This is a genomic window from Paracoccus laeviglucosivorans, assembly GCF_900182695.1.
In the GTDB taxonomy this organism is placed as follows: Bacteria; Pseudomonadota; Alphaproteobacteria; order Rhodobacterales; family Rhodobacteraceae; genus Paracoccus; species Paracoccus laeviglucosivorans.
Genome location: NZ_FXTK01000009.1, coordinates 1 through 55604 on the forward strand (window position 1 = coordinate 1; position 55604 = coordinate 55604).

Annotated in this window: 55 protein-coding genes, 1 tRNA gene, 2 pseudogenes and 1 riboswitch (1 of these 59 running past the window's edge); of the genes and pseudogenes, 19 read left to right on the plus strand and 39 right to left on the minus strand. The window is 64.3% G+C overall.

Going from position 1 to position 55604, the window contains the following annotated elements:
- Nucleotides 1-133 precede the first annotated feature (133 nt).
- The 3 genes from FN835_RS11015 to FN835_RS21220 all read right to left on the minus strand — a co-directional run bounded on the left by FN835_RS11015 (nucleotide 134) and on the right by FN835_RS21220 (nucleotide 3229).
- Nucleotides 134-736: a hypothetical protein gene (locus FN835_RS11015; RefSeq protein ID WP_142663283.1), complete on the minus strand. Its 603-nt coding sequence runs from the start codon at nucleotides 734-736 to the stop codon at nucleotides 134-136.
- A 668-nt stretch (nucleotides 737-1404) separates the two neighbouring features.
- Complete coding sequence (locus FN835_RS11020) at nucleotides 1405-2013, minus strand: recombinase family protein (protein WP_142663284.1); 609 nt, start codon at nucleotides 2011-2013, stop codon at nucleotides 1405-1407.
- Between the two features lie 1072 nt (nucleotides 2014-3085).
- Nucleotides 3086-3229, minus strand: a complete 144-nt coding sequence (locus FN835_RS21220; protein ID WP_185958648.1) for a hypothetical protein — start codon at nucleotides 3227-3229, stop codon at nucleotides 3086-3088.
- A 255-nt stretch (nucleotides 3230-3484) separates the two neighbouring features.
- Here FN835_RS21220 and FN835_RS11025 point away from each other — a divergent pair.
- Nucleotides 3485-3682 (plus strand): annotated as a pseudogene (locus FN835_RS11025) (integrase core domain-containing protein); the annotation flags it as partial.
- A gap of 268 nt (nucleotides 3683-3950) precedes the next feature.
- The gene (locus tag FN835_RS11030; RefSeq protein ID WP_142663285.1) at nucleotides 3951-4493 is read left to right on the plus strand and encodes a hypothetical protein; all 543 of its coding nucleotides are present in this window, start codon (nucleotides 3951-3953) and stop codon (nucleotides 4491-4493) included.
- 212 nt (nucleotides 4494-4705) lie between these two features.
- Here the strand turns inward: FN835_RS11030 and FN835_RS21590 are convergent.
- The 13 genes and pseudogenes from FN835_RS21590 to FN835_RS11095 all read right to left on the minus strand — a co-directional run.
- A pseudogene (locus FN835_RS21590) lies at nucleotides 4706-4864 on the minus strand (DUF333 domain-containing protein); the annotation flags it as partial.
- Nucleotides 4865-5268: 404 nt separating this feature from the next.
- Nucleotides 5269-5344, minus strand: a tRNA-Ala gene (locus FN835_RS11040).
- 65 nt (nucleotides 5345-5409) lie between these two features.
- On the minus strand, nucleotides 5410-7290 hold the full coding sequence (locus FN835_RS11045; RefSeq protein ID WP_246098711.1) for a pyrroloquinoline quinone-dependent dehydrogenase: 1881 nt from the start codon (nucleotides 7288-7290) through the stop codon (nucleotides 5410-5412).
- A gap of 5 nt (nucleotides 7291-7295) precedes the next feature.
- Entirely contained in the window at nucleotides 7296-7661 is a 366-nt protein-coding gene (locus FN835_RS11050) for a hypothetical protein (RefSeq protein ID WP_142663287.1), read from the minus strand.
- 175 nt (nucleotides 7662-7836) lie between these two features.
- The gene (gene gcvP, locus FN835_RS11055; RefSeq protein WP_142663288.1) at nucleotides 7837-10665 is read right to left on the minus strand and encodes an aminomethyl-transferring glycine dehydrogenase; all 2829 of its coding nucleotides are present in this window, start codon (nucleotides 10663-10665) and stop codon (nucleotides 7837-7839) included.
- Between the two features lie 100 nt (nucleotides 10666-10765).
- A complete protein-coding gene (gene gcvH / locus FN835_RS11060; RefSeq protein WP_142663289.1) occupies nucleotides 10766-11122 on the minus strand; it encodes a glycine cleavage system protein GcvH in 357 nt (118 codons plus the stop codon).
- Between the two features lie 10 nt (nucleotides 11123-11132).
- Nucleotides 11133-12245: a glycine cleavage system aminomethyltransferase GcvT gene (gcvT, locus tag FN835_RS11065; RefSeq protein ID WP_142663290.1), complete on the minus strand. Its 1113-nt coding sequence runs from the start codon at nucleotides 12243-12245 to the stop codon at nucleotides 11133-11135.
- Nucleotides 12246-12372: 127 nt separating this feature from the next.
- Nucleotides 12373-12462, minus strand: a riboswitch (glycine riboswitch).
- Between the two features lie 66 nt (nucleotides 12463-12528).
- Complete coding sequence (locus tag FN835_RS11070; RefSeq protein WP_142663291.1) at nucleotides 12529-13311, minus strand: SDR family oxidoreductase; 783 nt, start codon at nucleotides 13309-13311, stop codon at nucleotides 12529-12531.
- Between the two features lie 60 nt (nucleotides 13312-13371).
- Nucleotides 13372-13713, minus strand: a complete 342-nt coding sequence (locus FN835_RS11075; RefSeq protein ID WP_142663292.1) for a hypothetical protein — start codon at nucleotides 13711-13713, stop codon at nucleotides 13372-13374.
- Complete coding sequence (locus FN835_RS11080) at nucleotides 13710-14324, minus strand: hypothetical protein (RefSeq protein WP_142663293.1); 615 nt, start codon at nucleotides 14322-14324, stop codon at nucleotides 13710-13712. The genes FN835_RS11075 and FN835_RS11080 overlap by 4 nt, the downstream gene beginning before the upstream one ends.
- An 81-nt stretch (nucleotides 14325-14405) precedes the next feature.
- The gene (locus FN835_RS11085; protein ID WP_142663294.1) at nucleotides 14406-15731 is read right to left on the minus strand and encodes an ATP-binding response regulator; all 1326 of its coding nucleotides are present in this window, start codon (nucleotides 15729-15731) and stop codon (nucleotides 14406-14408) included.
- A complete protein-coding gene (locus FN835_RS11090; protein WP_246098712.1) occupies nucleotides 15731-16831 on the minus strand; it encodes an FIST N-terminal domain-containing protein in 1101 nt (366 codons plus the stop codon). The genes FN835_RS11085 and FN835_RS11090 overlap by 1 nt, the downstream gene beginning before the upstream one ends.
- Before the next feature lie 74 nt (nucleotides 16832-16905).
- Nucleotides 16906-17616 carry a response regulator transcription factor gene (locus FN835_RS11095; protein WP_142663296.1) on the minus strand — a complete coding sequence of 237 codons (711 nt, stop codon included), beginning with the start codon at nucleotides 17614-17616 and terminating at the stop codon, nucleotides 16906-16908.
- A gap of 193 nt (nucleotides 17617-17809) precedes the next feature.
- Here FN835_RS11095 and FN835_RS11100 point away from each other — a divergent pair, with 193 nt between their 5' ends.
- The 3 genes from FN835_RS11100 to FN835_RS11110 are packed head-to-tail and all read left to right on the plus strand — an operon-like array spanning nucleotide 17810 to nucleotide 20125.
- Entirely contained in the window at nucleotides 17810-18784 is a 975-nt protein-coding gene (locus FN835_RS11100; protein WP_142663297.1) for an ABC transporter substrate-binding protein, read from the plus strand.
- Nucleotides 18784-19539: an ABC transporter permease gene (locus tag FN835_RS11105; RefSeq protein ID WP_142663298.1), complete on the plus strand. Its 756-nt coding sequence runs from the start codon at nucleotides 18784-18786 to the stop codon at nucleotides 19537-19539. Before FN835_RS11100 ends, FN835_RS11105 begins: the two co-directional genes overlap by 1 nt.
- Entirely contained in the window at nucleotides 19529-20125 is a 597-nt protein-coding gene (locus tag FN835_RS11110; protein WP_142663299.1) for an ABC transporter ATP-binding protein, read from the plus strand. Before FN835_RS11105 ends, FN835_RS11110 begins: the two co-directional genes overlap by 11 nt.
- Here FN835_RS11110 and FN835_RS11115 read toward each other — a convergent pair.
- From FN835_RS11115 to pqqA, 6 genes are all read right to left on the minus strand, one after another.
- On the minus strand, nucleotides 20105-20881 hold the full coding sequence (locus FN835_RS11115) for a quinoprotein dehydrogenase-associated SoxYZ-like carrier (protein ID WP_142663300.1): 777 nt from the start codon (nucleotides 20879-20881) through the stop codon (nucleotides 20105-20107). The two genes, FN835_RS11110 and FN835_RS11115, sit on opposite strands and share 21 nt — an antisense overlap.
- Nucleotides 20878-22008: a pyrroloquinoline quinone biosynthesis protein PqqE gene (pqqE, locus tag FN835_RS11120; protein WP_142663301.1), complete on the minus strand. Its 1131-nt coding sequence runs from the start codon at nucleotides 22006-22008 to the stop codon at nucleotides 20878-20880. The genes FN835_RS11115 and pqqE overlap by 4 nt, the downstream gene beginning before the upstream one ends.
- A complete protein-coding gene (gene pqqD, locus FN835_RS11125) occupies nucleotides 22001-22306 on the minus strand; it encodes a pyrroloquinoline quinone biosynthesis peptide chaperone PqqD (RefSeq protein WP_425467469.1) in 306 nt (101 codons plus the stop codon). Before pqqD ends, pqqE begins: the two co-directional genes overlap by 8 nt.
- Complete coding sequence (gene pqqC, locus FN835_RS11130; protein ID WP_142663302.1) at nucleotides 22306-23079, minus strand: pyrroloquinoline-quinone synthase PqqC; 774 nt, start codon at nucleotides 23077-23079, stop codon at nucleotides 22306-22308. Before pqqC ends, pqqD begins: the two co-directional genes overlap by 1 nt.
- A complete protein-coding gene (gene pqqB, locus FN835_RS11135) occupies nucleotides 23076-23966 on the minus strand; it encodes a pyrroloquinoline quinone biosynthesis protein PqqB (protein WP_142663303.1) in 891 nt (296 codons plus the stop codon). Before pqqB ends, pqqC begins: the two co-directional genes overlap by 4 nt.
- A gap of 61 nt (nucleotides 23967-24027) precedes the next feature.
- Complete coding sequence (gene pqqA / locus FN835_RS11140; protein WP_028720682.1) at nucleotides 24028-24120, minus strand: pyrroloquinoline quinone precursor peptide PqqA; 93 nt, start codon at nucleotides 24118-24120, stop codon at nucleotides 24028-24030.
- Nucleotides 24121-24285: 165 nt separating this feature from the next.
- Here pqqA and FN835_RS11145 point away from each other — a divergent pair, with 165 nt between their 5' ends.
- The 8 genes from FN835_RS11145 to FN835_RS11180 all read left to right on the plus strand — a co-directional run bounded on the left by FN835_RS11145 (nucleotide 24286) and on the right by FN835_RS11180 (nucleotide 36685).
- Nucleotides 24286-25341 (plus strand): quinoprotein relay system zinc metallohydrolase 2, encoded by a 1056-nt coding sequence (locus FN835_RS11145; RefSeq protein WP_142663304.1) that lies wholly within the window; start codon nucleotides 24286-24288, stop codon nucleotides 25339-25341.
- 62 nt (nucleotides 25342-25403) lie between these two features.
- On the plus strand, nucleotides 25404-30908 hold the full coding sequence (locus tag FN835_RS11150) for an alpha-2-macroglobulin family protein (protein ID WP_185958649.1): 5505 nt from the start codon (nucleotides 25404-25406) through the stop codon (nucleotides 30906-30908).
- A gap of 129 nt (nucleotides 30909-31037) precedes the next feature.
- A complete protein-coding gene (locus tag FN835_RS11155; protein ID WP_142663305.1) occupies nucleotides 31038-32003 on the plus strand; it encodes a GAF domain-containing protein in 966 nt (321 codons plus the stop codon).
- Between the two features lie 105 nt (nucleotides 32004-32108).
- Nucleotides 32109-33635 (plus strand): aldehyde dehydrogenase, encoded by a 1527-nt coding sequence (adh, locus tag FN835_RS11160; protein ID WP_142663306.1) that lies wholly within the window; start codon nucleotides 32109-32111, stop codon nucleotides 33633-33635.
- Nucleotides 33636-33727: 92 nt separating this feature from the next.
- Nucleotides 33728-34786, plus strand: a complete 1059-nt coding sequence (locus tag FN835_RS11165) for a DNA topoisomerase IB (RefSeq protein WP_142663307.1) — start codon at nucleotides 33728-33730, stop codon at nucleotides 34784-34786.
- Nucleotides 34783-35127, plus strand: coding sequence for a DUF779 domain-containing protein (locus tag FN835_RS11170; RefSeq protein WP_142663308.1), 345 nt, complete (start codon nucleotides 34783-34785; stop codon nucleotides 35125-35127). Before FN835_RS11165 ends, FN835_RS11170 begins: the two co-directional genes overlap by 4 nt.
- 64 nt (nucleotides 35128-35191) lie before the next feature.
- On the plus strand, nucleotides 35192-36100 hold the full coding sequence (gene argC / locus FN835_RS11175) for an N-acetyl-gamma-glutamyl-phosphate reductase (protein WP_142663309.1): 909 nt from the start codon (nucleotides 35192-35194) through the stop codon (nucleotides 36098-36100).
- A gap of 168 nt (nucleotides 36101-36268) precedes the next feature.
- Entirely contained in the window at nucleotides 36269-36685 is a 417-nt protein-coding gene (locus FN835_RS11180; protein ID WP_142663310.1) for a hypothetical protein, read from the plus strand.
- Here FN835_RS11180 and FN835_RS11185 read toward each other — a convergent pair.
- The 6 genes from FN835_RS11185 to FN835_RS11210 form a co-directional block, all read right to left on the minus strand.
- A complete protein-coding gene (locus FN835_RS11185) occupies nucleotides 36672-36881 on the minus strand; it encodes a Trm112 family protein (RefSeq protein ID WP_142663311.1) in 210 nt (69 codons plus the stop codon). The two genes, FN835_RS11180 and FN835_RS11185, sit on opposite strands and share 14 nt — an antisense overlap.
- Nucleotides 36878-37516, minus strand: coding sequence for an LON peptidase substrate-binding domain-containing protein (locus FN835_RS11190; RefSeq protein WP_142663312.1), 639 nt, complete (start codon nucleotides 37514-37516; stop codon nucleotides 36878-36880). The genes FN835_RS11185 and FN835_RS11190 overlap by 4 nt, the downstream gene beginning before the upstream one ends.
- Nucleotides 37516-38430 carry a thioredoxin gene (gene trxA / locus FN835_RS11195; RefSeq protein ID WP_142663313.1) on the minus strand — a complete coding sequence of 305 codons (915 nt, stop codon included), beginning with the start codon at nucleotides 38428-38430 and terminating at the stop codon, nucleotides 37516-37518. Before trxA ends, FN835_RS11190 begins: the two co-directional genes overlap by 1 nt.
- Before the next feature lie 81 nt (nucleotides 38431-38511).
- Complete coding sequence (gene map / locus FN835_RS11200) at nucleotides 38512-39258, minus strand: type I methionyl aminopeptidase (RefSeq protein ID WP_142663314.1); 747 nt, start codon at nucleotides 39256-39258, stop codon at nucleotides 38512-38514.
- Between the two features lie 77 nt (nucleotides 39259-39335).
- Nucleotides 39336-40121, minus strand: coding sequence for an exodeoxyribonuclease III (locus tag FN835_RS11205; RefSeq protein WP_142663315.1), 786 nt, complete (start codon nucleotides 40119-40121; stop codon nucleotides 39336-39338).
- 218 nt (nucleotides 40122-40339) lie between these two features.
- Nucleotides 40340-41026 (minus strand): response regulator transcription factor, encoded by a 687-nt coding sequence (locus FN835_RS11210; RefSeq protein WP_142663316.1) that lies wholly within the window; start codon nucleotides 41024-41026, stop codon nucleotides 40340-40342.
- Between the two features lie 133 nt (nucleotides 41027-41159).
- Here FN835_RS11210 and ribA point away from each other — a divergent pair, with 133 nt between their 5' ends.
- Together ribA and FN835_RS11220 are read left to right on the plus strand one after the other, a co-directional pair.
- The gene (gene ribA, locus FN835_RS11215; protein WP_142663317.1) at nucleotides 41160-42221 is read left to right on the plus strand and encodes a GTP cyclohydrolase II; all 1062 of its coding nucleotides are present in this window, start codon (nucleotides 41160-41162) and stop codon (nucleotides 42219-42221) included.
- A gap of 14 nt (nucleotides 42222-42235) precedes the next feature.
- Nucleotides 42236-42751, plus strand: a complete 516-nt coding sequence (locus FN835_RS11220) for a L,D-transpeptidase family protein (protein WP_185958651.1) — start codon at nucleotides 42236-42238, stop codon at nucleotides 42749-42751.
- Here FN835_RS11220 and FN835_RS11225 read toward each other — a convergent pair.
- From FN835_RS11225 to FN835_RS11235, 3 genes are all read right to left on the minus strand, one after another.
- Nucleotides 42748-43221: a hypothetical protein gene (locus tag FN835_RS11225; protein ID WP_142663318.1), complete on the minus strand. Its 474-nt coding sequence runs from the start codon at nucleotides 43219-43221 to the stop codon at nucleotides 42748-42750. The genes FN835_RS11220 and FN835_RS11225 overlap by 4 nt on opposite strands.
- Nucleotides 43222-43225: 4 nt before the next feature.
- Nucleotides 43226-43699 carry a hypothetical protein gene (locus FN835_RS11230; protein ID WP_142663319.1) on the minus strand — a complete coding sequence of 158 codons (474 nt, stop codon included), beginning with the start codon at nucleotides 43697-43699 and terminating at the stop codon, nucleotides 43226-43228.
- Between the two features lie 76 nt (nucleotides 43700-43775).
- Nucleotides 43776-44864: a THUMP domain-containing class I SAM-dependent RNA methyltransferase gene (locus FN835_RS11235; protein WP_425467470.1), complete on the minus strand. Its 1089-nt coding sequence runs from the start codon at nucleotides 44862-44864 to the stop codon at nucleotides 43776-43778.
- 257 nt (nucleotides 44865-45121) lie between these two features.
- Between FN835_RS11235 and FN835_RS11240 the strand changes: the two genes are divergently transcribed.
- Entirely contained in the window at nucleotides 45122-45916 is a 795-nt protein-coding gene (locus FN835_RS11240) for a VOC family protein (RefSeq protein WP_142663321.1), read from the plus strand.
- A 6-nt stretch (nucleotides 45917-45922) separates the two neighbouring features.
- On the opposite strand, the gene FN835_RS11245 is transcribed toward FN835_RS11240, so the two are convergent.
- The 6 genes from FN835_RS11245 to FN835_RS11270 all read right to left on the minus strand — a co-directional run bounded on the left by FN835_RS11245 (nucleotide 45923) and on the right by FN835_RS11270 (nucleotide 51264).
- Nucleotides 45923-46678: an iron ABC transporter ATP-binding protein gene (locus FN835_RS11245; RefSeq protein ID WP_142663322.1), complete on the minus strand. Its 756-nt coding sequence runs from the start codon at nucleotides 46676-46678 to the stop codon at nucleotides 45923-45925.
- Nucleotides 46675-47619, minus strand: coding sequence for an iron chelate uptake ABC transporter family permease subunit (locus FN835_RS11250; protein ID WP_142663323.1), 945 nt, complete (start codon nucleotides 47617-47619; stop codon nucleotides 46675-46677). Before FN835_RS11250 ends, FN835_RS11245 begins: the two co-directional genes overlap by 4 nt.
- The gene (locus FN835_RS11255) at nucleotides 47612-48565 is read right to left on the minus strand and encodes an ABC transporter permease (RefSeq protein WP_142663324.1); all 954 of its coding nucleotides are present in this window, start codon (nucleotides 48563-48565) and stop codon (nucleotides 47612-47614) included. Before FN835_RS11255 ends, FN835_RS11250 begins: the two co-directional genes overlap by 8 nt.
- A complete protein-coding gene (locus tag FN835_RS11260; RefSeq protein ID WP_142663325.1) occupies nucleotides 48562-49455 on the minus strand; it encodes a siderophore ABC transporter substrate-binding protein in 894 nt (297 codons plus the stop codon). The genes FN835_RS11255 and FN835_RS11260 overlap by 4 nt, the downstream gene beginning before the upstream one ends.
- Nucleotides 49456-49534: 79 nt before the next feature.
- On the minus strand, nucleotides 49535-50332 hold the full coding sequence (locus tag FN835_RS11265; RefSeq protein WP_142663326.1) for a metallophosphoesterase family protein: 798 nt from the start codon (nucleotides 50330-50332) through the stop codon (nucleotides 49535-49537).
- The gene (locus FN835_RS11270; protein ID WP_142663327.1) at nucleotides 50329-51264 is read right to left on the minus strand and encodes a diacylglycerol/lipid kinase family protein; all 936 of its coding nucleotides are present in this window, start codon (nucleotides 51262-51264) and stop codon (nucleotides 50329-50331) included. Before FN835_RS11270 ends, FN835_RS11265 begins: the two co-directional genes overlap by 4 nt.
- A gap of 337 nt (nucleotides 51265-51601) precedes the next feature.
- Between FN835_RS11270 and FN835_RS11275 the strand changes: the two genes are divergently transcribed.
- From FN835_RS11275 to FN835_RS11285, 3 genes are read left to right on the plus strand one after another with little or no spacing between them, the layout of a single operon-like run.
- Complete coding sequence (locus FN835_RS11275; protein WP_142663328.1) at nucleotides 51602-52807, plus strand: isochorismate synthase; 1206 nt, start codon at nucleotides 51602-51604, stop codon at nucleotides 52805-52807.
- 3 nt (nucleotides 52808-52810) lie between these two features.
- Nucleotides 52811-53458 (plus strand): isochorismatase family protein, encoded by a 648-nt coding sequence (locus FN835_RS11280; RefSeq protein WP_142663329.1) that lies wholly within the window; start codon nucleotides 52811-52813, stop codon nucleotides 53456-53458.
- Nucleotides 53449-54222: an SDR family oxidoreductase gene (locus tag FN835_RS11285; protein ID WP_142663330.1), complete on the plus strand. Its 774-nt coding sequence runs from the start codon at nucleotides 53449-53451 to the stop codon at nucleotides 54220-54222. Before FN835_RS11280 ends, FN835_RS11285 begins: the two co-directional genes overlap by 10 nt.
- Before the next feature lie 15 nt (nucleotides 54223-54237).
- On the opposite strand, the gene FN835_RS11290 is transcribed toward FN835_RS11285, so the two are convergent.
- Together FN835_RS11290 and FN835_RS11295 are read right to left on the minus strand one after the other, a co-directional pair.
- Nucleotides 54238-54474, minus strand: coding sequence for a phosphopantetheine-binding protein (locus tag FN835_RS11290; protein WP_142663331.1), 237 nt, complete (start codon nucleotides 54472-54474; stop codon nucleotides 54238-54240).
- Between the two features lie 11 nt (nucleotides 54475-54485).
- Nucleotides 54486-55604, minus strand: partial view of a (2,3-dihydroxybenzoyl)adenylate synthase gene (locus FN835_RS11295; protein ID WP_142663332.1) — the 3' portion only. Its footprint extends 498 nt past the window's final position; the window shows 1119 of its 1617 coding nt (coding positions 499-1617); its start codon lies beyond the right edge, outside the window; the stop codon is at nucleotides 54486-54488.

Genomic DNA, 55604 nt, shown 5'->3' on the forward strand with positions numbered 1-55604 from the left:
TAGTCGCCATCGCGAAACTCAACCGCTAATCTCCGTCAGACACGGAGTCGCAGGTCAGCCGAAAACTCGGAAGGTGCGGCCTAGAAAACGCTTACAATCAGTCGTTCACTCCGGCTGTCGTGCTGCATCGTCATCAGGCGTTGGCCCTCTGCGCCCGCTCCGCCGCCTGCCTATTGCGCTCATCTGCATTCTTCATCCGGGCCTTTGAGCCCCGCTGCGCCCGCCGCGCATTCGAGGCCGCAAGAAAGGACGCCTCGGCGGAATTGCGCGGCCCCTCCCCTGCCCGCAACAAATTCCACTCCGCGATCGGATCAAGGTCGATATCGCTTCTGTGTCGAGCGGCCACAGCAAGTCCTTCCGCCGCAGTCAAAGCGGATGCCCATCCGTGAACCGTGTTTTTCGACAAAGGCTTGCCTTTTTTATCGAATATGGCTCCGGTGTCGCGCCATCTCGGAAGGTCGCCGTTGATGCGATCAGCTATCCACGTTGACGCGGTTTCAATAACCACGGTGGAAACACAAGGGCGCTGGATAGCACTTAGCGCCGCCCCTATCGCCGTCAGTTCCGGGACCTTATCCTCCCCTTCTACGATTTCTGCGAGGGTGAAAAGGTGCGTCCTTGCTACGCCAGTCTCCGTCCAAGCCCGCGCCGCGTATGCGCTCGGCTGACCCTGACGTATCGCCCCCTTAATCTCTACGACGATACGGGACTCGGGCTTAATATTCATTTCGTTCATCTTTTCCTTTGAAGTTGACGGAATTTCTGACGCAAAAACGCCAAAAGGCCGCATCGGCTCTACAACCGGCGACCTGACCCCATTCAAGGGGGGTGCCGACACAGCAACGCAACAGAGGCGTTCGTGGTCGGCGGGGCTAGTTGGGCTCACGCCCGGTTTCGTTGTGGGGCTTGCGCCCCGGCTCAGTCGGTTGCGGCGCTTATTCGGATTTTCATCCTGCTTCCGCTCAGTTAGTGCCCGGCTTTCCCAAAGGGAGCTAGGCAACCGGATCATCCGGCATTTGTGCTAGTCATGGCGTAGTTTCTGCATGGCCCTTGCTCCGTGGTCAAGCAATTTTGGACCGCCGTTTTAGTTGGCGGGGCATCTGGTGAATTCCTTGAAAGAAAATTTGGTGTCGGCCATGGCTTTCCTAGTCGAACAGATAGCGCCACAGATAAAGACAGATTGGTCGCCGCATGGGGGCGTCTCTACACGAGGGCATTCAGCCCTGCCCTATAGCATGGGGCATGGCTCCTATAGGGTGTCCTAATTGCCCGCTTCCTATGGGAAGTAGAAAATCCGGCTGTCTATACTACGCTCAGCATGGCGGCCTCATCCACAGCGCCCAAACGCACAGTACAAACCAAATACCCACGATCCCCCAGCCGACCCATTGCGAAATATCCACGTCAAGCCTCATTCTTCAGGCGGCTCAGGGTAGCGCGGGAACAGCCCGTGGCCTCAATGATGCTGGACCAACTTTGCCCGCTTGCCAGCATCTTCTTTATCGCCTCGTTGCGCTTCTGGTCGGCTGGTCTGCCCCGATAGGCCCCCCGCTTCTTCGCTTCGTCAATCCCCTGCCGCTGTCTGCGCCGCCTGTCCTCGTAATCCTTGCGAGCTATCGCTGCCAGCATGTCCAGCATCATACCGTTGATGGCATCAAGCATTCGCGCCGTGAAATCATCCCCGCCCGTCCGGATCAACTGATGAGAGGTCGGGAGGTCCAGCGCGACGACTCTTACCCGCTTGCTGGTGATCTCAGCCTTGAGGCGCGACCAATCCTCCCCGTTCAATCGGCTGAGGCGGTCAACCTGCTCCACCAGCAACACGTCTCCCGGCCCGCAATCGGATAGCAAGCGGAACAACTCAGGCCGGTCCAACTTTGCCCCGCTTTCATTCTCAATGTACCGGGCAGCAATGGTCAGGCCGTGGTCGGCGGCGAAGCGGTCAAGGTCAGCACGGGCGCGGGTAGCGTCCTGCTCTGAGGTCGAAGCACGAAGATAAGCGCGGATGAACATGGGGCCTCTAGTTCGCTTTGAATGGTTCCCTAATAACGGTTCGTTTTGAGTGGTCAATATTATTTATGAAACCACACCCACATGCAGTTCCATTGAAGTATACCCAAAAGAATCGCCTGATCAGCCGTGTCTGCCTGCTATAGCAGGCGGCAATGCACAGCGGCTTGATGATGGCAGGGCCGCTTTGACTCACTTCGTGATAGTCGCCGTAATTGAATGCCCCTTCTGCTCCCACTCGAGCTTGCCTGACGGCCAAGGCGAAGAAGAGGGCACGGGGGCCTGAGTGCTTGCGGCGTGTCGAGGGGCGACCCACGCGTGGTAGGGTGTAACGCCCGGTCAGGGCGTCCAACATCCTAGAGAAGGCAGCGAAGGGGCACGGGGGTATGATCCAGCCGCCCCTGTCGAGGGCAAGACCACAGATTTTTCCACCAAATTATCTGGGGAGTGGCGTGGAGCCGTGGGCGGGCATTGCATCTATCAGACCATCCACATGGCATAGAACAGCATTGCTATGACATGGAAAGGAAGGGGGCGGCGGGAGGAGACTGTTAGTGAACCCTATCTCATGACATCGAACAGCGTCACGATGCACCCTCTATGTATATCTATGCTGAACCCCTTCTGGTGCTATAGCGTGGGGTAATTACCCATCTCTCCCTTCGTCTGTATATCTATGTGAACCGCTTACTGGAGCTATGGTGAGGGGCAATCACCCATCCCTCCCCACCTATGTATCTCTTCGGATCGTCGGGCTATGGTAAGGGGTAATTGGTGCCTCCATGTCTGATCCCCTGTCTTGTGCTATAGGTGGCGGTAACTGACCTGATCCCTGTCCAGTGCTCTAAAAAGGGGTAATCGGTCCATTTGTGTCTGAACCGCGTTTGGTGCTATAGCGTGCCCTAATCCCGCAGCCCATCACCCAGCACCTTCAGAGACTCTCAGAGCGCCGCACAAGGGCACACACGGCTTGGCATAGGCTTGACACTGCCGGGAAGGCCAGAGACCGCTACAGGGGCCGTTACAGAGCGCTGGGGCTGGACGGTTGAGCACGACGCTCCGCCGCCCTAGCCTTCTAGAGGAACACCTTCACGACCAATGTGGTCGTGCCCATGATGATCCCAGCCGCAAGCGCCGGGACAAGTATATCGCTAAGCCGCGCACGGCCCCCGTCTGCGATCAGCTTGGCAACTTGCTTCCTAAGCTCGTCGTCGGTCATTTTTCCGCCTCTGACGCTTGTTGACCGCCTGTATAACACCTTCCAAGGCTATACGATACCGACCGTTCTGCAGCTTGCTCTGCAACGTTGATAAGCCCCGCTCTCCCAGCCCATCGCCCAGCCCCTTCAGAGATTCTCAAAGGGCCGCACAAGGGCACACACGGCTAGGCACAGGCCCGACCCTGCCGGGAGGAAAAGGGGCTGTTTAGGGGCCGTTACAGAGTCGCTGGGGGCGGAACGGGGTATCGCAGCGGCGGAAAGCCCCAGCAGAACGCTTATGTCGAACGATACAACAGAACGGTCGGGCATGAATGGTTGGACCTCTACATCTTTGAAACCATCGAGGAGGCACAACAGATCGCAGCCGACTGGCTATGGACTTACAACAATGAGCGCCCCAACATGGGCATCGGCGGCGTTACACCCGCCCAGAAACTGAAGATGACTGCCTGAAGTCTACTTCTGCACCCCGTTAAAACGGGGAGGATTACCGCCCCAGCTTGCTTCGCGGCAGGGCTTAGTTTGATCGTCACTGTGGGCTGGCAACTTCATCCGAAGCCGTTGACACTATAAGTGATTACGCAAAGGATGCAAAATACACACTTTAAGATAGCGGAGTAATCGTAAGGTGAATTTTGTCATAGCATCCAATACCGGCCTCCATGAGGAGGATGGGTATGGTCCGTTCGACTATGAATCCACTGAATCAATAGAAATAGCCTTGAAAGATTACAAAAACATTGGGCGAAGATCCATTCTTTGCCTAAATCCTTTGCGGTGCGACATTGCCTTTAGCCCTGCATACATTATTTTTGGTGGGGTAGTATTATTTGTTTTGAAAAGACTCTTCACCGAAGATGATGAAGTGGCATTTGCATCAGCAAGGATGGGTGATGCAACCATAAATGGTTGGGGGGATTATAATGCACTTAGCGGCGAGAGTATTGAAGCGATGTTCTGGGAGAAAGTAAATCTTGATCAATCATTTTTTCATATAGTAAAGCGCATTCAAATCGCTCTTGGCGATGGGTCGCCCTGGAAGGAAGGGGTGGTTGTGAATGGGCGAGATAAACGAATTTCGTCTTTAATGGATGCAAAAAGGAATCTCCTGCGTGTTTCTGCTATCTCGTCTGCCCACTTAAACTCACGTTGGAGTAGCAATTTTTTCTTTTTTGATCGTTTTGCTTACTTCTCGTCAGATCTTGTTTTGACGCGTCCAGAACTAGAAGCTGTTTCACCCGTGTGCAGCGTCACTTGGTCGTAGGTCATGCTAACAAAAGTATTCCCTTTTCACTGATTCTGCCCTCTACGTGGATGGCGGCAATGTCCCAAGCTCGACAGACCGTTGCCGAATTGGCATTCGCGACGAACGGCGGCTTAAGGCCGCATCCTTACCATCGTGGGCAGGATGTGGTGATACTGATGGAGTGTCCGGCGTCGTGTCCGCTCGGAGTTGCCCAAAGAGGGCAAGCTCGTTCATCCTAGAAGAGGCGGCGACGCCTCATCCGTCCCGCTGAGCCCGGAACGAGCCCATTCCTCCACCGCGCAGCCATCGGGCAGATGACAATAGCCTGACCTCGCCACCGCGCTTTTGCGGATTTCGAAACGGCCACCGTGGCTGGCACAATAGGCCGAAGCAGGTTCGCCATACCCACGGAGGCGGGCTCAGAGGCGGCATAGGCAGCCAAAGGGATGATGGCGCTAACGAGAACCACAGGTTTCATGAAGTGGCTCCGACGACTGTTCTGGGACTGCTGTGAAGGCGGCAGATCGAGCCACTTGGACTAAAGCAGCCGCGCACATCCCTGAGATGCAAGCACCACATCGCAGGGCCGCTGCAAGCCGCAGAGGAGAATATGCCGCTGAGAAGTCGTGAGGGCGCAGACCTCTAGAAGTCGCTGAAGGCTCAGCAAGTCGGCACGGAAAAAGGTAACAAGCATTGGTGGTCAGAATGACTGGTCAGAATGCAGAGAAAATCAACGACCGTTCTCTCTTCAACTAGCTGATTTGAATAAGGAAAATATACTATATAGAAAATCTGGTGGAGCCGAGGGGAATCGAACCCCTGACCTCGTCATTGCGAACGACGCGCTCTACCAACTGAGCTACGACCCCACTAGTGGCGCTAATTGGACGCGCGCGCGAGGAATGTCAAGATACCCCGCGCGCGGTATTTCGTCTCACTCGGGCAGGGCGAAAGCCACCAATTGATCGCCGACCTGCGGCTTGATGATCGAGTTGCCGCCCGCCGTGAACAGCACGTATTCCCGGCCCTTATAGTCGAAAACGGCTGGGATCGAGACGGCGGGCGCGTCCACCTGCGCCTTCCACAGCACTTTGCCGGATTTTGCGTCCAAGGCCCGGACACGCGCATCCATCGAGCCGCCGATGAAGATCAGACCCGATTTGGTCAGCACCGGCCCGCCGATCGTGGGCGAGCCCCAGCTTTCGGGCATATAGAAACCCCATTGCTGCACCTGCCCAAAGGGTTCCTGCCACAAAGTTTCGCCGGATTTCAGATCGACCGCCGACATGGTACCGTAAGGCGGCTTCCAGCAGGGCATGCCCATCGGGTTCAGGAAGTTCGTCAGCCGGAACCCGTAAGGCGCGCCGTTCATCGGGAACAGCCCGCCCGATGCCTCGGACCCGCCCGAGGTCAGCTTGTCATATTCGCCGCGCTCGATCAGTTGGTAGATCTGCACCACCTTCGAGCTGTTGACGTAATAGATGCCGGTCTCGGGATCGACGGTGCCGCCGCCCCATTGCATCCCGCCCGCCGTCGCGGGGAATGCCAGCGTGCCCTGCAGGCTGGGCGGCGTATAGCGGCCCTCATAGCGCAGTTCCTTGGCCTTGGCGGAACACCAGCCAAAGGACGCCACATCGGCCAGCTTGAAGACCCCACCCCAGTCATCCGGGGTCGCGGCTTTCGGCAGCGTCGGGAAGGGCTGCGTGGGCGAGGTCCATTCGCCTTCCACGTCCGTCTGTGGCACCGGGCGGTCCTCGATCGGGAAGATCGGCTCGCCGGTCAGGCGGTTCAGCACGAAATACATCCCCATCTTGCTGGTCTGGACCAGCGCCGGAACCGTGCCGCCATCCTTGGGAATGTCGATCAGCGTCGGCGCGGCGTTGATGTCATAGTCCCAGATGTCGTGATAGACCAACTGCCGCGACCAGACGACCTGCCCCGTATCCCCGTTCAGCGCCGTGACCGATGTGGCATAGGGGATCGGCTCTTTGCGATCCCCGCCATAGAAATCCGGGCTGGGCGAGGATACAGGCAGATAGACCAGCCCATTCGCCTCATCGACCGACATGGCCGTCCAGACGTTCGAGGTGCCGGTCTTGCCCTGATAATCCTCGGGGATGGAATAGAACTTCCATTTCAATTCGCCCGTGCGGGCATCGACCGCATGGACCGAACCCAAGGGATTCTTGCTGTCCACCCAGTCCTTGCCAGCCCAACCCAGCAGCAGCGTGTCCTTGTAGACGGTTGGCGGCTGCAATTGCGACAGCGGAAAATTCGCGTCGGGCTTGTTCCACTGGTTCACGTCCAGAATGCCGGCATTGCCGAAATCCTGACAAAGCTGGCCGGTATCGGCGTCCAGCGCGTGGATCTGGCCCGACATGGTGCCGATATAGACGCGCTTGGAACAAGGGCCAGTTGCGCCCTTGTCTTCCCAATAGGTCACGCCGCGGTTCTTCAGCTCGGGCTGGGTCAGCGCCTTCAGAAGCGTCTTGGGATCATAGGTCCATTTGACGCGGCCCGTATCGGGTTCGACCGCGATGACCCGATAGAATGGCGTGCCCACATAAATCGTGTCGTTGGCGACGATGGGCGTGGCCGACCAGACCGTGCCGGGAATGTCACCCTTGCCGTTCGACACGTCGCCGGTATGCAGTTCCCAGACCTTTTCCAGCTGGCCCACGTTTTCAGGCGTGATCTGGGTCGAGCGCGAATATTTCTGCGCCATGCCGTCGCCGTGGAAACCCGTCCATTCGGCCTGTTGGGCGAAAGCCGGGGTCACGGCAAGCAGGGCCAGCGCGGTTGCAAGAATACGCATGGCCATTACCTCGCGATCAGCACGAAAAGCAGCCAGCAGGCCAGCATGGCCAGCATGGCGATCAGGACGATGTTGCTTTCCAGAAACCACGCGGCCAGCGCGGTCAGCAGCCCACCGATCAGGATCAGCACGGTAAAGGTCGTGCGCAGCGGGCCGGACCGCAGCCGCCCGACCAACCAAGTGGCACCCAGCAGCGCGGCGCAGCCAAACAGCGACAGCCCCGCCCCGCTGGTCCATGCCACGCCCGAGGCATTGCGGAAAAATTCCACCAGCGCTGCGACCATGCCGACGGCTGCCGGGATCGCCATGATATTGGCGACCAGTTCCTCTTGCGCGCGGGGGGGAGGCGCGGCTGTAGCAGTTTTTACCATGATTTCATTCCACCTGTTTCACGCTTCGGTCTTGCCGCCATGGCAGAAAGGGCTGGGCGACCGCACAGATCACAACAACGTCAGTCTAGCGTGAGCGGTTTCTTGAAACGTGGCAGATTCGTGAAAACAGGATGAAATGTGATGCCGGGCCGATACTTGCCGGCCCGGCGCTGCCTTATTCCGCGGCTTCCGCATAAAGCTCAAGCGGGGGGCAGGTGCAGATCAGGTTGCGGTCGCCGTAAGCGTTGTCTACGCGCCCGACCGGCGGCCAATATTTGTCCACCCGGAACGCACCCGGCGGGAAGCAACCCTGTTCGCGCGAATAGGCGCGGTCCCAGTCGGCCACCAGATCCTCGACGGTGTGGGGGGCGTGGCGCAGGGGACTGGCTTCGGCGGTGATGCGGCCCTCGGCCACGTCGGTGATCTCGGCCCGGATCGCCATGAAGGCGGTGATCAGGCGGTCGATCTCGGCCTTGGTTTCCGACTCGGTCGGTTCGACCATCAGCGTGCCGGGGACGGGAAAGCTCATGGTTGGCGCGTGGAAACCGTTGTCGATCAATCGCTTGGCAATATCGTCCACGGTAACGCCATGTTCCTGAAACGGGCGCGTGTCCAGAATGCATTCATGCGCCACGCGGCCCCGATTGCCCATGAACAGCACCGGGTAAGCCCCGGCCAAGCGGCTGGCGATATAGTTGGCGTTCAGGATCGCCACCCGCGTCGCCTGCGTCAGCCCCGCGCCGCCCATCATCAGGATATAGGCCCAACTTATCAGCAGGATCGAGGCCGACCCCCACGGCGCCGCCGACACCGCACCCGCACCCTGTCGCGGATCGGCGGGCAGGAAGGGCGCCAGATGCGCCTTGACCCCGATCGGCCCCATGCCGGGACCACCGCCGCCATGCGGAATGGCGAATGTCTTGTGCAGGTTCAGGTGGCTGACATCGCCGCCGATCTCGCCCGGTTTCACCAGCCCGACCATGGCGTTCATGTTCGCGCCGTCGATATAGACCTGCCCGCCATGCTGATGGGTGATGCGGCAAACCTCGCGCACGGTATCTTCGAAAACGCCATGCGTGCTGGGATAGGTGATCATTACCGCCGCCAGTTTCGCGCCCGCCTGCGCAGCCTTGTCGGCGAAATCCTCAAGGTCGATGTCACCATTCGGCGCGGATTTCACCACCACGACCTTCATGCCGCACATCTGCGCCGATGCCGGGTTCGTGCCATGCGCCGACATCGGGATCAGGCATACATCGCGATCCTCACCGCGCGAGCAGTGATAGGCGGCGATGGTCAGCAGTCCGGCATATTCCCCCTGCGCCCCGCTATTGGGTTGCAGCGAAAATGCATCATATCCGGTGATCGCGCACAGCTTGTCGGTCAGGTCGGCAAAGACCTCATGATAGCCCGCCGCCTGATCTTCAGGGGCAAAGGGATGCAGCGCACCGAATTCGGGCCAGGTGATCGGCATCATCTCGGCGGCGGCATTCAGCTTCATCGTGCAGGAGCCCAAGGGGATCATCGCACGGTCCAGCGCCAGATCACGGTCCGATAGCCGACGCATATAGCGCATCATCTCGGATTCCGCCCGGTTCATGTGGAACACCGGATGGGTCAGGTAATCGCTGCCGCGGATCAACCCGTCCGGGATCGAAGGCGACTGCGCAGGCGCTGCCGGATCGGTGATGCCAAAGGCATCCAGCACACGGGCAATGACGCTGGCATCGGTCGTCTCATCGACACTGATGCCCACGCGGTCGCGACCGACGCGGCGCAGGTTGATGCCACGATGGCGGGCCGCGGCCATGATGCCCTGCTGGCCCACGCCCACGCGCACGGTGATGGTGTCAAAGAACGCATCGGGCGCGACATCCGCCCCCGCCGCCCGCAGCGCCTGGGCCAGCGCCACCGCGTTCAGATGCACCCGCTGCGCAATGGCCCGCAGCCCGACCGGCCCGTGGAACACCGCATAGAACGACGCCATGACTGCCAGCAATGCCTGCGCCGTGCAGACGTTCGATGTGGCCTTCTCGCGCCGGATATGCTGTTCGCGGGTCTGCAGCGACAGGCGATAGGCCTTGTTGCCCTTGGCGTCGATGCTGACGCCGACGATGCGACCGGGCATGGCGCGCTTCATCGCGTCCCGGCAGGACATGAACCCGGCATGGGGGCCGCCGTAACCCATCGGCACGCCAAACCGCTGCGCACTGCCCACGGCGATGTCGGCGCCCATCGCGCCCGGCTCCTTCAGCACGCACAGCGCCAGCAGATCGGTCGCGACGACGGCGATCGCGCCCGCCGCGTGCAGCGCCGCACAATCGGCGCTCAGGTCGCGGACATGGCCGTAAGTGCCGGGATACTGGAAGATCGCACCAAAGACCTCCGCCGGATCGAAGTCATTGCCCCGGATGATCTCGATGCCTAGCGGCTCGGCCCGCGTCTCGATGACCGAGACGGTCTGCGGATGCAGGTCGTTGCTGACAAAGAACCCCCGCGCCTTGGACTTCGCCAGACGCTGCGCCATCGCCATCGCTTCCGCCGCCGCCGTCGCCTCGTCCAGCAGGCTGGCATTGGCAATGGGCAGGCCGGTCAGATCGGCCACCATGGTCTGGAAGTTCAGCAGCGCCTCAAGCCGGCCCTGCGCGATTTCCGGCTGATAGGGGGTATAGGCGGTATACCATGCCGGGTTTTCCAGAATGTTGCGCTGGATCGCCGGCGGCGTGACCGTGCCGTAATAGCCTTGACCGATCAGGCTGGTCATCACGCGGTTGCGGCTGGCCACATCCCGCATCCTCGCCAGCAGCGCGGCCTCGGACAGTGCGGGCCAGTCCAGGGGCTGATCCTGCCGGATGCTGGCGGGCACGGTCTGGGCGATCAGATCGTCCAGCGTTTCCGCACCGACGACGCGCAGCATCTCGGCCATCTCGGCAGGCGAGGGTCCGATATGGCGACGGTTCGCGAAATCATCGGGGTTGTAATCGGTCGGTGTCCATTTCGTCATGGCCAAGGCCCTTGGGAAGAATGTCGGGGATCAGCCCCCGGACACCCGGCCCAAGGGATTTCTTAGTTCTACAAATACCCATGCGGCAGTGCCGCCGGGATCAGCCGATCAATTGCTGATAGGCGTCTTCGTCCAGAAAGCCCGACAGGTCGGGATCGGCGGGCCTGATGCGGAAAAACCATGCCGTCAGCGGATCGTCATTGACCGAGCCGGGGGTGTCGGGCAGCGCCTCGTTCACGGCGGTGATCGTGCCCGCGACCGGGGCCACGATGTCCGAGGCGGCCTTGACCGACTCGATCACCACGATCTCTTCACCCGCAGCCACCTCGCGGCCCACATCGGGCAGCTCGATAAAGACCACGTCGCCCAGCTGCTCGCTGGCATGGGCGGTGATGCCGACGACGACATCGTCGCCGTCCTGACGCAGCCATTCATGGTCTTTGGTATATTTCAACATGCCTTGCCTTTCAGCGCTTGTAGCTTGGTTTGTGGAAGGGGATGGGGGTCAGCGTCACGGCGACACGCTTGCCGCGCAATTCGGCCCAGACCGTCGCCCCATCGGGTATCTCGGGCGGCAGCAGCGCCATGGCGACCGGCCCGCCAACCGAGGGGCCGAACCCGCCCGAGCAGACCTGACCGATCCGTGTGCCGCCCTGTGCTGCATCGAAAATCGCCACGCCTTCGCGAATGGGTGCGCGGCCATCGGGACGCAGGCCGCGGCGCAGACGCGCCGGACCTTGGGCCAGTTCCGGCAGGATCGCCGCCGCCCCCGGAAAGCCACCCGCCCGCGCGCCGTCCTGACGGCGGATCTTGGGGACCGACCAGCCAAGCGCCGCTTGAGCGGGGCTGGTATCGCGGTCCATGTCATGGCCGTAAAGCGGCATCCCCGCCTCAAGCCGCAGGCTGTCGCGGGCACCAAGACCGATAGGCGCCACCTCGGGCGCGTCCAGCAGCGCCTGCGCAAAAGCCACGGCAACCGCTTCGGGGACCGAGATTTCGAACCCGTCCTCGCCGGTATAGCCCGAACGGCTGACCCAAAGCGTAACGCCCTGCCAGTCGAATTCCGCCACATCCATGAATTTCATTGCCGTCACGCCGGGGATCAACCGCGCCAGCACCGTCTCGGCCTTGGGGCCCTGCAGCGCCAGCAGCGCGCGGTCGGTGACGGGGGTGACAGTCACCCCCTGCGCCTCAAGCCCGCGCAGATGGGCGATGTCCTGATCCACACAGGCGGCGTTCACGACCAGCAGCAGGTGGTCGCCTTTGTTGGCGATCATCAGATCGTCAAGGATGCCGCCCGCTTTATCGGTGAACAGCCCGTAACGCTGCCGTGCGGGCGCAAGGCCAACGATATCGGCAGGCACCAGCGTTTCCAGCGCCTGCGCCATGTCCTCGCCGCGCAGGATGACCTGGCCCATATGGCTTACATCGAAAAGCCCAGCCTCGGCGCGCGTATGCAGGTGTTCGCCCATCACGCCCATCGGGAATTGCACGGGCATTTCCCAACCGGCAAACGGAACCATCTTGCCGCCAAGCGACAGGTGCAGGTCGTATAAAGCTGTGCGCCGAAGTTCGGCCATGGGCATCCCCTGTTTGACAGACGGAATTGTCCCGCCCGCTTCAGATGCCCCCTCTGTCCTTACCCCCTTGGGGCGCCTGAGATCGTTATCCCTTCGGCGGGCAGCAAGCTGCCTCTCTCCAGTCCTTCAACGGAAAACGGTTCGTTTTGCCTGAGAGTTTCCCGGGGCGGTTGCTCCTTCGGCCCTGACTTGCGCCAGCGTCTCCCGATTTCCGCCTTTAGTCGTAGAGACGGCGCGGCATTCCGGCAAGTCCATTCTGCCGGAATGTCGCATCCATCCTATGTCACATGGTGCTGTTGGACACGCCGCCATCAAGCAGGATGTTCTGTCCCACCATGAACCGCGCGTGCTGGCTGCACATAAAGGCGCAGGTCGCGCCGAAATCCTCGGGCGTGCCATAGGTTCCGGTCGGGATCGTCGCTTCGCGCTTCGCGCGGGCTTCGTCCATGCTGATCCCTTCGGCCTTGGACACGCCGGTATCAAGGCTGATCGCGCGGTCGGTGGCGTGGATGCCGGGCAGCAGGTTGTTCACCACGACGCCATGGGGCGCGACCTGACGCGACATGCCCGCGACAAAGCCGGTCAGCCCGGTGCGGGCGGTGTTCGAAAGGCCAAGAATGCCGATGGGCGTCTTGACCGATTGCGAGGTGATGTTGACGACCCGCCCCCAGCCGCGTTCCATCATGCCCGGAACCAGCGCCTGCATCAGCGCCACGGCGGTCAGCATATTGGCGTCCAGCGCCTTGATGAAGTCGTCGCGGCTCCAGTCGGTCCATTTGCCGGGTGGCGGCCCGCCTGCATTGTTCACCAGAATATCGGCCTGCCCGCCAAGCGCGTCCAGCACGGCGGCGCGGCCATCCTCGGTGGTGATGTCGGCGGCGACGGGGGTGACGCTGACGCCGTATTTCGCTGCGATCTCATCCGCCGTGGCGCGCAGCACATCGGCACTGCGGGCGTTGATGACCAGATCGACGCCCGCCTCGGCCAATGCCTCGGCGCAGCCGCGACCCAAACCCTTGGACGCGGCGCAGACCAGCCCGCGTTTTCCCCTGATGCCCAGATCCATGCGAAATCCCCTATGCTTGATGCGCCCAAGGGAAACCCGGTCAGCGCGGCTTGTCCAGCCTTAGAAGCACAGGATTTCGGCCTCGGCCTCGGCGCGGCGGTAATTGGCGACCATATCGTTGACCGCCGTGCCCTGCCGGAACATGGCCGTGCGTTCCCCCGCCGTCTGTCGCATCGACAGCACGGTTTCCGCCTTGACGTAATCGTCATAGGGCAGGACCGTCGCAATCTGGTCGATGGCGCAGGAACAGCGATCCAGCATGGTGCGCGTCTGCCCGTTCGTCGCCATACAGACGAAGACGTAATCGGCGCGCGCATTGGTCGGATAGTCGTTGACCGCCTGCGCCCCGGCCGAACCTGCCCAGACCGCCATCGCGGCAACCACCGTCAGCTTGCGGATCATTTCAGCACCATCTGGTTTTCATAGGCCGGTTGATTGCCCGCCAGCGGACCCGTCTGCGCGACCATGCTGCGGATCGGCTGCTTGGGATCGGCCAGCGTAAAGCGCAGCTCCAGCGTCTCGAATCCCAGCATCCGGGCGCGGTTCTCATCATCCTTGAAGGGGGCGAATACGGCGATCTGCGCCCCACCCTCCTGCCTGACCTCGCCGCCGCGGAACAGCGCGTCTTTCAGGCGGTTGCGGATATAAAACGGGCTGCCCCCGGTCAGCGCGGCCATGTCGCGGGCCACGGTCTCCAGAAAAAAGGTCAGCGTCGGATCGCCGCTGCTGCTGGGAAAAGGACCGATCTTGCGTTTGATCCGCTGTGTGTCCTCGGCCAGTTCCAGAACCGGCTTGCCGTCGGACGGATCGGTGGCGGCGCTCAGCGTGATCGTTCCCTGCCCCAAGGGCTTGTAACCCTCGACGGTGGGGCCGGTCTGTTCGATCGTCCAGACCAGCGGGCCGGCAAGCTGCCAGGGGCCGCGTTCGGCAAAGACCAGATCGCCCGCCTCATTGGCCGCGACCGGCGTGGCAAGCGCAAGCCCGATCAGGGCCATGTGGCGCAGAATTTTCATGTCGTCTCTCTCCCCTTCGGCCAGCCTGCCCCCGTGGCACCGGGCGCGAAAGCCTGCGTCCGGCCTCCTGCTGCTTTGGTCTTAGGCCAGCATGTGATGCAGCATGGCCTGAAGATCCTCGGGGCGGATCGGCTTTTCCAGCACAGGCACGCCCAGTTCCAGGCTGGCGCGACCGATTTCCGGGTCGCGCCGGGCCGAGACGATGATGGCAGGGACGGGCTGCCCCGCCGCGATGCGCAATTCGCGGATCGCCTTAAGTCCGGTGTCGCCATTGTCCAGATTGTAATCCGCGATCAGCACATCTGGCGGGTCGTCCCCCATCTGGGCCAAAGCCTCGGGGATGCCGCCCGTCACGCGGGCGACCATGCCCAGCCGGTCATGCAGGATCAGTTGATAGGCGCGGCGCATGGCATCGTCGTTTTCCACCACCAGCGCCACCCGCCCGCGCAGGGACGGGCCGCTGTGTTCGGCGACGCGGCGGCTGGCTTCGGCACGCGGGCCGATCAAGGGCAAGCTGACGCGAAACACCGTGCCCCGCCCCGGCTCGCTGTCCATGGCGATGGGATGGCCCAGTTTCGCACAGGCCCGGCGCACGATGGACAGACCCAGCCCCATGCCGGGCGCGCCCCCTTCGCGACCAATGCGCTGGAATTCGTCGAAGATACGCGAGCGGTCCGTCGCGGCAATGCCGATGCCGGTATCCATGATCTCCAGCCATGCTCGCCCGCCGCGTTTGCGCACGCCGATCAGCACGCCGCCCTGATCGGTATACTTGATCGCGTTCGACACAAGGTTCTGGGCGATGCGGCGCAGGAATGTCGGATCGCTTTCCACCACGGCGCTGGTCGGCGCAAAGGCCAGCTTCAGCCCCTTGGCCTCGGCCATGGGGGCGTATTCGATGGCAAGGCGGCGGAACAGATCGCCCAGATCGACGGGCTTGCGCTGAAATTCGATCCGCTGGCTGTCCAGACGCGAAATGTCCAGAACGGCGTGCATCAATTCCTCGACCGACTCGAAGGCACCTGCCAGACGGTCGGCAAGCTCGGTCTGCAATTCGTCCAGCGATGTGTCCTTGAAAGCCGACAGAAACAGCTTGGCGGCGGATAGCGGTTGCAGAAGATCATGGCTGGCCGCGCGCAGAAACCGGGTTTTGGAACGGTTCGCCTCTTCGGCAAGGGCGCGGGCCACGGCCAGTTCGCGATTGCGTTCCGACAGGTCGGCCAGCGCCTGTTCCAGTTCGCGGGTGCGGACCTGCACCTCCTGCTCCAGCGCGACGGCGGCCTGAAACATCGACCATGCCGAGCCGCGCGATTCCTCGAGCCGGTCGATTCGGTCCACCAGCACATTCGAGATCCGGGTCAGCTTTTCGACCCGCCGGGCTTCGTCATCTTCGTCGCGCAGGAACATCAGCTTGCCTCGGGGGGCATCAAGGCCATGCCCACAAAGGTCTGGTTCACATGCATCCCGCTGTATTGTTCGCCGAAGGTGTTAAACCCGGCGACGCGGTAGCGGGCCAGCAATTCCGACATCTGGCCGGTCATGCCCGCGCGTTCCAGCGCAAGGCGGCGCAGGATGCAGTCAAAGCCCAGCACCATCAGCGGCGGGCGCGGCAGCGCGTCCATCGCATCGGCAAAGCCGCGCGTCATATCGACGGCGCGGCCAAGGGTCAGGATATTGCCCGCTTCGATCCCTGACAGCAGTTGCAGTCCGCCATCGGTGGTCATGGCGCGGATCGCGCGGACATGGTGACGCCGGCCCGTGCGCAGCAGCAGCGGGTGGCGGGCGAATTCGGTCGTGGTCAGCGCCCCCAGCGGAATTCCGGTCAGCCGCGCATATTCCTGCGCGGCGGGTTCGGCGTTCAGTTCCCAGATGACGCGGTTCTGGGCATCCGCCGCCGTCACCACCGCGCGCTTGTCGGTGGGGCGGAAATGCGCGAACGACACCTCGGCCACGGCCAGATCGGTCTCGACCATCAGAAACAGCGCCGCGCCCACCTGCGCGCGGCCATCGACCATCTGGCAGGTCGGCAGGAACTCCATCCCTTCGGCGGCCGAGCCCCCGACGACCGGCAGACCGGGAATGGCCGCGTCGAGCGTGGCGACCAGCACGTCTTCCTGACGCGCCAGCGCATCTGCCAGCAGGATGCCAAAGCAGGAACGGCGCAGATCAGGGCGGAAATCGGCGTGGAAACGCCGCAGCGTGGACATCCAGTCCGATACCGGGATCTGCGCCTGATCGCGCAATGCGCAAATCCCCACGCGGAAACTGTCCGCAGGCAGACCCAGCGCGATCACGCTTTCATTGCAATAGCCCTGCGGCCCGATCTCACCCGCCGACGCACAGCCGACCACCCGGCAATCCGGCCCCAGCGCGCGATGCAATTCGGCCCCGACCTGTGCCAGCCCCTTCAGCGGGCTGCCGAACAGCAAAACCAGCGCGGGACGCAAAGCCTGCATCTGCGACAGGACACGTTCGACCAGATCGGGGGCCGCGGCCGGGACCGACATGTAAACCGGCGCGGCAACCCCAGAGGGCCGCCTGTGGCGGGCATCGCCCGGCCAGGGCGCGGGCTGGACCTGCCTCATGCCGGTTCGAACAGCCTCACGCTATTGGCCAAAAGCACCGCCTGCGTCCGGCGACGTGCGTTGATCTTGGACATGATCGCGGTGATGTGGGTTTTCACCGTGGCCTCGGCGATGGACAGCTCATAGCTGATTTCCTTGTTCGCCTTGCCCTGACAAATCAGGCGCAGGATTTTCATCTGCTGGGGCGTCAGGCTGGAGAAACGGCGCGCCAGTTCGGCACGGGCCGCGTCTTCCTCGCCTGCATGTTCGGGCTGATAGCTGTCGGGTGTGACATGCTCGCCTTCCCACATGCGGCGCAGGCTTTCGACCAGCGCCTCGCGGCCCAGCGACTTGCTGATATAGCCCTGCGCCCCCGCCGCCATCGCAGCCGAGATCATGGCGTTTTCCAGATCGGCCGAGATCATGGTGATCGGCACGTCCGGGATCTGGCGGCGCAGCGTGACCAGACCTTCGGACCCGCGCGCATCTGGCAGGTTCAGATCAAGGATCACCGCATCGGGCGCCCCCTGCGACCGGATCTGGTCCTGTGCCGCCGCCAGACTGCGGGCGGTGCGGACATTTTTCAGCCCGAAGCTGATCTTCAGCGTCAGGGCCAATGCGTCGCACATCAGCGGGTGGTCATCGACGATCAGGATCTCGCGGACGCGATCTGCGGAAAGCCTTGGCGCGCTGGTGCGTTCGGACACTTGCAAGGTGGCTGAGGCCATCGTTCTCCTCCCAAAGAAACGAATGGTTGCCGGGCGCTTGGCATCTCCGGCGGGCGATAGGTCTATCTTAGGCGGCTCGGGGAACGATTGCCAAGTGTCATGGCGCATACGGGCATTTTCTCCTACGACTTCGGATGTATTGGTCAAACCTTTGCCTGCATGGCAGGCTGATCCGGGGAAACGGGGGAACACGATGCTGCTGACCAGAAGAATCACCCTGCTTGGCGGGGCAGCAGTTCTGTCGGCACTTGCATGCCGCGCCAGCGCCCAGACCCCGCCCGCCATCCGCGTCGGCACGCTTGAAAACGGCACGGTCAATTGGGAATTGCAAACGATCAAGGCACAGGGACTGGACCGCGCCAACGGATTTTCGCTGGTGCCGATGATCCTTGCCGGCAACCCCGCCACACAGGTCGCCATGCAGGGCGGCGAGGTGGACACCATCGTCTCGGATTTCCTGTGGGTGGCGCAGCAGCGGGCGCGCGGTGCGGATTTCACTTTTCTGCCCTATTCGACATCCGTGGGCGGGCTGATGGTCCCGCCGGACAGCCCAGTGCAGACCCTGGCCGATCTGCGCGGCAAGAAAATAGGCATCGCGGGCGGGCCGGTCGATAAAAGCTGGCTTATCCTGCGGGCATGGTCGCGCGAAAAGCTGGGCTGGGATCTGGCCGACGAAACCCAGCAGGTCTTTGGCGCGCCGCCCATGATCCTGAACGCCGCGGAAACAGCCGAGGTCGATGCCGCCATCAACTTCTGGCACTTTCAGGCCCGGATGCAGGCGGCAGGAATGCGCGAGGTGATCTCGGTCGGGACGGCGGCACGCGATCTGGGGCTGGACCCCAGCACGCCGCTTCTGGGCTATGTCCTGCGCGATGCGTGGATCGCCGAAAATCCCGCGCTGGCCGCAGGGCTGGCCAAGGCATCCCGCGCCGCCAAGGAGGCGCTGCGCGGCGATGACGCATGGGATGCGATCCGCACATATGTGGATGCCAGGGACGATGCCGAATTCAAGGCGCTGCAAGCGGGCTTTCGCGCCGGCATCCCGCCCGAGGGTCCGGTGAATATCGAAAACGCGCAAAAGCTGTTCGCCACCATGGCCGAACTTGGCGGCGACGACCTGACCGGAGGCCTGACCACCCTGCCCGACGGTCTGTTCTGGCAGCCCTGATGCGGCGCATTCCATGGCCGGGTCTGCTGTCGGTGCTGGGGCTTTTGCTGCTTTGGACCGTTGCAAGCCAGCTGACCGACCGACCCCAGACCCTGCCCGCCCCGTGGGAGGTGGCGTCCCGCATCGCCCGCCTGTCCGCAAGCGGAGAATTGTGGTTCAACGCGGGCATGACGCTGATGCGCGTGGCGGCCAGCTTTGCCATCGCCATGGTGATCGGACTGGCTTTGGGGCTGGTCATGGGCCGGTCGCGCCGGGCCGACGACTGGCTGAATGCGGTGATCATCATCCTGCTGAACGTGCCTGCGCTGGTGCTGATCGTGCTGTGCTACATCTGGATCGGCCTGAACGAGACGGCAGCCATCATCGCCGTCGCCCTGAACAAGATCCCCGTCGTCACGGTGATGATCCGCGAAGGCGCGCGCGCCATGCGCCCCGATCTGGACGACATGGCCCGGTCGTTCCGCATGTCGCCCGCAGCAAGGCTGCGCCATGTCGTGCTGCCCCAGCTTGCGCCCCAGATCGCGGCATCCGCCCGCGCGGGCATCTCGCTGATCTGGAAAATCGTGCTGGTGGTGGAATTTCTGGGCCGCTCCAACGGGGTGGGGTTCAAGATCCACCTGCTGTTCTCAAGCTTCGACGTGACCGGCGTTCTGGCTTGGGCGCTGGCATTCGTCGCGGTGATGCTGCTGATCGACATCTGCCTGCTGCGCCCGTGGGAACGCCGCGCCAACCGCTGGAGGCAGGATGCAGCTTGACCTGACCGCCAAGCATTTCGGCACGCGGCAGGTGCTGGGGGCGTTGTCGCTATCAGTCCGGCGCGGCGAACGTGTGGCGATCCTTGGCCCCTCGGGCATCGGGAAATCGACACTACTGCGCATTCTGGCCGGGCTGGATACCGGCTGGCAGGGTGGGCTGACCGGGGACGAACGCCTTGCGCCGGTGTTTCAGGAACCCGTGCTGCTGCCATGGCGCGATGCTGTGGCCAATATCACCATCCCCACCGGCTGCGACGCGGCGACAGCCCGCGACTGGATGGCGCAGGTGGGTTTGGCGGGACATGAGGGGAAATACCCGCGCCAGCTTTCCCTGGGCCAGCAGCGCCGCCTGTCGCTGGCCCGCGCCTTCGCCGCCGCACCCGACATCCTGCTGATGGACGAACCCTTTGCATCGCTGGATGCCGAGACCGCGCAGCGTATGGTTGCACTGACGGACGATCTGCTGACGCGGACCGGGGCCGGGCTGGTTCTGGTCACGCATGACCCCGCCCAGGCCCAGCGCCTGCACACCCGGCCGCTTAACCTGTCCGGCGACCCGGCGGTGCTAGCTGCCGCCGGTGAATGACTTGTCCCAGACCCGCCCTTCGGTATCCTGCGCGTGGACCGTCACCGGACCATCGCCGGGGACATAGCCGAAACGAAACACCGGATCTTCGGAAATCGAGATGCCCGCATCCATGGTGAACAATTCGGCATCACCCTGCTTCACCTCAAGCGTCTGGATGAATTCGGCGGGAATGGTCAGCAGCGTCACCTGATCGCGTTGCAGCCCCGAGAAATTCGGATGCCGGATCATCAGCGTGCCGATGTCGCGACCATTTTCGGCGGCCTGCTTGAACCGCATTTCGCCCATCGTGGCGCGGACCTGTTCCATGCTTTTGCCCGCAGGCGCGGCACACCCGCCCGAGGCGCGGACAAACCGCCCCGCCATGATCTTGCGCCCGTCCTCTAGCGTGGCGATGGCGCGCACGTCGGAATAGCTGTCCACACGCACCCGCACCTCGAAATCCAGGGGCATCAGGGCGCGGCCAAAGGTGAATTCCGCAGCCACGGGCGCAGGGTTGCCATCGACGACCAGCGACACCGCCGTTACGGCGGGGGCGCCGACCGGCTGGGTGATGTGGATGGGGACCAACGCCGGATTGTCGGCACGCTTGGGGGCATCAAGCAAAAGAACCGCCGGATCGACCGGCGGCTCGGTATCGGTTCCGATCACGCTTGACCGCATGTCGTCCCATAATTCCGAAGGTTGCAGCGGGTTTTCGACAGGCTGCGCAAGGACAGGCGCGGCAAGCAACGCAAACACGAAAGCCAGTTTCATATCCGTCTTTCCTTTGCCATGCGCCGATAGACCAGCGCGATATCGTCGCTGGCCGCATCCGCCTCGGCTTCGGCGCGGAGCCGGGCGTTAAAGGAAGAACGCGAACAGACGGGATCCGTTGCGGTGGGATCGCCCGCCATCGCCATGGCCTGACAGCGGCAACCGCCGAAATCCACTTCGCGCCGGTCGCAGGTCGCGCAGGGTTCGGGCAGCCAGGCCGTGCCGCGGAATGCGTTGAAGGCGGGACCGTCGCGCCAGATGTCGGCCAAGGGCGCATCACGCAGGTTCTGGAACTGCAGCCCCTTGATCGTCTGCGCCGCGTGGCAGGGCAGCACCACCCCGTCCGGCGCGATGTTCAGGCCGGTGCTGGCCCAACCGCCCATGCAGGCCTTGGGGAATGCCGCGTGGTGATCGGCGGGCACATAGTCGATGACCATGACCCCGCGCAGGCGCTTGCGGGCGTCGTTCACCACCTCGCGCGCACGCTGCGCCTGTGCCAGCGTCGGCATCAGGGGACGGCGGTTCAGGTCGGCCCAGCCGTGGAACTGCACGGTCGCCACCTCGATCCGGCGGCAACCCAGACGTTCGGCCAGGTCGATCATCTCGGGCAGGCGGTCAAGGTTCTGGCGGTGCACCACGGCGTTCAGCGTCATCGGAAAACCGATCTGCCGGACCCATTCCGCGACCTGCATCTTGCGGGCGAAGCTGCCGCCATAGCCGCTGATCCAATCGGCCATTTCCGCGTCGATGCCTTGCAGCGACAGCTGCACGTGATCGACCACCCCGTCCAGTTCCTGCAACCGCGCCTGCGTCAGCCCGATCCCCGAGGTGATCAGGTTCACATACAGCCCTGCATCATGCGCCGCCGTCGCGATTTCGGTCAGATCGCGGCGCGAGGCAGGCTCGCCCCCCGAAAGATGCACCTGCAAGACGCCCATGTCGGCCGCCTGCCGGAAGGCATCGCCCCATTCGGCTGCGGTCAGTTCGGTCTGCACCCGCGCCAGCTCCACGGGGTTGGAGCAATAGGGACAGGCCAGCGGGCAGCGATGCGTCAGTTCCGCCAGCATCGCCATGGGCAGGCCGACGCGGACCGGGTTGCCCTGAATGTCGCGCGGCACGTCATTCATGTTCGGCCCCCGCACAAGCCAGATGCACCATGCGCCGATCGACAAGCCCGGTGATGAATTCGCGCACATCGCCTTCGATCTGTTCCACCGGCGCCTGATAACGCTGGCACAGGACAAGGATCACCTCGGCCAGACTGCGCTTGCCGTCCAGTTCGGTCAGGATCGCATCGCCCACCGCATCAAGCTGCATGGCGCGTTCCGGGGCCAGCAGCACGCGGATGCCCCGCACGCGATCATCATGCAACCGCACCCCGCGGGGCAGATAGGGGACGCAGGCATTGTTCAGGCGATGCGCCATCAGGCACCCACCATTTCCGGGCGAACCACCAGCCCTTCGCCGGGATGCCACGCACCGGGGGGGATATTACCCTGCACATAGCCATGCCACAGCGCGTCAAGCTGCGCCCAAAGCACATCGGTCTTGAAGGTCAGCGCCGCCGCTGCCGCGTCCTGTTTTTCCAGCGTGTCGGCATGGTCCAAGACATAATTCAGGCCAAATTCCACGTCCTTGCGCGCCTCGGTCAGGCGGTTGCGGAAATAGGACAGGCTGGTTTCATCCGCGAAATCGTAATGCTTCAACAAGCCCTCGATCCGTTCGGCATGGATCTTTGGCGCGAACATTTCCGTCAGTGACGCGGCCACGGCATCCAGCAGCGGCATGTCGCGGACAAAGCGGACATAGGCATCGACGGCAAAGCGCGTGGCGGGCAACACGCCCACGCCGCTGGCGACGTAATCGGGGTCAAGCCCCACCGCCTGCGCCAAGGCCAGCCAGCGCCGGATGCCGCCACCTTCATCGACGCCGCCATCATGATCCTCAATGCGACTGCGCCAGACGCGGCGCAGTTGCGGGTCGTCCAGCCGCGACATGAAGGCCGCGTCCTTCATCGGGATGCGCGACTGGTATTGCCAGCGGTTGACGACCCATGCCCGCACCTCGTCGGGGGAACATTCGCCGCTGTGCAGCCGCTTATGAAAGGGGTGGCGGTCGTGGTAACGCTCGACCCCGATACGCTTCAGGCGATCGTGGAAATCGGCGCGGGACAGCGGCTTGTGATCGGCAAGCTTCATGGCGTGATCTCCATTCCGTCATGGCCGATCTGCCAGCCCGCCTGCGCGGCCAGGGCGCGTTCGGGGCTGCCGGGATCGACCAGCGGGTTCGAATTGTTCAGGTGGACATAGATGCGGCGGGCCAACGGCACATCGGCCAAGGCCGTCATGCTGCCACCCACACCGGATACCGGGACATGGCCCATGCGCCGCCCGGTTTTGACCCCCAGCCCCGACCGGACCATCTCGTCATCCGTCCAAAGCGTGCCGTCAAACAACAGCGCATCCGCCCCCGAGATACGCTGCACCAGCCAATCGGGCACATGCGCGCAACCAGGGATATAGAACACGCGGCGGCCATTGGCGGTCAGTTCCACCCCCACGGTCTGTTCACCGACAAGGCCGGTCTCGACCGTCTCGCCTTCCAGATACAGGGGAACTTTGCCGGGAACCGGGAACAGCCGCGCGGTCAGGCCGGATGCAAGCTGAAAGGCTGCGTCCATTGCGACCGGACGGCGGGCGACCTTTTCGGCGGACAGTGCCGACAGCATGGGATTGCCAGCCAGAACGTCATGGATGGCAGGCGTGGCGAACAGATCGAAGGGCTGGCCTTCGCGCAGGGTCAACAGCCCCGCCACATGGTCGATGTCGCCATTGGTCACAAGAACCGAACGGATGGGCGTTTCGCGCAACCCCGACGGCCACAGCAAGGGCGTCGCCGCCAGTTGCGCCCGCAGATCGGGCGAGGCGTTGATCAGCGCCCAATGCACACCATCCGCCGATACCGCGACCGAGCTTTGCGTCATGGACGGGATGCGCCCGTCGCGGGCCGCGTCGCAATGCGCGCAGCCACAGTTCCACTGCGGCAGCCCTCCGCCGGCGCCGGTGCCCAGAATTACGATACGCATGGTCTTAGCTTCCGGCGCGGCCGGCCCCGGTCAGTCGGGACCGGACGTTTCTAGACGTGGTTCAGAACAGCACCGGCTCGTCTTCGGCCGGGGCATACATGTTGATTTCCATGCCGCAGGAAATTTCCTTCAGCGCAGGTTTGGTCCATGCCATGAGTTCTCTCCTCCTCCTCAAGCAGCCGCGGGGGTGCGGATGGGTAGATGCTATGCCCATGCCAAAACCAGTCAACCCGCCAAAGGTCTTAGAATCGTCACGCTATGGCGAGCGGGTCGGGCCCGTGCTAATGTCCGATCCCGCGTCGTTTACAAGGGTAACGGGATGTTTCATCTGGTGCTTTCCGCCTGTCTGGTTGCCAGCCCCGAAACTTGCGCACAGCGGTTGCTGCCTGCGGGCGATGCCGCCGAGCGCCAGCAATGCGAACAGCGGGCCGGACCCATCGCCCGCGACTGGCTGGCCCGCCATACCGAAATGAAGGGCGGCAAGATGGCCTGCGTCGAAACCGCCGACCTGCCCGCGCTAAGCGTTCGGGAAATCGCCGATGACGTTTACACTCACCAAGGCACCATCGCGCAGATTTCGCCGCAAAATCAGGGCCGCATCGCCAATCTGTCCTTTGTGGTGGGCGATAGTGTCGCCGTCATCGACGCAGGCGGCAGCCGGGCCGAGGGCGAGGCGCTTTATGCCGCGATCCGCCGCGTGACCGACGCGCCGATCAGCCATGTGATCCTGACCCATATGCATCCCGACCACATCCTTGGGTCCGAGGTGTTTTCCGAAGCGGGTGCCACCATCGTCGCCGATGCCCGTCTGCCCGAAGCGGTGGCGCAGCGGTCGCAGGCGTGGATGGTGTCGATCCCGCGCCAGATCGGGGCGGGGGCGTTCGCAGGCACGCATATCATCGGCGTCGATCAGAAGATTTCCGAGCCGACCACCATCCCACTGGGTTCGACCGAACTGCGCCTGACGCCGCAGCCTTCGGCGCATACCGATAACGACCTGACGGTGTTCGACACCGAATCGGCCACGCTGTTCACGGGCGATCTGCTGTTTCGCGGGCTGACGCCATCACTGGACGGCTCGCTTGCGGGTTGGCTGAACTGGCTTGCGACTCCGCCGCAGCCGGAGCCTGCGCTGATCGTGCCGGGCCATGGACCCGTTGCCGAAAGCTGGGACGAGGCATCGGCGCCCACCATCCAATATCTGACGCAATTGCGCGACATGACACGCAAAGCCGTCTCGGGTGGCATGGCGCTGTCGCAGGCGATTCCCGCCATCACCCAGATGATGAAGCCTTATTCCGAAGGATGGGCGGATTTCGCGGCTACCACTGCAAGGAACGCTGCAACCGCATATTCTCAACTGGAATGGGAATAGCGTGATTGCCTGATGCCCCCTTCGGTGCGACAACTATCGCGCGCGAGCAGGAGGGGGACACCATGCACGGACGCAACTGGCTTCGGATCATTCCCGCAACCTTGGCCCTTGGGCTGATGACCGCCCTGCCCGGCCACGCGCAAGAGGGACCGATCCCCGCCAAGCGCATCCAGTTGCAGGCCGATACCGACATGCCCGGCGGCGATATCGGCAAGATATTCGACACGACGCTGCAAGCCTGCATTCAGGCCTGCCTTGGCGACGAGCAATGCACCGCGCTGACCTATAACCAGAACGCCCGCGCCTGTTTCCCCAAGGGCGAAGGCGCAGGCGCGGCTGCCGGATTCGGCGGCGCGCTGTCGGGTCGTGTCATCGCGACCAGCGCCGAAGCCCGCTTGCGGGCCGATGCCCGCGCTTCCGCGGCCCCCTTTATTGCGGCGAACGATCTGACCGCTGCGCAGGCGCAGGCCCGTATGTTCCCCGCCATGAACCCCGCCCTTGGTGCGGGCGATTCCCATCAGGCGGCATACGATGCCGAGCAGGGCGGCGATCTTGCGGGTGCGGCCAGCATCATGGCGCAGATCGTGGCCCGCGACGATGCGGCGCGCGACTGGACGAACCTTGCCCGGCTGACGCTGTATACCAGCGATTCCGATAATTCTGACGCGTCGAACGCCATCGCATCCATGGCCGTGAACGCCTATCTGCGCGCGGACGAAGACGCGGTGGCCGCACGCGCGCTGTCGTGGCTGGCCATGGCCTATGAACGGCTGAACCGTGGCCCCGACGCGCTGAAGGCATTGCGGCTTGCGGCGCAGCTGTCCCCCGGCGACGGCTCGATCGCGACCGCGCTTGAGGAATCCGAGGCGCGCAATGGTCTGCGCGTCACCGACAATCAGGTCGAATCCGAAGGCAAGATGCCGCGTTTTTGCGCCGTCATGTCGCGCGAACTGGACAAGGGCACCGATTACGCGCCGTTCCTGCGCCTGCCAGCAGGCGATCTGACGGTCGAGGCAGATGGCAATCGTCTGTGCGTCGGCGGCCTGACCCACGGGCAGGAAGTGGCCCTGACCCTGCGCGCGGGCCTGCCGTCGGCGGATGGCGAAAAGCTGGCCCGCGACGTGGCACTGAAAGGCTATATCCGCGACCGCAGCCCCGAGGTGCGCTTTCCGGGCCGGGCCTATGTCCTGCCCGCCTCGGGCGATCAGCGGCTGTCGGTTGTGACGGTCAATGCCGATCAGCTGAACCTGCGGCTGCTGAAGATTTCGGACCGCAACCTGATCCGCGCCATGACCGAAGACATGTTCGCCAAGCCACTGGACAGCTGGCAGGCGGATTACTTCAGCGACCAGATGGCGCGCGAGGTCTGGAAAGGCACGGCGCAGGTCGCCAAGCCCATGGGTCAGGACGTGCTGAACCGCGAACTGACCACCAGCCTTGCCATCCCCGCCGAGGCGGGCCCGCTGGAGCCGGGCATCTATATCGTCGAAGCCGGAATCGTGAACGAGAACGTCTCGGATACCGGGCTGGCGGCGCAGTGGTTCGTCATCTCGGATTTCGGGATCTCGACCTTCTCGGGGACGGATGGGCTGACGGTTGCGGTGCGCAGCCTGAAAGACACCGCAGCCAAGGTCGGGGCCGAGGTGGCGTTGGTCAGCCGCTCGAACGAGGTGCTGGCCAGGGCGGTCACCGATGAACAGGGCGTGGTGCATTTCGCGCCGGGTCTGGCGCTTGGCAAGGACGGTGCGGCCCCCGCGCTGGTCACCGCGACCTATTGGCAAGGGCAGGAGGAGGAGGACATCCCCCGCGACATGGCATTCCTGTCGCTGACCGACCCGGAATTCGACCTGTCCGACCGCGGTGTCGAAGGCGCGCCGCCCGCGCCGCCCATCGACCTGTTCGTGACCACCGATCGCGGCGCTTACCGCGTGGGCGAGACGGTGAACGCCACCGTTCTTGCCCGCAACCCCGAGGCGCGGGCCTTGGAAAATCTGCCGCTGACCGCCGTGATCCTGCGCCCCGATGGGGTCGAGGCGACGCGCATCACCCCCGCCGATGCCGGCGCAGGCGGCGCGACCGTCAACTGGCAGATCCCCGGCAATGCCCCGCGCGGCACGTGGCGGCTGGAACTTCGCGCCGAAGCCGACGGCCCCGCGCTGGCCACCCAGCGCCTGCTGGTCGAAGATTTTCTGCCCGAACGTATCGACTTTACCCCCACCCTGCCCGAAGGCGCGGCGAAAGCCGGGGCCGAACTGGACCTGTCGCTGACGGCCCGCTGGCTTTTCGGCGCACCCGCCGCCAACCTGCCGGTCGAGGGGCAGCTGCGCCTGTCGCCCGTCCGCACGCTGGCCGGTTTCGACGGTTTCAGCTTTGGGCGTGAAGATGACGACACATCGCCCGTGACGAACAGCCTGCCCAGCGGCACGACCGATGCGCAGGGGGCCTACACCACGCAGATCACGCTGCCGGGCGATCTGGGCCCGCGCCCCTATGATGCGCAGGTCATCATGGACATCCGCGAAGGCGCTGGCCGCCCGGTCGAGCGAGTGCAATCCCGCACCGTCATGCCCGATGCCGCCGTCATCGGCATCAAGCCCCTGTTTGAAGGCGGCACGGTGTCCGAAGGCTCCGATGCGCGGTTTGCGCTGATCGCCGTGGGGTCGGACCTGAAACCCACAGCCCAGCCGGTGCGCTGGGTGCTGAACCGGATCGATACGGATTACCAGTGGTATTCCATCGGCGGACAATGGAATTGGGAAGCGATCACATCGCGCACGCGCGTCACCGAAGGCGTGGCCGAACCGGGCGAAAGCCCTGCCGAAATCGCCGCCCCGGTCGAATGGGGGCAGTATGAACTGGTGGCCGAGCCGACCTCGGGTCAGGGGGCGCAGTCCTCGGTGCAGTTCTATGCCGGCTGGGGCGCGGTGGCCGACAGCGGCACGCCCACGCCCGACCGCTTGCAGGTGGTGCTGGACAAGCCCGCCTATCGCAGCGGCGATACCGCGCAGGTCAAGGTGCAGGCAGCCAGCGACGGTCTGGGCATCGTCTCGGTCCTGTCGAACCGGCTTGTGTCTATGCAGACCGTCGCGTTGAAGGCGGGCGACAACAGCATCGAGCTGCCCGTGACCGACGATTGGGGTGCGGGCGTCTATGTCACCGTGTCCGCGATTCGCCCGCTGGACGGCGCGCAGCCCGGCCAGCGCGAACCCGTCCGCGCGCTGGGTCTGGCCCATGCCGCCGTCGATCCCGGCGACCGCAGGCTGACGGCATCGCTTCAGGCTCCGCAGGAAACCCGCCCGCGCGGCATGATCCCCGTGACGCTGAAAGTCGAAGGCGTGGCCGAGGGCGATACCGTCCACGCCACCATCGCCGCCGTCGATCAGGGCATCCTGAACCTGACCAAATTCACGCCCCCCGATCCGTCCGGCCACTACTTCGGCCAGCGCCAGTTGGGCGTGGGCCTGCGCGATCTTTATGGGCGGCTGATCCTGCCCTCGGGCGCGCCGGACGGCGCGCTGCGTCAGGGTGGCGATGCCAGCCTTGCCAGCAACGCCGAGGCGCCTCCACCCACCGAAAAACTGATGAGCTGGTTCAGCGGTCCCGTCACGATCGGTCCCGACGGCACGGCCACGGTTCAGGTTCCCGTCGGCGATTTCAACGGCGAGGTTCGGGTCATGGCCGTGGTCTGGTCCGCCAAGGGCGTGGGTCAGGCCGATGCAACCGTGCTGGTGCGCGATCCGGTGGTGATGACCGTGACCGCGCCCGCGTTCCTTGCGCCGGGCGACCGGGCGCAGGTCGGGCTGCGGCTGACGCACGCCTCCGGCCCCTCGGGGCAGATGGGGCTGGCCGCGCAGCAGACAGGCGGCGACGCGCCGGTGACTCTGACGCTGCCCGTGGACAGCGTAACGCTTGCCGACAAGGCCGAGGCGCAGGTCCAGATGCCCGTCACTGCGGGGAATGCGCTGGGGTCGGCGCAGCTTCGCCTGACGCTTACCACGCCCGATGGGCAAGCGCTGACCAAGGACATCGTGATCCCGGTCGCGCTGAACGATCCCGACATCCAGCGTCAGGACCGCCTGACCGTCGCACCGGGCCAAAGCGTCACGCTGCCGCCTGCGTTGACGGCGGACATGCTGCCGGGCGCAATGCTGACTGCCGCTGTCGGCCCCTATGCCCGGCTGGACGTGGCTGGCGCGCTGGCGCGGCTGAACCGCTATCCTTACGGCTGCACGGAACAGTTGACCTCGGGCGCGATGCCGCTGCTGTATCTGCCCAACCTTGCCGCGATCGAAGGCGTGGATGCAGGCGATACCGGCCAGCAGGTGCAAAAGGCGATCACGCAGATCCTGACGCGCCAAGGCAGCAATGGCGGCTTCGGCCTGTGGCAGGCCGATAGCGGCGATCTGTGGCTTGAGGCTTATGTCACCGACTTCTTGTCCAAGGCCCGCGCCGCCGGCTATCAGGTGCCGGACGCCGCATTCCGCCAGGCCATCGACAACCTGCGCAACCGCGCCAATTACGCGACCGAACCCAGTGCCGCCTCGCCCGAGGAGAACGCGGCCTTGGCCTATGCGCTGGCCGTGCTGGCGCGGGAACGCGCGGCAACGGTGGGTGATCTGCGTTACTATGCCGATACGGCGGCGGGGGCCTTTGGCACGCCGATGGCTGCGGCCAATCTGGGCGCGGCGCTGGCATCTTACGGCGATCAGCAGCGCGCGGATCGCATGTTCACCCAAGGCCGCAACCTGCTGAACCTTGGCGCACCCGAACCCTATGCGTTCCGGGCCGATTACGGCACCAAGCTGCGCGATGCGACCGCGCTGCTGGCGCTGGCGGCGGATGCGAAAACGCAGGTGGTCAACACGACCGACCTGACGGGGCAGGTGGCCGAACGCATCGCGCAGGCGCAGGAAGCGGGTCGCACGCTTTCGACGCAGGAATCCGTCTGGACTGTCATGGCCGCGCGGGCGCTGTCGCAATCGACGCCGCCCGCGATGCTGAACGGCGTGGCGCTGACCCAGCCGGTGACTGCCCTGCCCGATGCCGATGCGGCCATCGCCAATAACGGCGACCAACCTTTGGAGGTGACGCTGACCGCCACCGGCAAGCCCGCGACCCCGCCCGCAGCGGGTGGGCGGGGCTACCGGATCACGCGCAGCTATTACTCGATCCAGGGCGAGGCGCTGGACCCCGCCACGGTCAGGCAGGGCACGCGCATGGTAGCCGAAATCAAGGTCTGGCCCGATCAGGCGGGCGGCGGGCGGCTGATCGTCAGCGACCCGCTGCCTGCAGGCTGGGAAATCGACAACCCCAACCTGATCCGCGCGGGCGATGTCTCGGCGCTGGACTGGCTGGAAGGCCAGACCAATGCCGACATGACCGAGTTCCGCGCCGACCGCTTTGCCGCCGCCCTGACATGGACCGAGGCCGAGCCGTTCACCCTGGTCTATATCCTGCGTGCGGTGACGCCCGGCACGTTCCGCCACCCCTCGGCCAGCGTCGAGGATATGTATCGCCCCGAATACCGCGCATGGAGCGACGGGGGCACGGTCACCGTCACCGAATGATCCAAAGCGCCCCCGGTCCTCGTGCCGGGGGTTCTGCTTTGCCCAACGCGCCTCCCTCGCGAAAGCTTTGCTTGCCGGATGGGCGACCCCACGCAATAATCCCCGAACCAGTAGGGAAAGGGGGGAGCCTTGCCCGAACATCGCCACGAAGATCGCGTCGCCCGTGCATCGGCGTCGCCGGGGGCCGTGACGCGCCTTGCCGCAAGCTGGCGCAGATCCATGGTCAAGCATGGGCTGGACCCCGCACGCGCGCCCCAGATCGAAGCGCTGACCGCCCGCGAACTGGCACAGCGGCGCGAGAAGCTGGACGGTTTCCTGACCGTCGCCCGCCCGCAACTTGACCAGCTGTTCCAGTTGGTCTGCCCGACCGGCTGCAACGTGCTTTTGACCGACGCCACCGGGATCGTGCTGGAACAGCGCGTGAATGACGGAGATGCAGCCACGTTTCGCGAATGGGGCTTGTGGACCGGCACCGACTGGTCCGAAGGGGCCGAGGGCACGAACGGCATCGGCACCTGTCTGGCTGAGGGGCGGCAGGTCACGATCCATCGTGAAGAACATTTCTATGCCCGCAATACCGGGCTTTCCTGCATGGACGCGCCGATCTGGGGGCCGGACGGCCGGCTGGTGGGCGCGCTGGATGTCAGTTCGGCCCGGTCGGATCATACCGAACGCTGGAATGCGCTGATCGCGGCGCAGGTCGCGCAAAGCGCCCGCCAGATCGAAGCCGCTTTCTTCCGCGCCTCATTCCCCGGCGCGCGCATCGTGACCGCCCAGACCGACGGGATCGAGGCACTGGTGGCCGTGGACCGCGACGACCTTGCGATTGGCGCGAACCGCGCCGCGCGTCGCGCCTTTGGGCTGGAACGCGAAGGCGCGCTGCGCCCCCGCCCCGCATCCGACCTGTTCGGCCGCGAGGATGAGGTGACGGGCTTTGAACGCGCCGAACGGGCTGCGGTGATTCGCGCCCTTGCGCGGGCCGAAGGCAACGTATCCGCCGCCGCCCGTGCCTTGGGTGTCGGGCGCGCGACGCTGTATCGCCGGATGCAGCGGCTGGGGATTTCGGAAAAAACGGGGCGACTGTCTCGCCCCTGAAACACATTCCGCACTGCGGCGGAAAGCGTGCGTTGATTTGTGCGCGGCAGGGTCCAAACTTCGATCAGAAACCGGCAGGAGGAGCCGGTCAGTGAGGAGGATCACATGCCGAACGACCAGACGCATGACTTCAAGGGCGTCGACGTGCTGCCCTTTGCCAAGCGCTATGACAATTTCATCGGCGGCGAATGGGTCGCCCCGAAATCGGGCAAGTATTTCACCAACACCACCCCCATCACCGGCGCCGAGATCGGCGAGATCGCCCGTTCGGGCGCCGAGGACGTGGAAGCCGCGCTGGACGCAGCCCATGCTGTGAAAGACCGCTGGGGCGCGACCCCCGCCGCCGAACGTTCCAACATCCTGCTGAAGATCGCCGACCGGATGGAGGCGAACCTTGAACTGCTGGCCACTGCCGAGACATGGGATAACGGCAAGCCGATCCGTGAAACCATGGCGGCCGACGTGCCACTGGCCATCGACCACTTCCGTTACTTCGCAGGCGTCCTGCGCGCGCAGGAAGGCACGATTTCGGAAATCGACTCGACCACCATCGCCTATCACTTCCATGAACCGCTGGGCGTCGTGGGCCAGATCATCCCGTGGAACTTCCCGCTACTGATGGCCTGCTGGAAACTGGCGCCCGCACTGGCCGCCGGCAACTGCGTGGTGATCAAGCCCGCCGAACAGACCCCCGCCAGCATCATGGTCTGGATCAGCGTCATCGCCGATCTGCTGCCGCCGGGCGTCCTGAACGTCGTCAACGGCTTCGGCCTTGAGGCGGGCAAGCCGCTGGCTTCCAGCCCGCGCATTTCCAAGATCGCCTTCACGGGGGAAACCTCGACCGGTCGGCTGATCATGCAATACGCATCGGAAAACCTGATCCCGGTGACGCTGGAACTGGGCGGCAAATCCCCCAACGTTTTCTTCGACGATGTAGGCCGCGAAGATGACGACTTCTTCGACAAGGCGCTGGAAGGCTTTGCGATGTTCGCGCTGAACCAGGGCGAGGTCTGCACCTGCCCGTCGCGCGTGCTGATCCAGGAATCGCTGTATGACCGCTTTATGGAACGCGCGGTGAAGCGCGTGCAGGCGATCAAGCAGGGTGACCCGCGCCAGTCCGACACCATGATCGGGGCGCAGGCATCGTCCGAGCAGAAGGAAAAGATCCTGTCCTATCTGGACATCGGCCGCAAAGAAGGCGCCGAGGTGCTGATCGGCGGCAAGGCGGCCGATCTGGGCGGCGATCTGTCGGGCGGTTTCTATGTCGAACCGACCATCTTCCGCGGCAACAACAAGATGCGGGTTTTCCAGGAAGAAATCTTCGGCCCCGTCGTTTCAGTCACCACCTTCAAGGACGAGGCAGAGGCGCTGTCCATCGCCAATGACACGCTTTACGGCCTTGGCGCGGGCGTTTGGTCGCGCGATGCCAATACCTGCTACCGCATGGGTCGCGGCATCAAGGCGGGCCGGGTCTGGACCAATTGCTATCACGCCTATCCGGCCCATGCGGCCTTTGGCGGCTACAAGCAGTCGGGCATCGGGCGCGAGACGCATAAGATGATGCTGGACCACTATCAGCAGACCAAGAACATGCTGGTCAGCTATTCGCCCAAGAAGCTGGGCTTCTTCTGATGCCTTGCCGGGCGGCCTTTGCGGGTCGCCCGGTGAACCCGCGACGGTCTTGCGGCGTTTCACCACATCGCGCCGCAAGCCGGATGGCCGTCATGCCCAAGGACTCCGCAATTGTCGATCCCGAAGACGCCGCCGAAGTGGCGGGTCTTGTCCATGTCAGCGACGATATGCCGGGCATCACGCGCCGCCGCAGCGGCACGGGGTTTTCCTACCGCGATGCCAAGGGAAATACCGTCCGTGACAAGCGTGTTCTGTCGCGCATCCGGGGGCTGGTGATCCCGCCCGCATATCAAGACGTCTGGATATGCGCCAATCCGCGCGGGCATCTGCAAGCGACAGGCCGCGATGCACGGGGGCGCAAGCAATACCGGTATCACCCGCGTTTCCGCGAATTCCGCGACAGCGCCAAGTTCGAACATATGCTGGAATTCGCAGCCAGCCTGCCCCGCATCCGCGCCCGCGTCGATGCCGACATGTCCCTGCGCGGATTGCCTGCCGAAAAGGTGCTGGCGACGGTGGTGCATCTTTTGGAAACCACGATGATCCGCGTGGGCAACGACACCTATGCGCGGGAAAACAAATCCCACGGGCTGACCACGCTGCGCGCCCGCCACGCCAGAATCGAGGGCAGCAAGATCCGCTTCCGCTTCAAGGGCAAAGGCGGCAAGGAATGGGATCTGGGCATACGCGACCGCCGCGTCGCGACCATCATGCGCAAGATGCACGATTTGCCGGGACAGCAGCTGTTCCAGTATCTTGACGAAGATGGCGAACGCTGCCGCGTCAGTTCGACCGAGGTGAACGACTATCTGCGCGAGATTTCAGGGCGCGAGGTGACGGCCAAGGATTTCCGCACTTGGACTGGCACCGTGCTGGCCGCCATGGCGCTCGCCGCCTATGAGGCATTCGACAGCGAAGCGGCGGCCAAGCGCAATGTGCGCGACGCCATCGCCACCGTGGCCGCGACCTTGGGCAATACGCCCGCGATCTGTCGCAAGTGCTATATCCACCCCACGATCATCGACGCCTATCTGGCGGACGATCTGAAGATCGTGATCCGCGACGAAATCGACGAAACCCTGGGCGACACCGATCTGCGCGACGAAGAACGTCAGATCCTGCGCCTGCTGAAGAAAAGGCTGAAGACATGACCGAACAGACATTGGATCAGGTCGAGGCGACCCCTGCCGCGCTGGAACTGCTGGCCGAAATAATCGCCGATCACGGCCCGGTGCTGTTCCACCAGTCCGGCGGTTGCTGCGACGGGTCGTCGCCCATGTGCTATCCGCAGGGCGATTTCCGCGTCGGCCAGCGCGACGTGAAACTGGGCGAGATCGGGGGAATGCCCTTCTACATCTCGGCCAGCCAGTATGAGGCGTGGAAACATACGCGCCTGACTATCGACGTCATCCCCGGTCGGGGCGGCATGTTCAGTCTGGATAACGGGCGGGAAAAGCGGTTCCTGACCCGCTCGGACCTGTGCGAAATATGACAGAATGTGAACCGTTGTCCGCCACGCCCCGTCGCGCTAATCATGCCGCAAACAGGAGGCCCCCATGGCGCACAAGGTTTTCATCGATGGCGAAGCCGGCACGACCGGCCTGCAAATCCGTGACCGGCTGCTGAGCCGCAGCGATATCGAACTGATCCAGATCGACCCGGCCCGCCGCAAGGATGCCGATGCCCGCCGCGAAGCGTTTGCCAGCGCCGATGTGGCAATCCTGTGCCTGCCCGACGGCCCCGCCAAGGAAGCCGTGGCGCTGGCCGCCGACCTGCCGGTGCGTTTCATCGACGCCTCGACCGCCCATCGCGTCGATCCGAACTGGGTCTTTGGCTTTGCCGAACTGACCGCCGATGCCCGCGCAGCCATCGCGGGCGCCAAGCTGGTGTCGAACCCCGGCTGCTATTCGACCGGCGCGATTTCGCTGCTGGCGCCCTTGGTCAAGGCGGGTCTGATCGACCCGGCCGAGGCTTTGTCGATCAATGCCGTGTCGGGCTATACTGGCGGCGGCAAGGAACTGATCGCCGAATACGATCAGGGCACCGCGCCTGCCGCCTTCGTCTATGCGCTGGGTCAGAAACACAAGCACCTGCCGGAAATCGTGAAGTATTGCGCGCTGACCTCGCGCCCGGTCTTTGCGCCCTCGGTCGGCAATTTCGCCCAGGGCATGGCGGTGCAGATCCCGCTGCACCTGAACGGCCAGCGCAATCTGGACAACCTGCGCGCCGCACTTGAGGCGCATTATGCCGGGCAGGCTTTCGTCAGCGTCGTCGATGCCGAAGCCCGCGTGGTGCCGACCAAGCTGAACGACACCAACAAGCTGGAGATCTCTGTCCATGGCGATGCCGAGAATGGCTGTGCGGTGCTGGTCGCCGTGCTGGACAACCTTGGCAAAGGCGCCTCGGGGGCTGCGGTGCAGAACCTGAACATCATGCTTGGTGCCGATGAAGGTGCGGGGCTTTAAGCCCTATCGACAGGTATGAAATGCGCGCGCTGCATGATGGCGCGCGCCGATGCGCCGTCACGGTCCTGCATTGTCGGACTGAACGGTAAAGTCAGGCGACACGACCCGGCTGGGGGCGTTCCAGCGGCGTGCTACGAAAAATGCGTTTCCTTATGACGCAGTTGCGTCATGCACACGACCGGGGGCGCGTATATCCTGAAACTCAACAGACGAATTCCGGGTCTGGAGAAACGCAGTTTTGTCACCAGTGGCCATGTTTTGGGCCGATACCGAAGGGACGACCTGCCCCACGGAACGGGGCGCACCTTACGACCCGACGCGGTTTTTGCGCAGGTCATTTCCGCCTATCGCGCCCGATGCGGCGTCGTCGCGGAAAAACTCTGGTCATGGATGAATGCTGCCGCAGCCGGATTTTCGGCGGGCCATGCAGTCGCGACCGGCACGTTTTCAAAGCAATTTTCGATCACGCGACGATATGGGATGCGCAATGCCCGGCAGCGCCGCATCTTGCAAGGTCGTTTCAAGGAGAGGTTTCCGTTCGTGGCGGAAATCTCTCCTTTTTCTTATCGGGTCAGTCGGCCTTGATCTGGCGTGCGCCGTCGATCAGCATGATCGGAATGCCGTCATGGATCGGAAAGGCCAGCCCCGCCGCATCCGAGATAAGCTCCTGCGCCTGCGCATCGTAACGCAGCGTGGTGTGGGTCACGGGGCAGACCAGCGCCTCCAGCATGTGGCGGTCATAGCCGCGCTCGGACGCGCGTGCGGGGGTGGTGTCGGTCATTGGATCGTTTCCTCGTCATCGCCGCCCCGCAGGGCGTATTCCAGCAGTCCGTCCAGCAATTCGCGACGATCCGCAAGGGTCGGGCTTTCCAGCAATGCCTGCTTCTCCTCGGGGGAAAACGGCAGCAGCATGGACAGCGAATTCACCAAAAGCTCTTCCTCGGATGCCTCGGCGGCCTCCCAGTCGGTGGTCAGCCCGCGCTGTTCGGCATAGCGCGACAGGCGGCGCAGCAAAGCGGCGCGGTCAAAGCCCGCCACGGTTTCAGGGCGCGGGTTCAGGTCGGTCTCAAAACCCCGCCAATCGGCACGCCCGCGCAGATAGGGGCTAAAGCCCTGCTCGGTCGTCTTCAGCCGGAACCGCGACCGCGCTTTCAGCGAGATCATCAGCCGGTTGTCGTCCAATTCGGTAAAGGCCACGATCCGGCCCGCGCAGCCGATCAGCGACAGATCGTCACCGCCCGGCACGGTGGGCTGGATCATCCCGATCAAACGGTCGGGGGTTTTCAGCGAATCCTCGATCATCTGCAGATAACGCGGTTCGAATATTTGCAGCGGCAGGCGCGTGCGGGGCAGCAGCACCGCCCCGGTCAGCGGAAACAGCGGGATCGTCTCCGGCAGGTCGGGGCTGCGTGCCATTACAGAAAGATCAGCGAGGAAAGCCGACGACGCCCTTTTTGCGCGATCGGATCGGTCGGTTTCAGCGAATCGAAGATGGTGATCAGCTGCGCCTTGGCCGCCCCGTCTTTCCATTCCCGGTCGCGGCGGAAGGATTCCAGAAGCTGGTCGATCGCTTCCTCGATCTGTCCGTCGGCATGAAGCGCGGTGGCGTAATCGAAACGCGCCTGCTGATCGGCGGGATCTGCCTCGACCTTGCTGCGCAGATCGTCCAGCGGGCCGGCGGATGCGGCCTGACGGGCAAGCTGCAACTGCGCACGGGCGTTTTCCACCGGCACCGCTGTCGCGACGGCGGCGGGAACGCGGGCCAGTTCGGCCTCGGCCCGGTCCAGATCGCCTGCGGCCAGCAGGGCGCGGATCAGCCCGCCCCATGCGGTGGCGTTTTCCGGTTCCTCGTCCAGAATGGCGGCAAAGGTTTCGGCGGCGTCCTCAGCCGCGCCTTCGGTCAGCATGGCTTCGGCGGCGTCCAGCGCGTCGGCAAGGCCATTATCTTCGGGCGACATGGCCACCAGCTTTTCGACGAATTGCTTGATCTGGCTTTGCGGGATCGCACCCTGAAAGCCATCGACCGGCTGGCCCTGGAAAAACGCATAGACCGTCGGGATCGACTGGACGCGCATCTGGCCCGCGATCATCTGGTTTTCGTCCACGTTGACCTTGACCATGCGGACGCGGCCCTTGGCCTTTTTCACTTCTTCCTCAAGTTGGGGACCAAGCGTCTTGCAGGGGCCGCACCACGGCGCCCAGAAATCGACGATCACCGGCACCGACATCGAAGCATCGACCACATCCGCCATGAAGGTCGCTTCGGTCACGTCCTTGATCAGATCGGCGTTGTCGGTGGCGGGGGCTGCGGCGGAGCCAAGCTCAAGCATCGGAAATCCTCGTGCGGAGTGTTTGGTCCTTAGATGGAGCATGGGCCGGGGGCTTGCAAGGTCGCGCGCCGCCCCAAGCCGTCAACCGGGCAAGGTCAAGACGATTGCACCGCGATCCGTGGCGACGACGGTGTGTTCATATTGCACGGCAGGGGCGCTGGGTTCGCTGTAAAGCGTCCAGCCATCATCGCCCGCCTCGGCCCAGATGCCGCCGGTGGACAGAAAGGGTTCGACGGTCAGGACAAGCCCCTTGTCGATGCGGCGCCGGTCGCGGGTGGGCCATGTCGCGATTTCTTCGGGATATTCGTGCAGCGAACGCCCGATGCCGTGGCTGGCAAGGTTGCGGATCAACGTGTAGCCGCGTGCATCGGCGAATTTGCCGATGGCATTGCCGATGCCCGACAGCGGCTTGCCAGCGCCGACCTGCGCAATGCCGATCTGCATGGCCCGCTTGCCATCGCGGCACAGCCGGTCCAGCGAAGGCTTGACCGCGCCAAACCGGAACGTCGCGCCGGTATCTGCGAAATAGCCGTCCTTCGAGGCGGAGACATCGATATTGACCAGATCGCCGTGGCGAATGGCGCGCGTGCCCGGAATGCCATGCGCGATTTCTTCGTTCACGCTGATGCAGGTCGTGCCGGGGAAATCATAGACCGATTGCGGGGCCGATACCGCGCCTTCGCGTTCCAGACAGGCGCGGCCCAACTGGTCCAGTTCCTGCGTGGTCATGCCGGGCTCCATTGCCTTCGACATGGTTTGCATGGTGTTTGCGACGATCCGGCCGATTTCCTTCAGCCCGTCCAGTTCGTCTTGCTTGGTGATCGTCATCTATGCTGTCTTTCTGGGCGCATTCGGCACAATCTAGCAATCACGCGCCGAAATGTCTGCCCCGCCCCGCAGATGCCCTAAAGATCGAAGCTTGCCAGCACCGGAACGTGATCGCTGGGCTGTTCCCAGCCGCGCACGGGGCGCAGGATGCGGCTGGCATGGCCCGCATTGGAAATATCGGGCGTGGCCCAGATATGATCCAGTCGGCGGCCCTTGTCCGCGGCGTCCCAATCCTTGGCGCGATAGCTCCACCAGGAATACAGCAGACCCTGCGGGATGTCCTGGCGGGTGATGTCCACCCATTTGCCCGCATCCTGCGCGGCGCCCAGATGCTCGACCTCGATCGGGGTGTGGCTGACGATCTTCAGCAGTTGCTTGTGCGACCACACATCGTCTTCGCGCGGCGCGATGTTCAGGTCGCCCACCATGATGGATTTCGTCGGATTGTCGGCGTGAAAGGCGTCGCGCATCTCGGTCAGGAAATCCAGTTTCTGGCCGAACTTGATATTCTGTTCGCGGTCAGGAATGTCGCCACCCGCCGGGACGTAGAAATTGTGGATGGTGACGCCATTTTCCAGACGCGCCGCCACGTGACGGGCATGGCCAAGACTGGCGTAATCGCGGTCGCCCGCATCCTCCAGCGGCAGCTTGGACAGGATCGCGACGCCGTTATAGCCCTTTTGTCCGCGCGCGACGATGTGATTGTAGCCAAGCGCGCGAAAGGTCTCCAGCGGCACCTTGTCCACGGGGCTTTTGATTTCCTGCAGGCACAGGATGTCGGGCGCCTCCTCGGTCAGCAGTCGCGCCACCAGCATCTCGCGCAGGCGAACGGAATTGATGTTCCAGGTGGCGATGGTGAACATGGGTGCGCTCCTTTGATTTGGGGCGCGACCCTAGGGGGCGGCGGCGGGCTTGTCCATCGGCGCGGTGCCAAGCTGAAAAAAAGGGGGACGCATAAACAAACCCGGCCGCCTGCGCTGCGCAGGAACCGGGCCGGGTGTGTGTGGCCGCATCCGCCGACCACTGGGCTTCGGGGACAAAACCCGCAGGCCGTGCTGCGGGTTCCGCCATCAAACATTTGTCATGCGACCAGACGATAGCCGCCCGATTCCGTGACCAGCAGCCGTGCGTTCGAGGGGTCGGGTTCGATCTTCTGGCGCAGGCGATAGATGTGGGTTTCCAGCGTATGCGTGGTGACGCCCGCATTGTAGCCCCAGACCTCGTGCAGCAGCACGTCGCGCGGCACGACACCGTCCTGCGCGCGATACAGGAATTTCAGGATGTTGGTTTCCTTTTCCGTCAGGCGAATCTTGCGGTCCTTGACGTCGATCAGCATCTTCATCGCCGGCTTGAACGTATACGGCCCAAGCTGGAAAATCGCGTCCTCGGACTGTTCATGCGTGCGAAGCTGGGCGCGCAGACGGGCCAGCAGCACCGGGAACTTGAACGGTTTGGTGATGTAGTCGTTGGCACCGCTGTCCAGACCCAGAATGGTGTCGGCATCGGTGTCGTGACCCGTCAGCATGACGATGGGGCATTTCACGCCCTGTTTGCGCAGCCGTTTGCACAGCTCGCGCCCATCGGTATCGGGCAGGCCCACGTCCAGCACCACCAGATCGAAAATGGCGCCCTTGGTCTTTTCAACAGCCTCGTGACCCGAGCCTGCCTCGAACACTTCGAAATCTTCGGTCGCGACCAGTTGTTCGGCCAGCGCCTCGCGCAGGTCGTCTTCGTCGTCAACCAGCAGGATCTTTTTCAGTCCGGCCATTCTTGCCTCCTTTGGCGATATGTCGGAAACGTGAGGGGGCATGGGGCGGGCGTCCAGCGCATTGCAGCAATTCTCACATGGAGTTGTCGGAATTCGGCCCTATGTTTCAGTTTGTTTCAATTAAGCTGCTGCCATGACCCTGATCCCGACCCTGACCGAAAGTGTTTCCCGCGCCCGCACCGACCTGCGCATGGGTCTGCCGGTGATGCTGGGCAGCTATGTCGCGGCAGCGGTCGAGACGCTTTCCCCCGACCGGCTGGCCCTGATGCGCGCACTTGGCCCCGCCGTTCTGGCGATCACCGAACGCCGCGCGGGCACGCTGAAAGCGCGGGTCTATGACGGCGATCTGGCGCGGATCGAGGTGCCGGGCAGCGCCGACTGGGCGTGGCTGCGCGCCGTGGCCGACCCTGCGGGCGATCTGATGACACCGATGAAGGGGCCGTTCGTCAGCGAACGCGGCGGCGCGGTCATGGCCCATCGCGCGGCCATCGCGCTGGCGAAATCGGCGCAGCTTTTGCCCGCCGCGCTGCTGGTGCGCGTCGATGCCCCGCTTGAGGGGTTGACGCAGCTTGCCCCCGAAGCCGCGCTGACCCAATTGGCGACCGAGGCGCATCTGGCCCCCGTTGCCGCCGCCCGCCTGCCCTTGCTGGCGGCTGAAAATTCCAAGCTGCACATCTTTCGTCCCGATGACGGGGCTGCGGAACATTACGCGGTCGAAATCGGTGCCCCTGCCCGCGACAAGCCGGTGCTGGCGCGGCTGCACTCGGCCTGTTTTACCGGCGATGTGCTGGGCAGCCTGAAATGCGATTGCGGCCCGCAACTGCACGCGGCCCTTGGCGCAATGGGTGCGGCGGGCGAAGGGGTGCTGCTATACCTGAATCAGGAAGGCCGCGGCATCGGTCTGGCCAACAAGATGCGGGCCTACTCCCTGCAGAATCAGGGCTTCGATACGGTCGAGGCCAACCACCGGCTGGGGTTCGAGGATGACGAGCGTGACTTTCGCATCGGCGCGGGCATCCTGCGCGAGATGGGCTTTTCCGCCGCACGGCTGATGACGAACAACCCGCGCAAGGTGGATATGCTGGCAAGCCACGGCATTGCCGTGACCGAGCGTGTGCCGCTGATCACCCCGCGCAACCGCCACAATAGCGGCTATCTGGACGTCAAGGCCGCGAAATCGGGGCATCTGCTGTGATCCTGCTGACGCCGATGGGCCTGCGGGTCGGGCGGCGCGTGATCCCTTGCAGCGTGGGACGCGGCGGGCTGACGCATGGCAAACGCGAAGGCGACGGCGCGACGCCCATCGGGGTGCATCGCATCGTGGGCGTGCTGTATCGGCCCGACCGGATCGCGCGGCCCAGCGACTGGGCGCAGCCCATCCTGCCCGGCGATCTGTGGTGCGATGCATCGGGCCATGCGGATTACAACCACGCCGTCCGCGCCCCCTTTGCCCCCAGTCACGAGGCGATGCGGCGGTCCGATCCGCTTTACGACATCGTGCTGGTCACGGATTGGAACTGGCCCGAGGGATTGGCGGGCAAAGGCTCAGCCATTTTTCTGCACCAGTGGCGGCGGCCGGGTTTCCCCACGGCGGGCTGCATCGCCATGGCGCGACGCGATCTGATATGGCTGGTTGGTGTCGTCAGGCCGGGGCAGGTGCTGATCGTGCCCGATCTGCCGCGCTGGCCCGCACGCACGGCGTCCAAGCGGCACGGCAAGGATTAGGGGCGGATAAAGTCCCAGTTCACGCGGACCGTATCCGGGGCGCAGTAAAGGCGCAGTGTCTCGGTCTCGCCCTTGTCGCTTTGGAAATCGTCGGCGTTGTCATAGACATGCAATTGCGCCGCGCGGACATAGCCGCCATCCACACCCGTCAGATGCACCGCATAAATGGTGTCGCCATGCGCCAGCCCGATGCCCGTGGTGTTCTCTGCCTGCTCGCGGATGCGGTAATACTTGGTCGAGAAGTAATAGCCCGGCGTTTCGAAATACAGTTCCGACAAGGCCATGCCGCTGGCGAAGTTATAGGAAAACGTCTCGGATATGCCGTCGCTATCGGGAACCGACGCGCAGATTTCCACCCGCTGATCGTCGGTCATGATGTTGCACGAAAACACCGGCATCAGGGGCGGCACGCAATTCGCCGCAGCCGGACCTGCCAGCGTGATCGCAAGGGCGCATAGACGTGTCAGCATTGGATCAACCCGGCCCGAAATTTCTGTCATCGACCTCGATCGTCGGCGGATAGCAGACGCGCCGCGCGACGGGCTTGTCGGTCTTGAAGTCGTTGAAGTCGTCGCCCGAGGCATAGACCTGCACCACGGCGGGGTTCGGGGAATGCAGGTCAGAGCCACCTTCGAAATTCATCAGGTCGCGGTCGATAAAGACGGCGTAATACATGTCGCCGCGCCGGGCCGCGCTGGCATAGGCGTTACCGTGGATGCCTTGCACGTGGCTTTTCACGCCGCCCGCGCCGGGGCCGGTGAATTGCAGTTCGATCGCGCCATCGGCGCTGTAGGTATATCGGATCTGGCCATCGCCCTGGCAAAGTTCGACCTGCGCATTGCGTTCGACGATGCCGCAGGTGAACAGAACCTGCATCCCCTCGGGGCAATCGGCCCATGCGGGCGCGGCAAGACTTGCGAATGCAAGGGCGGCGGCGATGATTTTCACGGCAGGCTCGTGTTGGATAACAGGCGCTTATGCCTGAGTAACCGCCACGCCCGCCGCTGCAAAGCCATTTCTGCCGTTATAGCGGCCCGGTCTGGAACAGCCGCACCTTTAATCCGCCATGCGCGACATAGGGTCCGGGTTCGCGGAGCGGCAGGCCGGTGGCGCGGGCAAGCTGGGCATCGCTGGTGACGATGCCGACGCGCCAGCCGGTGAAACGGCTGCGGAGCACCTCTCCCATCGCGGCGTGCAGGCCGAAAAGCGGGCCCTTGTTGCCGATCCGCGCGCCGTAAGGAGGGTTTATGATGACCAGACCCGGCGGACCTTCCGGCGGCTGGATGTCGCTGATCGACAGGTTCTGGAAATCGGTGAAATCGGCCAGCCCCGCGCGGTCTGCGTTTTCCCGGCTCATGCGGATCGCGCCGGGGTCGCGGTCGCTGCCGTAAAAACGCAGCGCCGTTTGGGGCGTGACGGGTTTGCGCAGATCGGCCCACGCATCCGCGTCAAAGCTGGTGAACTGCTCGAACGCAAAGCTGCGCAGGCGTCCGGGGTGCAGTCCCGCCGCGATTTCCGCCGCCTCGATGACGAAGGTGCCTGAACCGCACATCGGGTCCAGCACCGGCTCGTGCCCGGTGAATCCGCATTGCGCCAGAAACATCGCGGCCATGGTTTCGCGCATGGGCGCCTTGCCGACCGCCTGCTTGTGCCCACGCCGGTGCAGGCTGTCGCCCGAGCTGTCAAGGCTGATGGTGCAAAGATCGTCCTCGATCCGCACCTTGATCGTGATTGGCGCATCATCCGCAATCGTCGCGCCGATGCTGTCTTTCAGTGCCGCCTCGATCCGCTGGGTGATGGCGCCTGCGTGATAGATGCGGGACTTGCGGCTGGTCGCCTCGACCCGCAGGGTGCTGCCGGGATGCAGGAAATCGGCCCAGGGAAACCGATGGGCGCGCTTGTCCAGCTGCGCCGGGTGCATGGCGCGGAAACTGCCGATCCGCACCAGAACGCGGGTCGCGCCGCGAATGCTAAGGTTCGCGCGCCAGACATCCGCCCAGCCGCCTATATAGGTGACGCCGCCTGGCTGGATCTGGGGCGCATGGCCCAGGGCCCGCACCTCGTCGGCCAGCGGATCTTCAAGCCCCGGCGTGGCGACAAGGAAAATCTCCATCCGCGACTGGTCCGCCGCCAAGGGCGCGGGTTCGGGGCGTTCGACAGGGGCAGCGGTAGCCGTGGGCTTTGCGGGCTTGGCTCGGTTCGTCTTGGGGCGCATCATGGTCCGGCAAAAATGGTCCCGCATCATGCGCGTTTTGCGCTGGATTGGCAAATCGCCCACTTTGTCGCCATCTTAGCGACAGAGTTCCCTGAAAGGCGCCATTTTCAGCCACAATCCCGACCGCTATCTTGGTCCCAACAAAGGAGATCATCATGGCAACCAGCGACGCCCCCATCCAGATCGGTCAGGTCGTGCTGACCGTCAACGACCTGACGAAAGTCGGGGATTACTATCAACGGATCATCGGTCTGCATCGCCTGTCCGGCGACGGCGAAACGCAGGTTCTGGGCGTGGGCCGCAAGCCCCTGCTGGAACTGCGCCGCGACCCCGCCGCCCGCCATCGCCCGTCCGAGGCGGGGCTGTTTCACACCGCGTTTCTTTTGCCCGATCATCAGGCTTTGGCCGACTGGCTGCGCCATGTCGCGACAAACCAGATCCAGCTTGACGGCGCGTCCGACCATCTGGTCAGCGAGGCGATCTACCTGCGCGACCCCGAAGGCAACGGGATCGAGGTCTATGTCGATCGCCCCCGCGACCAGTGGAAATGGATCGGCAATGAGGTCGAGATGGACACCGCCCGTCTGGATGTGCAGGCGCTGCTGGATCAGGGCCGCACATGGCAGGCCGCACCGGACGGCACGGTCGTGGGTCACGTGCACCTGCAGGTCGGCGACGTTGCATTGGCCGAGGGGTTCGTGATGAACGACCTGAACATGGACCGCACCTCGCACCGCTTCGGAGCCAGCTTCTTTTCCAGCGGCGGGTATCACCACCATCTGGCGGGCAATATCTGGAACAGTCGCGGCGCGCGCCAGCGCAGCGCCAACGCCACCGGTCTGGCCGAGGTCGTGCTGGAAGCCGATGCCGACGCCTTGGCGACGCTCAGCGCCCGCGAATTCACCGACCCTTGGGGCACGCGCTTCAGCGTGCGTCCGAAAGTTTCGTAACCAGTTTCAGACGTGATGCAGCACCAGCGGGCGACCGTTATGGCTGCTGACCGTCACCGGTGTATCGTAAAGATCGCTTAGGGTCGCCTCGTTCAGAACCGCCTTTGGCGGGCCTTCTGCAACGATGCGGCCCTGTTTCATGGCCACGATGTGATCGGCCCATGCGGCGGCGTAGTTCACCTCATGGATCACGGTCACGACGCTTTTGCCGCCCGCCACCAGCCCGGCAAGCCGCGCCATCAGGCTGCGGGCATGGGCCATGTCCAGATTGTTCAGCGGCTCGTCCAGCAGCAGCCAATCGGTATCCTGCGCAACGGTCATTGCCAGATAGGCGCGTTGGGCCTGTCCGCCCGACACCTCATCCAGAAAGCGGTCGCCTAGATCGGTCAGGGCGAAAGCCCGCAGGGCATCCGTCACGGCATCCTTGTCGGTGGGGGTCGGGCGACCGCGGTGACGCGGCCAGCGGCCAAAGCCTACCAATTCGCGCAGGCGCAGGCGGCTGGCGATGGCGGTCTGCTGCCCAAGGATCGCCATTTGCAGTGCCAGCGTTTCAGTCGGCGTGGCGGCAATGTCCGCACCGTCCAGCGTGACGCGGCCCGATTGCAACGGCTCCAGCCGTCCGATCAGGCGCAGCAGCGTGGATTTGCCCGCGCCATTCGGACCGATCAGCGCCGTCAGCTTGCCCTTGGGCAGATCGGTCCGGATCTCGTGCAGGATCGGCGTGCGGCCGATGCGATGGGAAAGCCCCGTCACGCGGATCATCGGATGCGTCCTTTCACCAGCAGGAACAGGAAGAACAGCCCGCCCGCGAATTCGATCACGACGGACAGGAACGCGGCCTGCCCCAGCGCGCGTTCGAACACCAGCTGTCCCGCGATCAGGATCAGCGTCCCGATGGCGGCGCTGGCGGGGATCAGGGCTGCATGGCGCGGGCTGCGGATCAGCCCATGCGTCAGCCCGGCGACCAGCAGGCCAAAGAACGTGATCGGTCCGACCAGCGCCGTCGAGACCGAGATCAGCACTGCGACCAGCGCCAGGGCCGCCAGCACGACGCGCCCATGCCGCAGCCCCAGCGACACGGCGGCATCGCGCCCCAGCGCCAGCACGTCCAGCCGCTCCGCCAACCGCATCGCCGCCAGCCCTGCGATCAGCGTCAGGCCCCCCGCGACGGGCAGCAGCGCGGCATCGACCCGGCTGAAGCTGGCAAAGCTGGATTGTTGGACGACCGCATATTCGTTGGGGTCCAGCACCCGCCCGATAAAAGCATTCGCCGATCGAAACATGACGCCCAAAATCACGCCGGTCAGGATGGTTCGGGGAATGTCGCGCACCCCCTGCCCCAGCAATGTGCCGAACAGCAGGCAGGCCAGCACGGCCATGACCGCCACCTCGCCGCCGAATTTCGTCCAGATGGGCAGGCTGACGAAACCCGTGATCCCCAATGAGGCAACAAGCAGCGTCTGCAGCAGCATATACAGCGAATCGAAGCCCATGATCTGCGGTGTCAGCACGCGGTTCGCGGCGACGGTCTGGAACAGGACCGTGGCGATCCCGGTGGATATGCCGACCAGCGCCAGCCCGGCCAGACGCTCGGCCCGCAGGCCAAGGATGAAGGCGCGGCCATTGCCGTCTGGCAAGCCGTGAAACATCCAGACGGTTGCGGTCAGCCCCAGCAGCACGGTGATCAGCGCCCCCTTAGCCATGCGCGGGCCTGCGATACAAAAGCCACAGGAAGATCGCGGCGCCGACGATGCCCAGAACCATGCCCACCGGGATCTCATACGGGTAACGGATCAGCCGCCCCGCCAGATCGCAGCCCAGCAGCAGCACCGCCCCCCACAGCGCCACCACCGGGATCGAGGCGCGCAGGTTGTCGCCCATGATCCGCGCCACGATATTGGGCACGACCAGCCCCACAAAGGGGATCAGCCCGACCGTAGTGATGACCAGCGCCGTGACCACGGCCACCACCGCAAGCCCCAGCCGCATCACTGCATCGGGCGACAGGCCCAGCCCGCTCGCCACGCCGTCGCCAAGACCAAGGATCGCAAAGCGGTCGGCGGCGAACCATGCCAGCCCCGCCGCGATCGCCGCGACCCAAAGCTGCTCATACCGTCCGGCGATGACGCCCGAGAATTCGCCCGCCATCAGCCAACTGTTGACGTATTGCAGCAGATCGGTCTGAAACCCCACGAATGTCGCGACCGAGCCAAGGACGCCGGACAGCACCAGCCCGGCGATGGGGACCAGCATCACCTCTCGCACCGGCAGGCGGCGGATGATCAGGATGAATATCGCGGTCCCGGCCATGGCGGCCAGACTGGCTGCGCCCATCTTGGCCCAGATCGGGGCCGAGGGCGCAAGGATCGTCACCGCCAGCAACCCCAGCGCCGCGCTTTCGGCGGTTCCCGTCGTCTCGGGTCCGACAAAGCGGTTGCGGACAAGCGCCTGCAATACCACGCCCGCGACGGCCAGCGCCGCGCCGGTCAGCACCACGGCCAGCGTGCGCGGCAGGCGCGATTCCAGCAGAACCAGCGCGGCTTGCGGGTCGCGCGTGGCGTCAAGGATGCTGATGCTGGCGGCGCCGACGGTCAGGCTGGCGCAGATCAGCGCGGCCAGAACCAGCAGGACGGCTGGCAGTCGTGTCATCCCTTGGTCAGCGCCGCCTGCAACTGGCCCAGCAGGTTCATCGTCGAGGTATAGCCCCCCGCCGAGATATAGGCATCCGCCGAATCCAGATAGACGACATGCCCGGCCTTCCAGGCCTTGGTGCCCTGCACCAGCGGATTGTCCAGCGTGGCCTTGGCCGATTGCCCGGCTTCGCCGACGGCTGCGCCCCGGTCGATCACGAACAGCCAGTCGGGATCGGCTTCGGCGATGAATTCATAGCTGACGGCATCGCCGTGATTGGCCTCGTTGATCCGGGCAGTTGCGGGGGCCATCCCCGTCGCCTCGTGCAGCCAGCCAAAGCGGGAATTCGCGCCATAGGCCGCCAGCTTCGGGCCGTTGGTCATCACGATCAGCGCATTGCCCTGACCCTGACCCGCCGCTTTGACGGCGGCGATGCGTTCGTCCAGCGCGGCCAGCAATTGTGCCGCCTTGTCGGACTTTTCGAACAACGCGCCATAGGTTTCGATCCGGGCGCGGGCATCGGGCAGCAGCGCCTCTCCGATGGTCATGTCGATGGCGGGGGCGACCTGCTCGACCGCGGATTTCTGCGCGGCGGAGCGCCCGCCAAGCACCACCAGATCGGGGGCCAGACCGGCCAGCGTTTCAAGGTTGGGCTCAAACAGCGTGCCCACGACTGTCGCGTTCGCAGCCGCGTCGTCCAGATAATTCACATACAGCTTGTCCGGTACACCCACCGGGGTCACGCCAAGCGCGGCCAGCGTATCCAGCGCGGGCAGGTCATAGACCACCACTTTTTCGGGCATGGCGCTGATCGTCACCGGCCCAAGCGCGGTCGGAACCGCGACCTCGGCCAATGCGGCGGAACCAAGCGAAATGGCCAGAACGACCGAAAGGGCGAATGCGCGCATGATTGGACCTTTCCCAGATGGATCAGCGCCGGGGTAAAGGCTTGATCCCCCAAGGTCCAGTCAAAACTAATCGAAACGCTCAGGATTGACCGTCAGGTTGCCATCGGCGGTCGATGCGCGTGAATTTCAGGATCTCGGGGTCACGGAACCCGCTTTCGTTCATCGGCGCGACATGGCGTTCGATCCGCAGATCCGGGCCGTCGAAATCCAGCACGGCGAATTCGTTCTGCAGATCATCCTCACGCGCGCAAAGCGCGGTGCCGCCCTGAATTTGCAGGATGCCGCGGCCTTCGGGGCCAAGAAATGCGCCGACCGACCAGATATGCAGATGCCCGGTCAGGACGACCTGAATGCCCTGCAATTCGAACAGTGCCAAAGCCTCGGGCGCGCCGCGCATCAGCGCCTTGTCGATTTCGGGCCGCTGCTGCATCGGGTGGTGCATGGCGACGATGTTGACGCATTTCGGCTCGATCCCATCGACCACGCGCCGCATCTGGGTCGAGGTCAGAACCCCGCGCTGCCACGCCATCGGATCGACGCTGTTGACGCCCTGCACGCGCAGATTGCCGACATGGCCCACCGGCTCCATGTTCTGCGCAATCGCCCGCTTGTACCGCTTGTAAGGCTTCGTCATCCGATCAGCCAGTTTATACAGCGGGATGTCGTGATTGCCCGGCACGGCGATCAGCGGAGCTTCGATCTGGCGCAGAAAGGCCGCCGCCTGCGCAAACTGGGCCGAGCGTCCGCGATGGGTCAGATCGCCCGTCACCACCACCAGATCGGCATTGGCGCGGTTCACGCGGTCCAGAAGCGGATAGATCAGTGATTCCCGCTCATACCCGAAATGCAGGTCGGACAGATGCACCAGTCGCGTCATGCCGCGTCGCGCCCCTGACTTTCGGCGGGGACCAGAACGGCCAGCGCATGATGCCGCACCCGGACGCGAAACGGCGAATCCATCCACGTCTTTTCGCCGTCATGCGCGACATATTCATGCTTTGGCAGGGTCTCCAGCTCCATCTCCTCGGCGGCGATCAGGTCGAAGTCGTGATACCGCGCCGTCTTGCCCATGGCGAGCCGCAGCGCCGCCTTGACCAGCGGCGCGGGCCGCTGCGCCCGTGCGACCAGCAGGGCCACCTTGCCGTCGCGGATGTCCTGCGCGCCCTCCAGTCCAAAGACCTCAAGCTGATAGGCGCTTTTGGCGACAAAGGCGAGCGCGGTGGTAAAGCGCCGCTCGGTCCCGTTCGCGCGCACGACCAGTTTCAAGGGGTGGCGCAGGTTCCACAGCGCCGCGACCGCAGACCAATAGGCGGCAATGCGCGACCGGCCCCAACGCTTATAGATGCTTTCGCGCCGCTTCAGGATTTCGGGATAGGCGCCAAAGCTGCAATTGTTCAGAAAGATCATGCCGTTCATTTCGCCGACATGGATGCGGCGCAGCATGGGCGCGTCGAAAATCTTCAACGCCTCATCGACGGTTTCGCCCGATCCCAGATCGCGCGCGAAATAATTGAAGGTGCCGCCGGGGATGACCACCATCGCGGCATCGGTCCCGGTGACGGCGCTGGCCACCGCCGCCTGCGTCCCGTCGCCCCCCGCCGCCACGATCAGATCGAAGCCCTGTTCGACAGCATCGCGTGCGATGGCCAGCAGATCCTCGCCCTTTTCGACCTTGCGGATATCCAGTTCCGCCACGCGGCCCGACAGCCTTTCGTGCAATTGCGTGGCAATCGTCGGCCCCGCCTTGCGGCCCGAACCGACATTTACCACCGCGCAGACCCGTGCCTTTGACAGTTCAAACTGTGCCATTCCATCCTCGGCGATGCCTGCAACCACTAGCCAACCCTCTGATACCTTTTGGGTTCCGCACTGCGGCATCAAATTCGCGATGGGCGAAACTGTGCCTGCCCTAACAATCCTGACGATTTTACTTGCCTTGGATTTGGGCCTCTGACAGATTGCCGCCGGGAAGCCCAGAAGGGGTGCCGTGCGCCGCCTTCTCCCCTTCGGACGAAGGGCCTTTCGCCACCCGCGAACCGACACGAGCAGGAGAGCTTCGCCCCGTTTCACGGACCCCCATCCGTGCATCCTCCCCGGCTGCGCCACGCGCACCGCGGGGCTGAAACCCCATTCGATGAGAAAACACATGAACATTCGCATGTCAGAGGCCATCGAGACATTGGCACCGCGCACGCAGCATCCTGTGCTGTTTGCGTTTGACGGTCCGCAGGGCCGGGTGATCGGACGCGGCGCGCCGATTCCCCTGCCACGCGGAACGATGACAACCCTGGCCGCGCGCGTGGACCGCGCCTTGGCCAGCGCAGGTAGCGGCGCGATCCTTGGCGGTGCGCTGCCCTTTGAACGCGACGACGCCGATTGTCTGTGGCTGTGCCCGGCCAGTGCCAGAACCGACGACGCCCCCGACGCCGACGGCCAAGGCGTGCTGCCGCTGCGCGACTGGAACCTGTCGGCGCAGCCTGCTGCGGGCGATTACGCGGCCGCCGTCGATCACGCCCTGCGCATCATGCAGGACGAGGCCGGCAAGCCCAATGCGCTGGAAAAGATCGTCCTTGCCCGCAGCCTGCTGATCGAGGCGGGCGTGGAAATCCCGGTTCCGGCGCTGATGGCGCGGCTGGGGGCGGATCCGGCTGTCACCGCATTCCGCGTGGCCCTGCCCGCACAGGGCAATGCCGCACGGCGCACGCTTTGCGGCGCGACGCCGGAACTGCTGCTGGAAAAGCGGGGCCGGGCGATTTCCTCGCATCCGCTGGCGGGGTCGGCGCGGCGTCTGGCCGATGCGGCGCTGGACCGTGCCAATGCCGAGGCGTTGCGGCATTCGGAAAAGGACCATCGCGAACATGCTTTCGTGGTGGAATACATCATGGACGTGCTGTCGCCCCATTGTCGCCGACTTGCCGCGCCGCAGGGCACGACCCTGACCAACACCCGCAGCATGTGGCATCTGGGCACCCGGATCGAGGGCGAGCTGACCGATCCCGACACGCCCTCGGTCGTGCTGGCGGCGCTGCTGCATCCCACGCCCGCTGTCTGCGGTGCGCCGATGCGCCGCGCCTATGACCTGATCGGCGCGCTTGAGGCATTCCCGCGCGATTTCTATGCCGGGGCGGTCGGCTGGTGCGATGCCAAGGGCGACGGCGCTTGGCAGGTCGCCATCCGCTGCGCAGAAATCAGTGGCTCGCAGGCCCGGCTTTATGCGGGGGCGGGCATCGTTCCCGGCTCGGACCCGATGGCCGAGGCGGCTGAAACCGGCGCCAAGTTCGGCGCCTTCCTGACCGCCCTTGGGCTGCCGCTGGATGCGGGGCTTTCGGGCGTGAACAAAGTGACGGAGTAAACCATGGGACTTCCCGGAATCGCCCCCTACGCCCTGCCGGTGCTGGCCGATCTGCCAGCGGCGCGCGGCGCATGGCAGCCACAGCGGGACCGGATCGCGCTGCTGGTCCATGACATGCAGCGCTATTTCTGCCGCCCCTTTCCGGCCAGCGTGCTGGACCCGGTGGTGGCTAATATCGCCCGCCTGATCGCCGATGCCCGCGCGGCGGGGGTGCCGGTCTTCTACACTGCGCAAAAGGGCAACCAGTTCCGCCCCGATCGCGGCTTGCAGGCCGATCTGTGGGGACCGGGCATGAGCGCCACGCCCGAGCATGAGGAGGTACTGCCCGCGCTTGCGCCCACCGAAGCCGACATCGTGCTGGTCAAGCATCGCTACAGCGCCTTTCAGCGGTCGAATCTGGAAACGCTGATGCGGGCGCGCGGGCGCGACCAGCTGATGATCTGCGGCGTCTATGCCCATATCGGCTGCCTCGCCACCGCGGTCGAGGCGTTCCAGCGCGACATCGAAACCTTCGCCGTGGCCGATGCGCAGGCCGATTTCAGCCGCGACAAGCTGGATCTGGCGATGGGCTGGATCGCCGCCACATGCGGCGTGCCGATGACCACCGATCAGGCCGTGACCGTTTTCGAAAGTGTCTCTGAATGCGCCTGACCGGATTTGAAGGCAAGCTTGCCATCGTCACCGGGGCCGCGGGCGGCATCGGTCAAGCCGTCACCCGCGCCTTGTTGGACGCGGGTGCGACCGTCATCGCCACCGATACCGAGGCCGCGCTGGCCGCAAACCCCGTGGCCCCCGGCGCGATCGCCCATGTGCTGGACGTGCGCGACGGACCGGCGGCGGATGCGCTGGTCGCCTGGGCCGAGGCGCAGCACGGCCCGCTGGCGCTTGGCATCCATGTCGCGGGGATCGTGACGATCAGCCCACTGCTGGACATGGCGCTGACCGAATGGCAGCGCGTCTTTGACATCAACACGACCGGCACCTTCAACGTCACCCGCGCTTTTGGTGTCGCCATGGCGCGGCAGGGTGCGGGGGCCATCGTCACCGTCAGTTCCAATGCGGCGGGAATCCCGCGGCTGAACATGGGGGCTTATGCCGCCTCCAAAGCGGCAGCGACCATGCTGATCCGCTGTCTGGGGCTGGAACTGGCGGCCAAGGGCGTGCGCTGCAATATCGTCGCGCCCGGATCGACGCTGACGCCGATGCAGACCGGCATGTGGGCATCCGATGGCGGGGCGGGCGAACGCGCCGTGCTGGACGGCAATCTTGAGGCCTATCGCACCGGCATCCCGATGAAGAAACTTGCGACACCCGAGGATATTGCCGGGGCGGTCATGTTCTTCCTGTCCGATCAGGCGGGCCATGTCACCATGGCCGACCTGTATGTCGATGGCGGCGCGACGCTGCGCGCCTGAACCTGCGGCGCGCCCTTAGCGGCGCGCCTGCAACAAGGCCCACCACGCATCCAGCGTGGGTTCCTTGGCCAGTTCCTCGAAACTTGCCTCGATCCCCAACTGCTTCAGTTCCGACGAGAACGTCATCACGGCGATGGAATCCAGCCCGTAAAGCACCAGATTCTCGGCCGGGTCGATGTCGCAATCATCCTCGATCATGGTCTGGATGCGGGTGGCCAGCCAGTCGCGGCTGATGTCAATTGTGGTCGTCATGGTCTTTCCTTTCAGGCGGTGGCCGCAAGGCTGTCGCGCAGGCGGCGCTTGTCGATCTTGCCCACCGCCGTCAGCGGCAGATCAGGCACGATGCGGAAACGGTCGGGCAGTTTGTATTCGGCAACGCCTTGGGCGATCAGCCAGCGGCGCAAAGCGGGCGGAGAGAGCTTTTCGGCCCCGTCGCGCAGCACAAGGAAGGCGCAGCTTTTCTCGCCCAGATTGGCATCCTCGACCGCGACCAGCGCGGCGTGGGTGATGTCGGGATGGCGGACCAGAAGGTTCTCGATCTCTTCGGCGGCGATCTTTTCGCCGCCCCGGTTGATCTGGTCCTTGATGCGGCCGACGACACGCAGATAGCCGTTTTCGCGCACCACCACATCGCCCGAGTGATAGAACCCATCCGCGTCGAAGGCCTTGGCGTTGTGTTCGGGGCTGCGATAATAGCCGCGGAAGGTATAGGGGCCACGGGTCGCCAATGCGCCGGGCGTGCCATCGGCCACCGGATCGCCGCTTTCGTCCAAGACGCGGATTTCGTCGTCGGGGCTGATCGGACGGCCCTGCGTGGTAAAGATGATCTGCGGATCGTCGCCCAGCCGGGTATAGTTCACCAGCCCCTCGGCCATGCCAAAGACCTGCTGCAACTGGCAGCCCAGCGTTTCGGGCACGCGCCGGGCCACCGCCTCGGCAAAACTGGCGCCGCCGACCAGCATCAGTTCCAGCGTGTCCAGCTTGGCGCGGTGGGATGGGGCTTCTTCGACCGCGCGCAGCCACAGGGCGACGGCGGGCGGGACCAGCGGGACCATGGTGACGCCTTCGCGGGCGATCAGGTCGAAACAGGTCAGTGGCTCGGGGCTTGGGGCCAGAACCACCGTGCCGCCCGCGTGGAACACCCCCAGCGAACCGGGCGAGCTAAGCGTGAAGTTATGCGCCGCAGGCAGCGCGCACAGGAACCGCGTGGCGGGCGTGCAGCAGCTGATCTCGGCGCTGGCGCGGACGCTGTAATCGTAGTCGTTGTGCGTGCGCGGGATCAGCTTGGGCGTGCCGGTACTGCCACCCGAAAGCTGAAAGAACGCAACCTGATCGGCAGGCGTCGGGCCGGCATCCGCGGGCAGGTCGGCGTCATGCGTCAG

Bases quoted from the DNA above. Each gene is read 5' to 3' on its own strand.
- FN835_RS11015 (WP_142663283.1), bottom strand. From the start codon at position 736: ATGAACGAAATGAATATTAAGCCCGAGTCCCGTATCGTCGTAGAGATT.
- FN835_RS11020 (WP_142663284.1), bottom strand. From the start codon at position 2,013: ATGTTCATCCGCGCTTATCTTCGTGCTTCGACCTCAGAGCAGGACGCT.
- FN835_RS21220 (WP_185958648.1), bottom strand. From the start codon at position 3,229: ATGACCGACGACGAGCTTAGGAAGCAAGTTGCCAAGCTGATCGCAGAC.
- FN835_RS11045 (WP_246098711.1), bottom strand. From the start codon at position 7,290: ATGCGTATTCTTGCAACCGCGCTGGCCCTGCTTGCCGTGACCCCGGCT.
- FN835_RS11050 (WP_142663287.1), bottom strand. From the start codon at position 7,661: ATGGTAAAAACTGCTACAGCCGCGCCTCCCCCCCGCGCGCAAGAGGAA.
- gcvP (WP_142663288.1), bottom strand. From the start codon at position 10,665: ATGACGAAATGGACACCGACCGATTACAACCCCGATGATTTCGCGAAC.
- gcvH (WP_142663289.1), bottom strand. From the start codon at position 11,122: ATGTTGAAATATACCAAAGACCATGAATGGCTGCGTCAGGACGGCGAC.
- gcvT (WP_142663290.1), bottom strand. From the start codon at position 12,245: ATGGCCGAACTTCGGCGCACAGCTTTATACGACCTGCACCTGTCGCTT.
- FN835_RS11070 (WP_142663291.1), bottom strand. From the start codon at position 13,311: ATGGATCTGGGCATCAGGGGAAAACGCGGGCTGGTCTGCGCCGCGTCC.
- FN835_RS11075 (WP_142663292.1), bottom strand. From the start codon at position 13,713: ATGATCCGCAAGCTGACGGTGGTTGCCGCGATGGCGGTCTGGGCAGGT.
- FN835_RS11080 (WP_142663293.1), bottom strand. From the start codon at position 14,324: ATGAAAATTCTGCGCCACATGGCCCTGATCGGGCTTGCGCTTGCCACG.
- FN835_RS11085 (WP_142663294.1), bottom strand. From the start codon at position 15,731: ATGTTCCTGCGCGACGAAGATGACGAAGCCCGGCGGGTCGAAAAGCTG.
- FN835_RS11090 (WP_246098712.1), bottom strand. From the start codon at position 16,831: ATGTCGGTCCCGGCCGCGGCCCCCGATCTGGTCGAACGTGTCCTGTCG.
- FN835_RS11095 (WP_142663296.1), bottom strand. From the start codon at position 17,616: ATGGCCTCAGCCACCTTGCAAGTGTCCGAACGCACCAGCGCGCCAAGG.
- FN835_RS11100 (WP_142663297.1), top strand. From the start codon at position 17,810: ATGCTGCTGACCAGAAGAATCACCCTGCTTGGCGGGGCAGCAGTTCTG.
- FN835_RS11105 (WP_142663298.1), top strand. From the start codon at position 18,784: ATGCGGCGCATTCCATGGCCGGGTCTGCTGTCGGTGCTGGGGCTTTTG.
- FN835_RS11110 (WP_142663299.1), top strand. From the start codon at position 19,529: ATGCAGCTTGACCTGACCGCCAAGCATTTCGGCACGCGGCAGGTGCTG.
- FN835_RS11115 (WP_142663300.1), bottom strand. From the start codon at position 20,881: ATGAAACTGGCTTTCGTGTTTGCGTTGCTTGCCGCGCCTGTCCTTGCG.
- pqqE (WP_142663301.1), bottom strand. From the start codon at position 22,008: ATGAATGACGTGCCGCGCGACATTCAGGGCAACCCGGTCCGCGTCGGC.
- pqqD (WP_425467469.1), bottom strand. From the start codon at position 22,306: ATGGCGCATCGCCTGAACAATGCCTGCGTCCCCTATCTGCCCCGCGGG.
- pqqC (WP_142663302.1), bottom strand. From the start codon at position 23,079: ATGAAGCTTGCCGATCACAAGCCGCTGTCCCGCGCCGATTTCCACGAT.
- pqqB (WP_142663303.1), bottom strand. From the start codon at position 23,966: ATGCGTATCGTAATTCTGGGCACCGGCGCCGGCGGAGGGCTGCCGCAG.
- pqqA (WP_028720682.1), bottom strand. From the start codon at position 24,120: ATGGCATGGACCAAACCTGCGCTGAAGGAAATTTCCTGCGGCATGGAA.
- FN835_RS11145 (WP_142663304.1), top strand. From the start codon at position 24,286: ATGTTTCATCTGGTGCTTTCCGCCTGTCTGGTTGCCAGCCCCGAAACT.
- FN835_RS11150 (WP_185958649.1), top strand. From the start codon at position 25,404: ATGCACGGACGCAACTGGCTTCGGATCATTCCCGCAACCTTGGCCCTT.
- adh (WP_142663306.1), top strand. From the start codon at position 32,109: ATGCCGAACGACCAGACGCATGACTTCAAGGGCGTCGACGTGCTGCCC.
- FN835_RS11165 (WP_142663307.1), top strand. From the start codon at position 33,728: ATGCCCAAGGACTCCGCAATTGTCGATCCCGAAGACGCCGCCGAAGTG.
- FN835_RS11170 (WP_142663308.1), top strand. From the start codon at position 34,783: ATGACCGAACAGACATTGGATCAGGTCGAGGCGACCCCTGCCGCGCTG.
- argC (WP_142663309.1), top strand. From the start codon at position 35,192: ATGGCGCACAAGGTTTTCATCGATGGCGAAGCCGGCACGACCGGCCTG.
- FN835_RS11180 (WP_142663310.1), top strand. From the start codon at position 36,269: ATGCACACGACCGGGGGCGCGTATATCCTGAAACTCAACAGACGAATT.
- FN835_RS11185 (WP_142663311.1), bottom strand. From the start codon at position 36,881: ATGACCGACACCACCCCCGCACGCGCGTCCGAGCGCGGCTATGACCGC.
- FN835_RS11190 (WP_142663312.1), bottom strand. From the start codon at position 37,516: ATGGCACGCAGCCCCGACCTGCCGGAGACGATCCCGCTGTTTCCGCTG.
- trxA (WP_142663313.1), bottom strand. From the start codon at position 38,430: ATGCTTGAGCTTGGCTCCGCCGCAGCCCCCGCCACCGACAACGCCGAT.
- map (WP_142663314.1), bottom strand. From the start codon at position 39,258: ATGACGATCACCAAGCAAGACGAACTGGACGGGCTGAAGGAAATCGGC.
- FN835_RS11205 (WP_142663315.1), bottom strand. From the start codon at position 40,121: ATGTTCACCATCGCCACCTGGAACATCAATTCCGTTCGCCTGCGCGAG.
- FN835_RS11210 (WP_142663316.1), bottom strand. From the start codon at position 41,026: ATGGCCGGACTGAAAAAGATCCTGCTGGTTGACGACGAAGACGACCTG.
- ribA (WP_142663317.1), top strand. From the start codon at position 41,160: ATGACCCTGATCCCGACCCTGACCGAAAGTGTTTCCCGCGCCCGCACC.
- FN835_RS11220 (WP_185958651.1), top strand. From the start codon at position 42,236: ATGGGCCTGCGGGTCGGGCGGCGCGTGATCCCTTGCAGCGTGGGACGC.
- FN835_RS11225 (WP_142663318.1), bottom strand. From the start codon at position 43,221: ATGCTGACACGTCTATGCGCCCTTGCGATCACGCTGGCAGGTCCGGCT.
- FN835_RS11235 (WP_425467470.1), bottom strand. From the start codon at position 44,864: ATGGAGATTTTCCTTGTCGCCACGCCGGGGCTTGAAGATCCGCTGGCC.
- FN835_RS11240 (WP_142663321.1), top strand. From the start codon at position 45,122: ATGGCAACCAGCGACGCCCCCATCCAGATCGGTCAGGTCGTGCTGACC.
- FN835_RS11245 (WP_142663322.1), bottom strand. From the start codon at position 46,678: ATGATCCGCGTGACGGGGCTTTCCCATCGCATCGGCCGCACGCCGATC.
- FN835_RS11250 (WP_142663323.1), bottom strand. From the start codon at position 47,619: ATGGCTAAGGGGGCGCTGATCACCGTGCTGCTGGGGCTGACCGCAACC.
- FN835_RS11255 (WP_142663324.1), bottom strand. From the start codon at position 48,565: ATGACACGACTGCCAGCCGTCCTGCTGGTTCTGGCCGCGCTGATCTGC.
- FN835_RS11260 (WP_142663325.1), bottom strand. From the start codon at position 49,455: ATGCGCGCATTCGCCCTTTCGGTCGTTCTGGCCATTTCGCTTGGTTCC.
- FN835_RS11265 (WP_142663326.1), bottom strand. From the start codon at position 50,332: ATGACGCGACTGGTGCATCTGTCCGACCTGCATTTCGGGTATGAGCGG.
- FN835_RS11270 (WP_142663327.1), bottom strand. From the start codon at position 51,264: ATGGCACAGTTTGAACTGTCAAAGGCACGGGTCTGCGCGGTGGTAAAT.
- FN835_RS11275 (WP_142663328.1), top strand. From the start codon at position 51,602: ATGAACATTCGCATGTCAGAGGCCATCGAGACATTGGCACCGCGCACG.
- FN835_RS11280 (WP_142663329.1), top strand. From the start codon at position 52,811: ATGGGACTTCCCGGAATCGCCCCCTACGCCCTGCCGGTGCTGGCCGAT.
- FN835_RS11285 (WP_142663330.1), top strand. From the start codon at position 53,449: ATGCGCCTGACCGGATTTGAAGGCAAGCTTGCCATCGTCACCGGGGCC.
- FN835_RS11290 (WP_142663331.1), bottom strand. From the start codon at position 54,474: ATGACGACCACAATTGACATCAGCCGCGACTGGCTGGCCACCCGCATC.